Below are 57,671 nucleotides of genomic sequence, written 5' to 3'. Positions count from 1 at the left end.
TGGACACAAGGAGATAATGAACAGCGTGTGGGAAGGGTTGATAGGATGAATGGTAAACTTGAAATCGCACTGACAGAAAGGGAAGACGCTACACTTCCGATACGATATCCCTACCTTGGAAAAACATTGGATGAATCGCAGCTTATTCGTTTTGCAAATAAAAAGTTTTTTGCGGAAAAACTGATTGATGAATTAAAGGTGCCGAATGAATCTAAGGATGTAAACCTTCTTCAATCATTTGAAGGAGAAAACTGGTCAACTTTCTTTAAGAAGCCACAACCCAAGGCGGCTGTAACAGAACCCTTTGGTGTAACACTGGCAGATTTTGAAGGAATTATTCCTTCGCCAATAGCTCCTAATGCTAAGCACTATAGTGCGATGAAGCAGTCGATTCTTAAAACTCTTTCATGGCATTTCAAAAATGAACTTGTAGTTTACGATAGTCATCCCGAATGGATAGGAGCTATTAAGCATAAACGTTCCGAGGAAAGAGACCAGCCAGTATTGCTGAAGTTAGAATACTACGAACCTGGAATGTTTTATTTGGGTAAACCGGTATACTTATTACAGTTAAAATCACCTCTTACTAAGCGCGGACAGCATTTAGATGACAAAAGAAGCTTCGGCAGGTTAAAACAGGAATATGAGCAACTTCCATTTTTGAAAATTTGTTTGGATGAACAGAATACAAGGAGCAAATTCAAGTATTATGTTCGTGCAGATTTACCGGTTATCTGCCATCATGATGGCACAATGAACCTTAGTATAAACGAGCTTATACTTACTACCAAGGAACTTATTCACTTCACAGATGAGTTGGAAAAGCAGATACTGAATATTGACATTAAGAATGACGAGGTCATTGATGATGCCGATGAGCGTATCCCTCAAGGAGAACTATTATCACAGGACCGAATCCCGTCAGAAAAATACACTGGCTGGGAAGTGGATTCATATCGGCATCTTTTAACTCGGGGAAAAAAAATGGAACCTCAATACCACAGTGATAACTATGCTTTCAATCATTCAGAGGCGTTTATCAGACAAATTTCACTTACGATTGGAACAGAAAAGCAGGTTTGTGTCTATGAGCAGGATGCCCTTGTAGATGAAATTAAGCTTTTAGAAAAAGTTTTAGTTTCAAGTTATTTAAAAAAGATTTAATAGAAAAGCACAAGGTTCAATCACAAAAGCTTTATTATTTTATATTTGGGTTTTTAACCCTCGATGTTATAGTCAATCCTTTTTGAACATCGGTTTGCTTTTCACCATACCCATCTTCAGAAAAAGCCCATTCCAGCATTGCTCGATCATATTCCATTTTCATTTCTTTTTTTGAAATCCCTTTTCGAAAATTATACGCAGGAGTATTTTTAATGGAGGGATTTGCAGAATGAAAGCTTGAAATTTGTTCTTTCACTGACATAAATACTTTTTCTTCTTTTTCTTTATCATAATCCTTGCTTTCGTTGTATTCGATCAGTCGAAACTGATGCCAGTTAATAGCAATGTTTTGTAAGGTCCGGTAATTACCTTCAAGGGGAATTCTTTTAAGCCATTTTATGAATTGCGATAGTGCAGGAGTAACGGGATACTCCTCGAACTGCATATCACTCCAAATCTTTTTAAACTCGTTGTGAATATCAAGTTTGCTTTCATGTATTGAAGGGAATTCAACAACTAACTGACTAATTCTATCATACAAATCAGGGAGCAATTTCTTTTTCAATTCCGTCAATGGTAGATTACTTGCGAATACAGGTATCACAGAAACATAGCTCGGCCTACCATCTCCTAATCTTCTAATACAGAATTTCCCTTTGTTTGCTCCTGAACTTTCAGTTTGCAATGCAGTCATTAGTTTTTGCTGCACATTTGGAAGTAAGGCATGAACTTCATCAAGGAACAACACATTATTTGCGGCTTCAATAAATAATCCTTTCTTATCTTCAATGGCGCCGGTGAATGACCCTTTTTTATGTCCAAACAATTCACTTTCTGCCATTGTATCTTCGGAAAAGGCAGCACAGTTTGCTTGAATAACTACCTTTTTTAGTTTCTCAACAGTTATCGACTTTACCCATTTTGTTTTCCCAATTCCCCTTTCCCCTAAAATCAGAATTGAAAACCTTCCCGGGTTTTTGAGAAAATATTCTAAAAGATCATTTGGTTTCATTGTATTAAATTGATTAAATGTAAGTAAAAAACTTACATGTATATTCTTAAAGTAATGATTATCAATGAAAAAGTATTGGCACAGATTTGATAATGGGGATTGTGTAAAAAACAGTTACCATGCCAAACCAAATTTTAGAGTTCTATTTGACATACCATTTCATGCTGAAGGGTTGGGATAGAAGTATTGATGCAGCACTTCTTTACAAGGTACTTCCCTATGTAACCGTAAGTAGTTCGGAAAAGCTTCTTGCAATCATTACACCTTCCTTTCTTTCCCAGAAAGGGGTTACTGTTAAGGCCGATAAATGCCTAGTAATAGTTCTAAATCAAAAAGTATTGAAAACGGCTTTTTGGTGTGATCATCCAAACTATTTGTTCAAAAAGGAAAAGCAATCTGAATTTCAAATCATCTACTAATGCACATCCTCAAAATCATCCACGGTTACCCACCCAACTACAATGCCGGTTCGGAAGTTTACAGCCAGTCCATCTGCAATGAGATTTCAAGACAGCATCACCTTTCCGTTTTCACCAGGGAAGAAAACCCTTACGCGCCTGACTTTACTATCCGGCATCAAAAACAAAATGATAACCTGGATTTTTACTTTGTAAATAACCCGCAAGGCAAAGATGGTTACCGGCATCAGATACTGGATCAAAAATTTGCAGAACTCATAGCTGAAATCAGACCGGACATTGCCCATATCGGACACCTTAACCACCTTTCAACAGGCATGGTTGACGAACTTAACAAGCAGCATATTCCAATTGTATTTACACTCCACGATTTTTGGCTGATGTGTCCACGAGGTCAGTTTTTAACGCGGAGCATTGGGGAAAGTGACAATTTCCGCTTATGTTCCGGTCAACAAGACCACAAGTGCGCAACTGATTGTTACAAGGTCTACTTCAGTGGAAGGAAAGCTGATCAGGAGGAAGATAATGAACAATGGGCCGGGTGGGTACACCGAAGAATGATTGAAACGAAATCAATTATTGACAAGGTGGACCTCTTCATTGCACCTTCGAACTTCCTGCGTACACGGTTCATCCGGGATTTTCAAGTTCCTGAAGATAAAATCATCTATCTGGATTATGGCTTTCCTACCGGGTATTTGACTCGGACAGATAAATCTATGAAGAAAAAGGAATTCACGTTTGGCTATATCGGAACACACAATCCCGCTAAAGGTATAAACCAACTGATAGAAGCATTCAAGCAAATCGGAGAACCGGCAGCGCTTAAAATCTACGGTAGAAACAACGGACAAAGTACCGAGGCATTGAGGTCTCTTGCGGCTGATTCAAAGAACAAAATTGAATTCTCGGGCGAATACATCAATCACAATCTTGCAGATGATGTTTTTTCAAAAGTGGATTGCATTGTAGTTCCTTCTATCTGGGCGGAGAATTCACCACTTGTAATTCATGAAGCTCAGGCTTGTAAAATTCCTGTTATCACAGCTGATTTTGGTGGCATGAAGGAATATGTTCAGCATAAAGTGAATGGGTTATTGTTTAAGCACAGGGATGTGGATTCGTTGGCTGCACAAATGAAGTTTGCCGTGGCAAACCCTCAACTGTTGAAGGAATATGGGGAAATGGGATACTTATATTCCACGGATGGAAATGTTCCGGACATTCAAACTCATTGTGACGAGTTGGTAAAAATATATGAACGGTTGAGGAACACAAAAAAACTTTGGCGGATTACGATTGACACCAACCCCGAGGATTGCAATTTGAAATGTTTGATGTGTGAAGAACACAGCCCTTACAGTGACTTCATCCCAAAGCTTTACCAGGAAACAGGAGTGAAGCGCAGGCGGATGAAGTTTGAAACTGTGGAGGAAATATTTAGACAAGCTGAAAGAATGGGTGTGAAGGAAATTATTCCTTCCACGATGGGGGAGCCTTTGCTCTACAAAGGAATAGAGGGAATATTTGAGCTCTCCCGAAAGCACCACATCAAGATTAACCTTACCACCAACGGCACTTTCCCAAGATTATCGGTGAAAGAGTGGGCAATGCTGATTATTCCGAACACGACTGATGTAAAGATCAGTTGGAACGGAGCAACAAAAGAAACAGCAGAAAAAGTGATGCTGGGGATAGATTTTGAAAAAGCTGTCTCCAATGTTAGGGAGCTTGTTAAATTCCGGGATGAACATTTCGCAAACACGGGATACTTCTGTCGCATAACATTCCAATTAACCTTCATGCAAAACAACATGCATGAGTTGGCAGACATCATCCGCCTTGCAGCATCACTTGGAGTTGACAGGGTAAAGGGACATCAGCTTTGGGCGCATTTTGATGAGATCAAAACCTTTTCCATGAAATATTCCAGGGAGAGTGTCGCGATGTGGAACGAATATGTAAAGATGGCTCACGAAGCTCAGGAACAGTACAGAAAACCAAACGGTGAAAAGGTGATCCTGGAAAATATTATCCCGCTTTTAAACAATGAAGACAGCGCTGTTCCGGAGGATTATGAATGTCCCTTTCTGGGGAAGGAACTTTGGGTTTCCGCAACCGGGAAGATTTCACCTTGCTGTGCACCGGATAATCTTAGAAAATCGCTGGGTGACTTTGGGAATATTGGAAGCACTACACTTGAGGAGGTGTTGAGAAGTCCGGTCTATACTGAACTCGTATCTAACTACAAAGCCAAGCCCATTTGCCGGACATGTAATATGCGCAAGCCGGTAGAACACTAAAATGAGATTGAATCATTCTAACTCACTTTAAAACAATAGATATCCAGATGAAACAAGTAAAAACAATAGCTCAACTACAAGAATTATTTCCACGAGTTAATGGTATAGAGGTCGCATTGCTTTATGGATCCTTTGGCAGGGGAGAAGCCTCCTCCAATTCCGATATTGATATTCAGCTATTGATAAACAAGGATTTTAAAACAACCGATTTTAAAGAGGGCCTGGACAGGCTATTCAGTTCCGAAATTCATTCTATCCGGGAAGTAGCACTGAGAAACAAAATTGTTGTTTATTTCAAAACGCAGCCGAAGATTGAATTTGCGCTTTGTACTAAGATTTCTGAGATTGACAGGAACTATCTTGGTTCTGAGATTTCTGTTATCAGTGAAACCATTCTTTACGAAAAGCGGCCGGCGCAGTATGAGATGGGTACTTACCTGCATCAGCTTGTGAGAGATTATGACAAAGGCAAAACATCTGAAGCAACGGTAAAGCAGGTAAATGACTTGATTGACAAATTTGTATATGAGTTTGAAAGTTGTAGCGGAATGCACCGGAGAAGTGATGGGTATCAGTTTTATTATTTCTACAATATTGCATTGCATGTGGCCATTCAGCTGAATCATCTTTCAAAAGGACTCCGGAAATTCAATTTCCTCCCAAAGTATTTTATCGCCAATATTTTGAAAAAGGAAGAACAACCGTCTTTTTATGATTTAAAGGGGACCTTGTTTTTGCCGGAAGCAAACAGGCAGAAAAGGTTTTTGCTGGATTTCTTTTATGGTTCAATTGAAAATTTAGCAGTTGCTGAAAAGTTGAAGGAAGTGAAGGAATTTTGTGAGTGGCTTTACGATAGGGATTTTCTCTGGAACTTCCGTGACATCAGTACGCACAATCCTAAAATAAAGATGGGGAGAGTTTTCAGATCAGCGACCATGACCCTCTTTCAAAATGAATCCAGGTTCGATGATTTGCTGAAAGCAATGAATATCAGAACTGTAATAGATTTAAGAGCGGATAAGGAAATTGAAGAAGAACGCTATTCAGATCAATCGCTTTCAAAATTCAACTATGTGAAAGCTCAGTTGGATCCCTGGAATCAGCCTGAATGGTTTAAACGAGACCATCATCAGGGAACCAATGAAGAAATTGCCTATCGCTTCTTTGCCCTGGGCTGTGCGGATAAGATCAAAAAGGCAATGGAGGCAATTGTCGCTGAGCGATCCGGTTCGGTTGCTATTCACTGTTTCGCAGGTAAGGATAGAACCGGTATTTTCATCTCCTTGCTTCACCTGTTGGCTAAGGCACCCCAAGAAGCAATCGATGCTGACTATTTGGCAAGTGAAGTGGATGTAAAACTGCATCGCCTGAATCTTGTTTTGGATATTATAAAAGAGAAGGGTGGTATTGAAGCTTACCTGGCATATTGTGGACTCTCGGTAGATCAAATTGCTCTTCTCAAACAGAAACTTCTGAACTAATGAACTGGCAGGAAATAAAAGTATCACCAGACAATACCTATTTCGTTTTTAAGGGGAAGCCAATATTCGAGAAGCAATTTCTGGAAGTTCTCAAATTTCACGTTCCAGGGTTGGCTCCTGTGCGAGATAAAAGTGGATCCTATCACATTGATATATTCGGCAAACCGCTTTACTCTAAGCGATACAGCAGAACATTTGGCTATTACTGTAACAGGGCAGCAGTAGTTCAGGATAATGAATGGTTTCACTTAACAGAGGGTGGCAGACGTGCATATGCGAATGCATTTTCCTGGACAGGAAACTTTCAAGAAAACCTTTGTACGGTGAGGGATAGCGAGAACAAGTATTATCATATTGATATTGATGGGAAGAGGATTTACGACGAAAGGTTTATTTATTGCGGTGATTATAAGGATGGTTACGCTTGTGTAAAGCAGGACAACGGGTTATACTCGCACATTGACATAAAAGGGCAACCGCTTAATGAAAAGAAGTTTATAGATATCGGTGTTTTCCATAAAAACTTTGCTACGGCTAAAGACCTTGATGGTTGGCACCACATTGATAGGAATGGAAATGAAATTTATGGACAGCGATATATAGCAGTTGAGCCGTTCTACAATGGATTCGCCCTAGTGACGCAGTTTGACAATCAAAAAATAATTATAGATCAGACGGGAGATCAAATACTTGGCATATCATAGGACAGAAATCTGGGACATAAAGGGGGGCACCTCATTATATTTCAAGTGCGTAGATTCAACTACCTCATTTCAGCATTAGTTCTATTTTAAATCAAGGGACTTCATAGAGGGTTAGACAATAATTATTGCTGCGTGTTGGCTTTCAAAATTTTGAATCCCATACGAATTGTTAATCAAATTGGATTGCATGAGGAATCTGGCGATGGGTATAGTATTTTTTTTACCAATTAGACGTGCTGTTAATTCTTATTAGTTATATTTCGCATTCAATTAATTAATTCCAGACGATTTTTATTTCTAAGCTACTGTTTAAAAGCATGAAGAATTACTGTTAATAATTTAAAGATTTTTTATGAACCGAAACATTTTTCAAATCATCTATCCTTTTCTGGATAAGCTTTCACTCGGAAGAACATTGCGCAATATCATCTATTGGCTGTGGAAAATTTCCGCAGCAGTCTACGGTATTTTTGCACTTTACCTGATCTTTCAAATCCTGAGTAATGCGCATGACTTTGGAAATTTTTACTGGGCATCATTGCCTGCATCCTGATTGTGCTTGCCTGGTGGATTATTGCACAGATTTATTTTTACAGGGCAGACAAGGTAAGAAGCCTTGAGGACTCGGATTTCACAGTTATTCCCATCATTGCGCAAATGTTACGCTTAGCAGGTGAGATCTTAGCCGCTATGATTGTAATTATCGCCGTGTTAATAGCATTGGTAGGAGGTCAGTACTTTGGCCTTCAAAACCTTGATATTCTTCCATTGTTTAATGAAATTGTTGGAGGAGGCGGTAATTCAATAGTGGCGCTGCTGTTTATTATTGTTGCAGCAATAGTATATGCTTTCTGGGTGCTGATCATTTTTTATTTTTTAGCTGAGCTACTCAGTGTTGGAGTAACCATTGCACATAATTCCATGGCAATTCGTTCAATGCTTTCAAAAGGTGTTGCTGCTCCAACACGTGTTGCGGAGACATTTGAAGAAGAAATAGTAGTTCGTGAACCGCCAAAACCCATCGAACTCAGATGTGACAATTGCAATAATGTTGTAAGTGCTGATGATGCCTTCTGTATGAATTGCGGTAACAAACTAAAGTAATTATACTATGAAATACTGCCCTAAGTGCGGAACTCCCAATGTTGATGAAGGAAGGTTTTGCAAGAGTTGTGGTCACTCATTTTCTGATGCTACCGTTAAGCAGCAGGAAAGGAGAGGTTTGGGTTTTGAAAAGCCGGCTTCATCATATCCTCATTATCCAACAAATACCGGACGATCAAACCGGGGAAGAATTATTCTGCTGGTTTTAGCGGTAACTGTTATTCTCGGTGCAGGCGGTTTTGCAATCTGGAAATTTGTGTTCGCGGGAAAAACTACAGGCCCAGGAAGTGAATTGGAGAATATTGACCCGGGTGGGGGACCATCTGGTTCAACATCTGAGTCAAGCGTGAATCCTGCTTTTGCAAGATTTATAGGGGATTGGTATGCAAACAATGAGCAAAATATAAAAAGAACACGCATCACTGTACAAGGCGATCAACTCCTGATTGAAACTTTCTTCCAGGATGGTATTGATTCCTGTTATGCAGTGCCTGATGGAGATGCAGTGCACTGCCGTGATAATTTTGATGTGGTTCTCATCAATGATTCCTGTATCCGGGGATATTTCTCCATACAGTTTTGCAAGCGATAGATTTTGATCGTGCTGTTGGAACTATTTCAGAAATTCAATTACATAGCCGGAGGCGATTACTGTCGTAATATTTACAAAAATGTAAAAGGAGGTATGTGTTTCGTATGTAACGTTGATAATTGTTTTTGCATTGCCACCCAGGTTTGCATCAGCATACATTTTCGCCATTGCTTCCTGCATAAGTCCTTTTTTTGAAGTGCCGCCAAACCCAAGTATTTTTCTGACACTTGCTTCCCCCGTAACCTTGTCAAGAACTATAAAATTTTTCTGGCTCAACAAGACATTTGTTGAGTTTGCATTTGTGTTTTGGAGATTTACGTTGGTGAAGCCGCAAGCAGATAGACAGAAAAGGAATGAAATAAGGAGCAGTTGATTAGTTATAGCTGATAGTTTAATGGACATGGTATGTGTTTTTCGTATTCAAATATAGCATTCATATTGTGTTTTATATAACTTATTAAATCAGATGCTCACTTTTTTATTTAAGCTGGATTGCCATGTTTCGAAGGGAAAATGCTAATTGCAGGTTCGTGTGTGGTGAAAAAAAGTGGCTGATCAATGTTGTTTTTTTTATTTTGATGCGCAGTTTTAAATCATTGTATGAATCAGGTTCGCTACAATTATATTATTCCAGTTTTCTTTTTACTGTTCACTGGTTATGCATTGAAAGCGCAAACTTTCATTGGTTACAGGTATGATTTTGAAAAGGTTAGTGCGTCTGAGATAAGCGTTATTATGGACACAATTACCGAAGGCTTTGTGACCTATGTAACCACGTACAAAGTTTTCAGTGGAACAGAAACTATTAACAAAGTCCCAATAATGAATATTATTGTAACTCATTTTCCACCCGAGAAATCGATTGAAGTATCAGTTGACGAAAATAAATCAGCAAAAAGGATATCGGCAACCGAAAGCAATCCTGTACGTTTTAGATACAGTGACTATGGAAACATGATTGTTGCTGATCGAAATGATACGATACCCTATGATTCCACCTATATATTTTATGATGCAGTGTATTTCTTCGGTGATAAATCAAAGAAGCATTTTGTTTACCTGAATCAAATAGGCGAGAAATATACGCAGTTCCCCGACAAGTATATTCTTAACCAGATACCAGCCTATATCTATAAAGAAGACAGTATCTCCTATCAAAGATTTAAGCTTGAGGGAACTATAGAGAAGAGGTATGCAAATTGGAAAATAGAGTATGAAGCATTTCAGCGCGATAGCATACGGATGGAGGACAGCATTCGGGCGGAACAGTTGAACGAGTTTCTAATGATTAGAAAAGATACTTTTATACGAGCATCCGAAGATACATCTGCGATTTATGCCGTAGGATTTAAAAACCTAGCACGGCAACTTGGGTTGGATTTTAGAAAAACAAAGATGAAATATGCTGGCACTATCACAGTAAAAACTGATACTAGCGGGAAAATTATTAGTGCTGTTCCGGTTGAAATTTCAGTTGATAGTCATGATTTTCTTTCATTTCAGCTTCGATTGGTGAAGGCTATTGAAGGAGGATCAGTAAAGCCACTTACAAGAAGTTTCCATGGAAACAAATATGCTATGAAAACACAGTTTAGGATATCTGTCTCAGTTTTTTGCGATACCCTTTTACAAGCCATTAAGATAGAAAGGGACACACTTGAATATGAAATACATAATTATGAAACGGAAGCGTTAACCCAAAAACTATCTAAAGTGATTACTGAAAAGGGGCGCTATACTTTTGTGCTTTACTACAGTGAAATTGAGGAAAAAAAATATTATTATATCGCACACTTGAAAGGAGCAGGGAAAAGATTTGGAGATATGGTTTTTGAGGAGTGATAAATTTAGGGCTATAAAAAGGGAGCATTACCCATACTGTGTATTTTAAGAATTAATACATATTAGCTTCTTTATAAGTCCCGCATTGGAAAAAATTTACCAAAAGAGTTGCATTTTGCATTCTAGAATACTTACATTCGTTTTGTTTATAGTAATTTCTTGAATGTATGAACAATGAATTGAAAATTTTAATCAGATGCGTTTTCATTTCCCTAGTAAGAGGGATAATTAGGAAAGGTATAGTTGCTGAACCACAAACATACTTCTTTTTGGCTCTTATTTCCCCATTTTTCAACATGAATTTCCCCACATCAATGAATAGAATTGCGATGTTGTTATTTTCCCATTAACTTGTAAAAAAGCTTGACAATTGTTTTGAGATTTAAAACTTAACTTTTATAGCATTAATATTTCTTTACAATAAAATCTTGAGGATATGAGTACCATCCGTATTTATCTTGAAGTTTTTCCTTTCTATTTATTAGCTAAAATAAAAAAAATAAGCAAAATAAATTCTTACTTTTTTCAAGATTTTAGCCTGATTTTAGTTTTTCTTTCCTTTATTTTTGGTCTAAGTCAACAAACTTTTGGGGGAACAAAAATAGCAACGGCCAATGGTAATTGGGGTAATCCAGACACTTGGAATGGAGATCCGCAACCGACTTCAGAAGACACTGTTATAATTAACAGCGGTATTACAGTTACCATAGCAGCTACTGCGATAAATGATATTAGTAGTTTAATTGTAAATGGATTTCTCTATATGGACAAATCAAGTTCAACCAATCCAACAATTTTGAACGTTTTAGGCGATGTCACAATTAATAGTGGTGGTTTAATTGCAGGGCAGAGCATAAATTCAATAACTAACCTAATCAAAATTAGTGGCGACTTAACCAATCATGGTACGTTTACAACCAAAAGTGGTTCAGATGTAATTGATGTAACTTTTAATGGTATTGCTTTACAAAATATTTTGGGTTCAGAAGAAACGAACTTCAATAATCTCACAATTGACAATTCAGCCGGAGTTATTTTAGTGCAATCAGCAACTGTGAGTGAAACTTTATTTTTGATTAATGGCACACTAAGTATAAATGCAAGCATATTAACTATTCACGGCAGTGCTCCTACTCGCACACTCGGTAAAGTTAATGCGAGTAATTCCTCGGCGACCATAGCTTTTACTAATATAGTTGGAATTACCTTACCTACCGCGCTTTTCACTGGCAGCGTAAATAATTTAACAATGAATTGCTTTGGATCTGCAAGTGTATCACTTCTCGAGAATATTACTATTGTCGGAATTCTCACATTTAGCAATGGAATAATCGCAACAGGTTCTCATTCAATAACAGTGCCTGCCGCTGGTAACATAATACGTACCAGTGGACACGTAAATGGAAATTTGGTAATGGGATTTGATGCGATTCATAATTCCCGAACATTTGTGATTGGAAGTACTTCCGCATCCGTTTACACGCCAGTAACTCTTATTATAAACAACATTACAATAGGAGGAAATATAACTGCTTTTACCATTAATGGTGATCATGATGAGATATTAACCTCGGGAATTAATGAGAACAAAAGTGTAAATCGGTCTTGGACGCTGACCAATAGTGGAATATTTTTCAATACTTATGATGCTACTTTTAATTTTGTTGCAGGTGATAAGGATGGCAGTTCCAATTCAGCAAATTTTGTAATCAGGAAATATGATGGGACGGGTTGGTTAACCACAACTATTGGTATTCAAGGTACAAGTAGCACACAATGCACCGGAAATATTTCCTTCAGTGATTTCCAAATTGGAGAGACTAACCCTATTTCTACCTCTGACCCGCCGTCAACCTTTGTTTGCATTGGTGGCAATGCAAGTTTTACAAGCACATCTAATTCAATACCGGCTCCATTGATTCAATGGCAAGAAAGTAGTGGGGGCCCATTTGAAAACATCAGTGATGGTGGAATTTATTCGGGCACGAAGAACCCTACTCTTACCTTGACAAGTGTTTCAGCAATTATGAATGGCAATAAGTATCATTCAGTGGTTACAAATATTAACGGATCTCAAACTTCGGCAGATGCAATATTGACAGTAACACCAACAGTAGGCATACCTACGCCAATTGTAGTGTCTTTAGGAGTAGAACCGACTTGTCAAGTGACAAATGGAACGACACAAACAACGTATTCGACTACAGCTACTAATAGTACCGGATTTAACTGGTCAATAAATCCAATTACTGCAGGAACGATTGATCCTTTTCAGGAGTAATGACGTGGAATCCAGCATTTGCAGGCTCGGTGAATATACAGGTTACAGCAAATGGCTGCAACGGACCTTCGATACAGACTCTTCGGACTGTAGTAATAACACCAACAGTAGGCATACCTACGCCAATTGTAGTGTCTTTAGGAGTAGAACCGACTTGTCAAGTGACAAATGGAACGACACAAACAACGTATTCGACTACAGCTACTAATAGTACCGGATTTAACTGGTCAATAAATCCAATTACTGCAGGAACGATTGATCCTTTAACAGGAGTAATGACGTGGAATCCAGCATTTGCAGGCTCGGTGAATATACAGGTTACAGCAAATGGCTGCAACGGACCTTCGATACAGACTCTTTGGACTGTAGTAATAACACCAACAGTAGGCATACCTACGCCAATTGTAGTGTCTTTAGGAGTAGAACCGACTTGTCAAGTGACAAATGGAACGACACAAACAACGTATTCGACTACAGCTACTAATAGTACCGGATTTAACTGGTCAATAAATCCAATTACTGCAGGAACGATTGATCCTTTAACAGGAGTAATGACGTGGAATCCAGCATTTGCAGGCTCGGTGAATATACAGGTTACAGCAAATGGCTGCAACGGACCTTCGATACAGACTCTTCGGACTGTAGTAATAACACCAACAGTAGGCATACCTACGCCAATTGTAGTGTCTTTAGGAGTAGAACCGACTTGTCAAGTGACAAATGGAACGACACAAACAACGTATTCGACTACAGCTACTAATAGTACCGGATTTAACTGGTCAATAAATCCAATTACTGCAGGAACGATTGATCCTTTAACAGGAGTAATGACGTGGAATCCAGCATTTGCAGGCTCGGTGAATATACAGGTTACAGCAAATGGCTGCAACGGACCTTCGATACAGACTCTTCGGACTGTAGTAATAACACCAACAGTAGGCATACCTACGCCAATTGTAGTGTCTTTAGGAGTAGAACCGACTTGTCAAGTGACAAATGGAACGACACAAACAACGTATTCGACTACAGCTACTAATAGTACCGGATTTAACTGGTCAATAAATCCAATTACTGCAGGAACGATTGATCCTTTAACAGGAGTAATGACGTGGAATCCAGCATTTGCAGGCTCGGTGAATATACAGGTTACAGCAAATGGCTGCAACGGACCTTCGATACAGACTCTTCGGACTGTAGTAATAACACCAACAGTAGGCATACCTACGCCAATTGTAGTGTCTTTAGGAGTAGAACCGACTTGTCAAGTGACAAATGGAACGACACAAACAACGTATTCGACTACAGCTACTAATAGTACCGGATTTAACTGGTCAATAAATCCAATTACTGCAGGAACGATTGATCCTTTAACAGGAGTAATGACGTGGAATCCAGCATTTGCAGGCTCGGTGAATATACAGGTTACAGCAAATGGCTGCAACGGACCTTCGATACAGACTCTTCGGACTGTTATTATTAACATCCTTCCCTTCCAACCAGAATTTATATCTCCAAATAATTTAAATTCAATTAATGTTTGCTCTGACATATATGGTGTTTATTTTTCAGTCAATCATGACCAAACGGTTAATTACACCTGGTCTTCTAGTACACAAGGTATACCATATTTGCTCGCTTCGGACGTATTGAATTATGGTAATAATTGTGTATTCTTTTTCCATTCAGGACCTTTAAATGCAAATGGCTTGTATGATGTTATAGTAACCGCAACGGACGAGATAACTGGCTGCTCTAATTCAAATATATTCAATGTTCAATTAGACAATGATAATGTGATAGATACAGCTAAAATTCTATTAATCAATCAAGCAGATAAAATCCTTGCAATATTCAACAATGATGTCGACGTAACTGGATTTGATCATCATGCTTACCAATGGGGTTGTTATGATATAATAACTCTTGAACCTATTATATTTGACTCAGATACCGGACATTTTCAAATATTTAAGGCAGGTGAACAGTTTGCTAGTGAAAATAAATATTGGTGGGTAAATGCACGAAAAGGCAATTGTGAGTCAAAATCATTTTATCACTCTAAATATCTCCCATATCACTATACAAAACTTTCTGAAGTTAATTCCGCAACACCTCCTCCCTTAGTTTCGCCAATTGTTTCTTCCATCTATCCTAATCCTAACATCGGTTCATTTACAATCCGTGTAGATGGATTTGAGGAAACCTCTGTAACGCTAACAATTAGAGATGTTTTAGGTAATGAATTGTTTGCCAATGAAGTCGACGGAAATGAATTAATATCTGGGATTTCTATTCAAACTTCACTAGCAAGAGGGGTGTATTTTCTAAGTCTTGATGACAGAAAAGGGAAATTGGTGGCAAATAAATTCATCGTTCAATAAATTCACGGCAACTATGAAACAAATTTTATTATTCTTACTTTTAATTGCCGGCGTAATTCGAATTGGATTCAGTCAGGAACTTACATGGAATGAGCGGCTCAAAGCAATCAATGCGATTGATAGTGTGCTTAGAATTTATGAGGACAATCTTACATTTACAGATGTTGTTTCCGACAGTATTTCGGCAAAAACAATGAAGAAATTTAAAAGCATTTTTACTGAGGAAGCACTCATCTTCGATGACCTCAATCCTGATTTTTTTGACGACCCTCACAATAAAAGCCTTCATTTTAGATCGAAGCCGATTGATGAATTTTTATCTAAAACAAAGGAAGTTTATCCTCGCGGTTTGGTTGAGGCCGTTATTACCAATATGGCTATCAGCTATGATGATTTATCACAGCAAAGTGCTTTAGTTTCAGTTGAAAAAAGAGTTACTGGATATACCTTTAACGGATGGCAGGTATTAACCATTGACACGGTGTTGCTTACCATGAAACTTTCCTCTGATTTTAAAGGTGTTCAAATTGAAAGGATTTCTGAGGATGGAGAAGTTGACGGAAAAGCTAATTTCCAAATCATCAATGATTCGGACGGCGATTTGGTCATTGATGAAGAAGATAATTGTAAGGATGTTCCGGGTTATATTATCTACAAGGGATGTGAGCCTCCTAAAGGACCCAGTCAAACACTTCTTATCAGCGGAGGTCCGGGTTACTCATTTGACTCATTTGCACCAAATGCAGAGAATATGAATACGAGTTTATTCGATAATTATAGTATTGGTGAATATGGCCAGAGTTACAGATTATTACCTGACTTTAATCTTTCAGTTGAGTGGGAATATTTTTTGGGACTTAAAAGACATATTGGACTAGGTATTGGTTTAATGTACACAAGGATCACTTCAAATTTAAAGGTGGATCATTACAACATTAGTTTTGAGGACATTGAAAACGTAGATGGTATTGGCGTTTCGAATTCGTATAAGCGAATAATTTCCAGTACAGACTCCATTTCTGAAAACATCACTTTTAATTACTTCGCATTGCCAATTGTAAGTTTCATATATAAAACCCCTATTAGCTCTAAATTAGGATTAAAAATAAATATTGGAATCGGATTGTCACTGCCAACTAAACCAGGTGTTACTTTGGATGATAATTCTGATTTCTCGAATTCATTTAATTATGAAGCTTCTTATGATACTGTAAGCAATAGTTTTGGTTATGTCTCAACAGCTAGTCATCCTGGCACAGCGGCTTTATTTACTGAAGCATTTATTGAATCAATTGGAGGAGATAAAACTGCTTTTTTTCAATTACTGCAAGATGCTGGGTACGATCTTGCTTTGCACAAAAAAATAGAAAAGCCTACGACGAACGATAATAAATTTGGGATTGGTTATGCTGTAAATATTAGGTTGACTTTTCCTTACTTGCTGGCTTCAGGAGCTCATTTCAATATTGGACCTCAGATAATAATTGAACATCATGAGAACAAGGGATTTAATGCAGATGATTACAAGCTGACAAATACAGTGGGTGAATACAATACCCTTTTAGCTGGATCACCAAGAGTAAATCATATTTACCTTGGGTTAACAGTTGGTATTTCAATTAGTCTAAGCAACAAGTACATTGATCAGCAAGCTTACTAAAACATATTTGAATGGACAAACGGGTTTTCATGCTTCTCGGTGCAATAATTTTAATTGGAGGAGCTATTTATTTTATCCAAAGAATGCTACAGCAGAAGCCGGCCTGTGATGGCGCAGATATTGAACTGCTCTCAAAAGATTTAATGGTTGGTGACTCTTTAAAGTTCAGTGACATTTCCCCCAATGCAACAAAGTGGTATTGGGATTTTGGCGACGGTCTTGGCACCTCTGAATCACGAAGTGGGAGTTACCTATATCAATCGAAAGGAAAATACCTCATTAGATTAACAGTCAATGAAACTTGTGTGGACTCAATCATAGTGGAAGTAAGTAATGGAGGAATGGATACTGTTACGGGTACTAGGATAACTATTACGGCGAGTAGATCAGTAGTACACGTTGGCGAACCGGTTAATTTTAAAGGAACTGCTGAAGGTGCAAAAAGTTGGAAATGGTATTTTGGTGAGAATGGGGTTACTATTGATGATAAGACACAGAATCCAACGTACACATACAAGACACAAGGTGATTATGTTGTTACTTTAAAGACTGATGCGTCACTTAAAGTTAATGGAACCTACAATATTAAGGTACTGCCAAAACTATTGCCAACTGTTTCTTCTTCAAAAGTAGCAGGGCCTGCTAAACCAAAACTGCCTCCTAAAGCAGAGATTATTAACCGCCTCCAGAATCTGGCAGATAGAGGGGGATACAAAACACAGGTGGAAAAAGATTGGTTTAATAACTATTTCATTAGTGGGCAAACAACGCCAGTATCGTGGAATATTCCGGATGCAAATGTGCCTACACTAGATGCATTAGTTAAGGAGTTTTCATTCAACCATCCTGCATATACTATTCTGGATGTTAGTTTTTCTACCGATAACTCAGGGTACATTTCCTCTTTGGAAATAAAAGCACAAAAAAAATGAAACCATTCTATACTAAATATTTTAGGCTATTCCATAATAGAATGATGTTGTTGAGCAGTTCTTTCTTTTTACTTTGTTTCATTCTGATTAGCTATAATTCTTTGGCTCAAACAGATTCTACCGATGATGATTTGAGAATATATAATTCGGCCGATTTGTTTTTTGTTGCTAATTCAAAAGCGAATGGCACACCCGGTCTGCTTGATCCGCAGATTCAAGTTCTTGATTCAATATTAGCTGCATTCTCATTAAATTATAGGGCTGGTGAAAGAAACGTAATGCTGCTTGTGTGCAACGGTCTCTCCAATTCTCCTCCTATATTAACGAATTATAAAGCCCATGATTCCTGGATTCGCTCGATAAGAGAAGATAATTCATATCTAACTCCTCAATTTCAATTTGACAAAAAGAAACTTCAAAAGTTTCTAAGCAGTGAAAAGTATCTTGCAAGGTCAATAAATGTATATTACTTTTTTTCTGTTGATTACCTGATAGCTCAATATCAGCAAAATAATTCTGAACTTTCAAGGTATATTAATGTGTTACCGCGCCAACTTGCGACATTATTATCAGCAAATGATGCTGAGATAAATATTCATATCTATATTCCGTCAACAACCGGTCAGGTTGAAAGAATGGACGTAGATAGAAAGATAAATTCAATAGCAGGTTTTAAATCCAATGATCCTAATATTATACGAACAAATGTTTTTACTCATGTCAACTAACTACAAGCAGCATTCTTATCTTTTCTTGTTTGCGATTCTTTTGATTTCAGAAGTTTGTTTGAGCCAGGTGCAACCCAAGACTTCAGCATATACCTCTCCGCCCGAGTATAAATATCCGAGGATGGATCTTGCAAATGTGATTATGAATAAGGATGTTAGTAAATCTATATGGTGCGTTTATTCAGATCGTGACTACAATACAACATTTGAAAGCCCGACCGGAGGCAAAAAGAAGTTGGAAGCAAATTTTATGGATGCGTTTTTTGTAATTGATGTTCAGGATAATTACTGTCATATTGTAAAATGTGATGAGGGTGTAAGGGACTATGTTAGAAGTGACCCAAAGAGATATGTGCCGGTAAGTACAGTGGATTATGGCTGGATTGAAAAGTCTAAGTTATTGATGTGGCAAAGCTGCCTCTTCACTGATCCTCAAAAAATTGCTATTAAGGCTCTGGCAGTGATAAACGATCCAAATGTAATCTTGAATATTCAAAACTATGTCGGCGATGATAATTCAATAAGGATGTTTAACGGCCCGGACCTTGCCTATAAAAATGATAATGTAGTTCGGCTAGCTCAATTCATGTTTATTTATAAAGAAACCGCAAACAGTTATCTGGTGGGTAAGGATATGTCTTTTGAATATGCTAGCCGCGGGGCGTCAATTTTGGGATGGGTTTCCAAAGGAATTGTTCGAAAATGGTCGGATCGAATCTGTTATGAACCAAATTGGGATATAACTTCTGCCGAAGAAAGAAGAATTATGGCTTATAAAGTTTCATTATTTGAATCGGCAGAAGAAGCAAAGTCTTTTTACGCAGAAGGAATAAAAACAACTAAAGCAGAATGGAATGATGATAATTATGAGATAAGAATGATGCCTTCCGTTAAGAGATTTCCGGTATTGGAAGAAAAAGATGGAGTGCTTAAAACGGGTTTTGTGACGGATGTATATGATAGCAGTGGTAAAAAATTACTTGAGAATGCAGAATATGGACAGGTTGAAAAGGAAGGATATGAAAAAATAAGAAATCAAATAAAAAATGTAAATATTGTATTTGTTGTAGATGGAGATCCATCATTAAATGATTATAATCAGAAAGTAGTTGATGCCATAAGGACGAGTACAAATATGATTGAAGAAATAAAAAGCCAAAGTCAAAATCCGGTAACATTTGGATATGGTGCTGTAGTTTACTATCCGAATTGTGCTGGAGGTGAGGCGAATGTAATCAGTAATCCGATAGTTACTGATCCTGAGAGAATAATCGTTTACCTCGATGGAAAACTCAGACTTGGTGAATCGTGCGTTGGTACAGTGGAAAAACCTCTTTATTTAGGATTGGAAAAGGGATTATCTCTTTTTGCAGGAGACAAAAAGAATGAATCTAATTTTTTAGTGGTGATAGGAAGTGCAGGTGATAAGGATAATACAGAGAAAGTTACCAGACTGGTTAGTATTATGTCACAAACATTACAGGGATTGATTGCGTTTCAGGTGACCAACGGAAATGATATAGCTTATGATGCATTTGTATCACAGTTGAGTGAACTGATCGGCAAAACAGCAATAAAAATTGGCAATGATTTACGATCTAATAAAGAAATACAAGCAAGTATTAAATCAGGTGGTGTTAAAATAACTAAACCATCTTGGATACAAGATAATAAAGCAATTTCAAGATATTATCTCGAGGCAGGTGGAACAGGGAGCGCAATAAGTGGAACGATAGTTTATTCACCGGCAAAGCGCCCTATGAATATTGAATTATTCAGTAGCTCATTTGACACTGTAATTGCTCATGTGTATAATGAAACAGAAAAGGGTATAGAAGATTATGACGCGAACGCATTGGGTTTTAGTGAACGCGGTAGTGAAATTTCGCAAAGATTTCTAAGATGGTGGCAGAGAGTAGGAGGAACAGACGAACAATTAAAAAAGTTAAGTTCTCAAATGTTGACAGCAAACTATCAGATATTTGATGAGGCATATTTCATGAAGAATATGGCGGGAGCTGATGAACCTGCGTTTAAACCTGTTTTATTGGTTTCGCTTCAAGAGCTTGGAAATATTGTTTCACTGATGGAGAACTTCAGAGCGGATGGTAACATGACGGAGCAGCGAGAAAATTGTTATAATGCTTTTATTAAACTTCTTCAGTTTTTTTACGGCACAGAATTGTCTGAAGATGACCTTTCCCAAAAAGACTGGAGATCAGGCTTTACAGTTAATAAATGATGTAAAACGTAAAACGGAGTTACAGGGGATACTAACTAAGTATAGAATTGATCAGTTGAATGATGAAAAAAAAGTGAGTAATGAACAAATACAGTTGTTAATAACCGAAATAAAAAAGAAAACAGCTGGATTAAAAAAATATTACAATGATCAGACTGCAATGTTTACCCTAATAGACTACACTTACTTCTGGTTACCTCAAGAATATTTACCATAGCTACATGCACGGCATTTTTCGAATATCAAAAGTGAGATGTGCTTATGGTTCCAAATCGCCAATTGTTTTAAGTATTGAGGAACTGGAAATAGAACAGGGCAAATTAATATTTCTACTTGGAGCGTCCGGAAGTGGCAAAAGCACTTTATTGGAAACGCTTGGTTTGATGAATAATACGATTCAAAGCGGTGAGTTGAACTTTATCCCGGAGGATGGAAAAATTTATGAATATTCCACTCTCTGGAGGAATAAGGATAATATTCAGATATCCACGCTACGTAAAAGTTATTTCAATTTTATTTTTCAGAATACGAATCTGATGGAAAATTTCACGGCGTATGAAAACGTATGTGTCGCTGAAATGATTAAAAAATCAAAATATCAGCATGAAGTAGTTGATGGTGTTACAGTACTATTGAATCGTGTTGGTTTGTCGGAAGCAGAAGTTGGTTCGGATACATTAGCTGTGAACTTGTCGGGTGGGCAACGTCAACGGCTTGCATTTGTGAGGGCTTTGAATTCAAGTTCCAGGGTACTATTGTGCGACGAACCGACCGGGAATCTTGACGAAACCAATGCCAATGAACTTTTCGAAGTGATTAGGGAGCATCTTAAAACTGATCTTACCGCAATAATAGTTTCTCATGATATTGACCTTGCGATTAAGCATGCAGATCAAATCATTTTATTAACAAAAAATGAAAATCATACATTCGGTGAAATATTAGCAAGTAATATATTTAACAGGAGTGTGTGGGATCCGTTTTCGGAATCGGAGACCCATAATTTTAAAAATAGAATTAGGAATACATTTACTGCAAGTGCTGAGCAGCTTGTTCATATTACCACTGTGAATAGCAAGCCGAAACTGAGCACGAGTGGAAATTTTCGAAGACTTTTTTTTGTTAGGGAGTCTGATGCCCTCTCAGGGAAGCATAAAGTCAATTTCTTTCTACTGTGTTCTATTTTTCTATTTAGTTTTATAGCTATTGGCTTTGGGAATGGCAGTTTGCGCTATCTTGATTCTGTGTTAAATAGCGCATTCGTTAACTGGCTTACAATTTCCATCCCATATCAGAGGGCCAATTATGAGGGTTCGCTAAAAGATATTACTGCGGAGATGAATGATCCGTTCAATAGAGCCAATTTTGACTATGATTCTGTCACTGCTTATTCTTTATCAAGCATTTATTTAATGGGAAAGGATGAAGTTGATTCATCATTTGTGAAAGGGAGAACTTTTGATGTTGTAAGGGACAGAAAATTTATTGAGCAGGAATTGCTGTCAGGCAAGAACTTGATAGAGGGGTCGAATTTCAGAGGTAAGCAAGATCTGGCAATAATTGTTACTCCAAAGCTTTTGGAACGATTCGGATATGAACCATTGTCAGACCATGTATTGATTACTTTTCCAATTTCTGATAGGGACTCAAGCGAAAATGGCAATAAGCACATGCCGATACCAATACGAGCTATTGTAAAGGAACTTCCGGGCAAGAGTTCATTCGCCTGCACAGAGTATTTTTATAAAGCATATTTAATGGGTCCAGAAAGTCCTTTTAATCCTGCAAACCAAACCGATGGTTTGGATTATTTTGTAGAGTCAAGAGACTCGGTTGTGGCATTCAAAATTCATGAGGTGATAATGAATATGCTAAAGGAAAATGAGACTTTGAATGCTTATTCACCAATACAACCCGAACTTCCTGAGAAAAATATTGAATCTCTAGCGAAAGGGTACAATTTACACATAGGATTTTGGTCTGATGTTTCCTCTTATAAGATGTTTGATACGATAAATAATTTGATTTTGGAAACCGAGGAAATGTTACCTTATAGGGATATAATCAGAAGGACCTACTTCTTTGGATATGTGAAGGATGTTTCAAAAAATGCCCAATATGCAGATATGTTATCAGTTTATTTTAAGTCCTTAGATAGCGTTAAGACCTTTGCAGATTATGTGGTGAAAACATATAATACTCCTGTTCAAATTGAAAATGGCAATTCTATAGAGGTAGATATGTCACGCGTGAAAGACAAAGAGAATTTTAATTTCCTTAGTAATACGGTTCTCATCTTAAGTTACTTGATTATTATGTTTGGAAGCGTCGCAGTTTCACTTTTTATATTCAACCTTCTAAAAATGCATCTAAACAAAGTTAAAATGAATATAGGAACATTCATGGCGATTGGGCTTGGAAATAAAGAGTCAAGGAATATCTATTTTTCAATTATTTCTTTGTTTATAGTTGCAGGAATTATTGTAGCATTTTTTCTTGCATGGGGCTTAGGCTATATAATTGATTATTTTCTCAAACAAAATATTGCATTGGAGGAGGGTGTAAGTTATTTTAATATGTTTAGTTTGAATACAATTTTCGCGATTGCCATTTTCTTGCTTTCCTCTATGCTCGTCTCCTGGTTCACCATCAACCGCATACTCTCTAAATCTCCCGGCGATCTAATCTATAACCGATAATTAATAACCTATTTGCATTGATTAAATGAAACTCAAAACCGACATTCATATTCTGCAAAACTAAACTGATTCAACATGTCAGAAGATTTCCCTCTTTCCGATTCCTCTAAAACGGCCATTCAGATTGCACAAGCAATAGCAAAGGAATATTTTAATGAGAATTTTTCTCCGGCGCATTTGCTGAAGGCACTGCTTCACAAAGATGTGGGACTGAATGGATTCCTGGATGCCAATGGAAAGGATGTGAACTATTTAGCAGATTGGGCTGAAGTGCGGATCGAGTCATATCCGAAAGCTGTTAAGCTGCCGGAAGCACCGTCGGGGGATATAAAGATCGAAAGTGTCTTTCGTGAAGCGGATAGCGCAAGGATTAAGTTGGGGTTGCTGGAAATAAATCCGATCTGTATCCTTGCGGCATTATGTAAGCCGGGAGTAGGATTTACTGTTGATCAGCTTAAGACATTTCCAATTCTTGAAAAGGAAATTTACGATCTCTATATTAATGAAGCCTCAGTTCAGAATGCAATCTCACCTTCGGGTTCGAGTGCACAAGGTGGGGATTCATCTAAGCCAACGAATGCGCTGTATAAATTTTGTATAGATAAGACAGCGTTGGCTAAAGATGGTAAACTCGATCCTGTAATCGGTCGCGACCGTGAGATTAGGATGATGGCAGAAATACTTGGCCGCCGTTCAAAGCCCAATGTGATTCTGACCGGTGAATCCGGTGTCGGTAAAACGGCGTGTGTTAATGGATTCGTGATGAATATTATCGACGACAAAGTGCCGGATAATTTAAAGAATGCGGTGGTATTTGAACTGGACTTAGGAGCACTTATTGCCGGCGCATCATACAAAGGTGAAATTGAAGATCGCCTCAAAAATATTATTAAGGAGATCAAACAATTTGACAAATCCATTCTATTCATTGATAATCTCAGCATGCTGCTTGATAGAAATGGAGGTGCCGCTGGCGCAGCTAATATTCTTAAGCCGGAATTAGCAAAGGGTGAGCTAACTGTAATCGGCACTTCCAGCAATGAAGACTACCGGAAGCATATTGAGTCCGATGCAACATTCAACCGCTTGTTTGAATTGGTGAAAATTGAAGAACCTGATGAGAATACGGCTGTCAGAATGTTACAGGTTATTATTCCGCAATTTGAAATGCACCACAAAATCAAGCTGGCTGATGATGTAATCCTTGATTCTATACGCTTGGCTAAACGATATGTGAAAGAAAGAAGATTACCAGATGCAGCGATTGATCTGATTGATCGGACGATGGCAGTGGTAAAGATGATGCAGGAAACATCAGGAACTGACCTAGAGATGATGCAGACAAAGTTTAATGAAGTAAACGGTAACCAGACCGATAAGAGCGCTGAAGAACAAATACAAGAATTGAAATGGTTTTACATGGAGCTAAAGAACAAGATAAGTTCTATCCTGTTCAGCCAGGTTCAGGATGAATCAGGTGTTGAAAAGTTAGAATCCGCTGAATTGATCAAGGAATATCTTGAAAATCTTCTTTCTAAATTGAAACAGGCCACTGAACAGAAAAAGGAGAAAGTGGAGAAAATGGATGTGGCCACAGTCGTGGCCCATCGCACCGGAATTCCGCTGGGTAAATTGCAATCGCAGGAGCGCGAGAAACTGTTGAACATGGAAGGGATTCTTAAAAAAAGAGTGGTAGGTCAGGATCATGCGGTGAAAGCTGTGGCGGAAGCTATTTTGGAATCAAGATCAGGATTAAGTAAACCCGGCCAACCCATAGGTTCCTTTTTCTTTTTAGGCCCTACAGGAACAGGAAAAACGGAGCTTGCAAAAACACTGGCTGAGTTTCTTTTCAATGATGAAAGCGCTTTGATCCGGTTTGATATGTCGGAGTTCAAGGAGGAGCATTCTGCTGCGTTGTTATATGGTGCACCTCCGGGATATGTGGGATATGAAGAAGGAGGTATGCTGGTTAATAAAATCCGTCAGCAACCTTATTCGGTAGTATTATTCGATGAAATTGAAAAAGCGCATGCTTCTGTCTTTGATTTGTTTCTGCAGATATTGGATGAAGGAAAACTTCATGACAGGCTTGGGAAGGAAGGAGACTTTTCGAATGCTGTGATTCTTTTCACCTCGAACATCGGCAGCGATTTTATAGTGGAGAGTTTCAATAAGGAAAAAATCCCTGCTTCCGGTGAATTAATGGACATCATGAGTCGCTATTTTCGGCCGGAGTTTTTGGGAAGATTAACGGAGATTGTTCCGTTCTCTCCGATTACTGAAAAAATTGTTGAGAATATTTTTGAGATACATCTGAAGGGTTTGCTAAAAACATTGGAGCGGCAGGGAATAAAACTTGATGTAACTCCGGAAGCAAAAAAGCATCTTGCTCTCAGTGGATTCACGCCTAAATATGGAGCAAGGCCGCTACAGGGAGTTATCAGGATGCAATTACGGAGACCTATTTCGAAAATGATTGTTTCGGGAGAAGTTGGGAAAGGGAATTCACTCAAGGTTGACCTTGGGGAGAATAATGAGGTTGTATGGAAAAAATAATTTATTGCATCCGGTTGCAAAGTCAGTGATGATTGTTAGATTTGTTGGACGCACTGTAGAAAAAATGGAATAAGCGAGAAGTCGCCAAGACGCCAAAAAAAGGAGCACCTGTCTGGCGACTGCGCCGAAAAAACCAGGACTTTGAGGTCACTTTCTGGAGTACAACATAAAATTTGTAGTAAAGCACATTTCAATATTTAGCAGTTAAAACCTTAAACTATGTTCGACTATGGACTCGGAGGACAGGAAGTCCCCAAAGATGCTAGTGAAGCAATTAGCGACATCCCCATGAACAGGACGCTGATGATTGAAAAACTCACAGCAGATTCAACTGGAAAACCTGAAGTTGTACAGGGATTAAAAACTATTGAAGAAGTGTTTCAACATTTTAAGCCTCATGTGGGGCTTGAATTTCAAAAGGAAGATGGCACTTTTTTAAATGAAGAATTGCGTTTTGGCAATCTGGGGGATTTTGGCACTAATGGCATTACGAATCAAAGCACATTTCTTCAGGACTTACTGCAGCAAAAGGAAGATTACGCGAAGCTTATTAAGCAATTAAAATCTAATAAAAATTTGAATAAGGCAATAGAAACTCCTGAGTATAAACAGGCGTTCATTGTTGCCTTGCAGTCAATGTTGCAGGAAATTGAAGACGTAAAATAATTAACGCCCTACTCCAAATAAATATTATCCCTATGGCAGAAAATGAATCAGTAAATCCTCAATCATCACAACCTGCTTTTAGACAGGCTGAAAGGGCAAGAGCAGAAGATCCGGTGCAGCAACTGGAGGAGAGTATCCATAAGCTTGAAATCCTTGGAGGGTTTGATTTGCTTGAAAGTGCAATTGATGGGGTACAGAATCTCAATCCTGCAAAAAAGGCTCGCAGGAAGATATTTCTGTCAGATGAAAAGAAAGCGGAAAGGCAGATCTTAAAGAAAACCCTGGATTTATGGTTGGCAATGCTTTCAGATTCATCTTCACTTTCTGAGATGATTGATAAAGCTGATCAGAAAACGGGTGCTGCTGATAAATTGCTAAAAATTAATTTGAAGAAAGCAGTTGATGCTACGCACAATCTTGAAAGATCGTATAGATCTGTCGCTTTATTTTATAAGAATACTGAATCGGATAAAATTAAGAATGCGTCTTTCATGAACGCAGATCTGGGTCAGCTAAAAGATCTTGATAACCCAAGATTCATAGATGCTGTTGCGAATGAATTAAAGCAAAATTATGACCGACTTGATCTTCGTAATAATTATTCTCTACTTGTGTTACCGGGATACCTTGGCTCCAACAAAGTAGTAGAGAAATGGGCAAAGATTGCTTATCAGAATAAAGTGATGTTGGTAACAGACTTTCGACATCTTGATACTCCGGATGATGTGTTGGAAGAGTTCGAATCAGCCAATCTTACAGGCGGGGATAACTTTCTTTCCAATGTATTGATGACCTGCAACTGGCTGGTAGGAAGGGCTAAGTATGCTGAAGTGGGAGAAGAGGATGATTTATATGTGCCTCCTGCAGGCGCATTAGCAGGTAAAATGTACCGTACATTGATGTCGCAGGTAACGGCAGGAAAAAAGCATGGCGCGATGAATGAGGTGGACGGAGTGGCTTTTGATCTAAAGAAAAGTGAAATCGCCAACTTGGAGAAGTTGGGTTTGGTGCCTATGGTAAATGAATATGGAAAAGTGATGGCTTTTTCCGCCAAGACACTTTTCAATGGTGATAACCTCGGTTTGCAGACCTATTCAGTTGTAAGGGTTTTTGATTACATCACCAAAGTATTGGTAGATTTCCTTAACAGAAGGGCTTTTGAAAACTGGAATTCAACCCTTGAAAAAGATTTGCGTTCACAGATCACTAAGTTTTTAGATGGTATTACCGGCCCGGGAAAACTTATCGAAAGTTTCAAGATTCAACGGTTCCAAAAGGACCCGAACCAAAAGGACAGGATATTTCTCGACATTCACATGACACCTTATTTCCCTGCAAAGAGTTTCATGATTAAGTTAGATGGGCAAAAAGGTGATGATGCAAATTCCGCGGAATGGGCTGCTGAATACGCGAAAGGATAAAGAGATTTCCGAAAGGGTAGCAAATCAGCAATCATATTATGTCCTTTAAAGCGGATTTTTCAGTTGGCGGCAAAACGTATCGGGTACTTAAGTGTAACTATTCTGCACATCAGGATACTGATGCTACGGGAAGACCTTCTTCGGAAGTGCGGGCAGGTCAAATAGAATTGGAAGTGGAGGCAACATCGGACACCTCTCTGGCAAGTTGGGCAATTGCAATGTATAAAGTAGAAGATGGGAAAGTCACTTTCTACAGAAGGGATAATGAACAGAAGATGTTGGAAGTTTCATTTAAACAGGGGTATTGCGTGGATTATCATGCGCAGTTTGATTTCATCGGGGAAATACCCATGATTGAGAAAATAAAGATCTCCGCACAGGAAATCACTATTGGTTCTGTGGAGTTCTCCAATGAGTGGCCTGAATAAACAATTAATTTTCTTTTTCTTACTTCATTATTTATTTAACCCAAAACTCAAGTTCTATGTCATTTAAAGCCGTTTTCGAAGTTGGCGGAAAAAAACACCGCGTTCTTCACTGTAGTTATTCTATGCAACAAGATGTTGATGCAACAGGCCGCCCTTCCTCAGGTGTTCGTGCCGGCACTATTCAGTTAGAGGTAGAGTCAACATCCGATTCCTCACTTGCCGAATGGATGGCAGATCCGTATAAACACCAAGATGGCACCATCACTTTCTTTAAGCGGGACAGCGAGCAAAAAATGAAGGAAGTTACGTTTAAGGAGGGCTACATTGTCTCTTACACCGAGGCATTCACCAACGTAGGAGATAGTCCAATGACAGAACATTTTGTGATTTCCTGCAAGGACCTTAAAGTTGGAAATGCAGAGCACAAGAATGAGTGGCCTGAATAAGCAGCATTCCCAAAGTATTTTGTTTATCCTGAACTGAAACTTATTCAGATAAGGATTATTCCGGCAAACGGTTCCATTAATGTAATTAGACTGTGCAATTTTTTTTTACAGCACAGAAGGCTTGCTTGCTTTTAGCCAGGAGTAATCTTTATTGGTAGTTCTGGTATTTTCAAACCGGCTCTATTCAATGGATTAATAAGAAATTGCGGGAACATTTTCTTTTTTTTACCTACTGAGAAGCATTTATTCCGGAGTTTTTCCTTCGTTAAAAAGAGGATAGCATTCAAGTTACCTAACAGTACAATTCGTGGAACAGAATTTAGCTATTAAAATCGAATTTGAAAGTGGAGATCCGGTAAAGATCGTTTCACAGTTGGTGATCAATCAGGGTATTGATCAGCACCACTCATTCGAGATACGTGTTCCGGCAGAAGCACTTGAGGGAAAAGATGAACCGATGTTTGAGAAGACCAAGGATAACATCGGAAAAATCATCAAGATACAGGTTGGAGATACCTATTTTAAGGGAATTGTTTCGCAGGTAAGCATCTCAAAGTACAGCAATGCACAAGGTGACATTGTGATCAGGGGATATAGTCCATCTTATGTATTGGATGATCAGCCGAACTGCGTTTCTTTTGAAAATAAGAGTCTTCAACAGATCGTGAACCAGGTAGCTGCCAACTATCCCAAGAATTTTGTGGAGATACAATGCAATCCTAAAAACAAAACCTCTATTCCTTACTTAGTTCAATATAAGGAAAACAGTTTTCAATTCTTTCGCCGTCTTGCTGCTACCTACGGGGAATGGTTTTATTATGATGGTAACAAATTATATTTCGGAAAGCCGACAGCAGAGAAAGAGATAGCGCTTTATTTTGGAAAGGACCTCTTTAACTTCGATGTCTCCATGCGAATAATGAATCCCAACTTCAGCATGAAGTCGTATGACTATGAAAAGAATGAGGTAATAGAAAGTTCTTCTTCCGATGCTGCTGTAAGCAATTTAGATAAGTTTGGAGACCTTGCTCTTAAAGCTTCTGAGAACCTATCGAGTTTCAAACCTGCAGTTGTAACACATCAGGGATTGCTGGATAAAAGCAAACTTGATGGAATGGTGAAGGTTACGAAAGGAATGATTGCCAGCCAGTATGTGGTATTAAACGGCGTAAGCAACTGCTCTTCCATAAAAATTGGAAGCGTGATTGATGTGACCGGAAAAATGGGATCAAAGAACACCAACGTCGATAACTTTGGTAAATACCTCGTGATTGCGGTAACGCATACTGCCGGAGGCGTTGGGAACTATCAGAATCATTTCAGAGCCATTCCTCACACGCTTGAGTTTCCTCCTCAGTCAATCCCTGTGCAGCGGCCGCAGTGTGAAACGCAAACGGCAGTTGTTAAGGAAAACAATGACACTAAAGGGCTTGGCAGAGTGCGTGTTCAGTTTGTATGGCAGAAACCGCCCGCAATGTCACCGTGGATAAGGGCAGCTACACCTCACGGCGGTAAGGAACGTGGAATCTATTTCGTACCCGAAAAAGGAGATGAAGTATTGGTCAGTTTTGAAAATGGTGATCCTGATTTTCCATACATCTCCGGAAGCACTTTTCATGGCAAGGCGAAGTCTGACGGCATGGAGCATGCGAATAATTACTTCAAAGCCATCAGAACTACAAGTGGTAATTCCATTGTGTTCAATGATGAATCAGGTAAGGAAGAGATAAGGATATTTAACAAGGACGAGAAGAATATTCTTTCACTGACCTGTGAAGGAGATGGAAAGGTTACTATTAAAACGAAAGGAGATATTGAATTCAAGGCAGAAAAGTCAATCACGATAGAGGCAAAGGAAAAGATCATTTTAAAGTCGGGAAAGGAAACAGAAATGACTGCGCAGGAAATGAAAATTGATGCCGGACCAAAATATGATCTCAAAGCTCAGGAGATAAAAAGCAAATCAACCAAGCATAGTGTTCAGGCAGATGCAAGCGTGAGCATTAAATCTTCTGCTACTATTGAAATCAAATCTTCAGCTACGATGGATCTGGATGGGGGTGGAATTGCTTCGCTAAAGGGTGGGTTGGTGAAAATAAATTAATATCCGGTCATTATGGTTGAAGAGTACTTTCCAATGCCTGTTCCATTTGAAGCCATTCTTGACAGAAGGGACTTTTATAAAACTGATTTACGCAACTCTCTTTTTCAACGCATACATTTAGTGCTGGTAACCTTCTTAGGTGAAAGCCGTTACGATCCCGATTTTGGATGCAGCATTTGGGATTACGATTTTGAAAATATCTCGAATGTAAATGCATGGAAGGACCAGGTTACCAAGTCTATTCAGGAGTCGTTGTCCGCCAATGAAAAAAGAATCGATAAAATAAAAGTTACTGTTGATATTAATCCCGAAGAATTTTTTGACAGCCGGCTTGGAAAGGCGGCGAGAATCAGAAAACGCTTGGATGTGAAAGTTGAAGGCAGAATAATAAAAACAAATGAGCAGATGAGGCCTTTTTTAGAACCTGTTTATTTAAGCCCTATTTCATTGGATTAAATACTTAAAAATCTTTTCTATGGAACTAAACCAGGTAAGTATTTCATTTTCAGCGTCAGCCCGCCAGGACTGTGTTTCAGATGCTACAATTACCTTGTTAAAGCAAATTGGTGCAGAATCAGGCAACAGGAACTTGCTGATCACCAGTACAGCACGTTCTCCGAATGATCAGGCGAGGATTATGTTTGATAACTGTACAAAACTGGGGATTGCATCGCAGTACAAACTTTACGGACATAATGGCGACAAGGTTATAAAGGTTTTTGAAGAAGCAGTTAAGGAAAAGGATTTTAAGCGGGATGAGGTAATTGCCAGGATGGAAACAAAGATCCGCGAGATAGGTCCGGGTAAAGTTAGCAAGCATTGTGCTGACCCATCTTCAATCAACGTAGTTGACATCCCGTTTTCATCCGTAAGAGATAAGAATAAATTTAGAAAAGCCATTAATAAATATTCTCCCAACCCGATCTCGCGTTTCCTGGAAGAAGGAGAAAATAAATGTTTTCATATTGAGATTTCGAAAAGGAAAACCAATGTTGAGGCTTTCTTTTACCCGGGAACAGTGGTGGTTTAGATCATTCAGGAATGATTCGCTGCGTCGGCACATGCTAAGTGAATAAAATGCAATTTTTATGGCGGTTAACAACCTGGCTAAAGAAAAGATAAAAACTAGAATGCTGAAAAATGCTGCCCGTTTATGGGGAGCGGAAGATACGGATGTGGAAGTTTCTTTCGATCCTGTAGTAAGCATGCTGATTGAAGGTTGTGTAAATGAAGTAGAGAAGATCAATGATGATATCGCGAACACACAGTTCAGGGTAATCAATCGCATAGCGGAGCTACTTACGCCTGACGTGATAACAGCACCTTATCCCGCACATGCTATTATTTATGCAAGGCCTACAGAGGCGCAAACTACTATTTCACCGGAGGTTCAGTTCTTTCACAATAAGAAAATTTCTGGGGCATCAGCAACACAACAGGAAACTTCTAAGGAAATATTTTTTTCTCCTCTTTCAACATTCAGCCTTATTGATGGCAGTGTATGTTATCTTGCTTTTGCTGACCGAATCTATTCGGTTCAAAATGGTTATCAGAAAAGTATCGTGATGGAAGCGGACAGCAGGAGGAGACTGGAAAACAATACCCTCTGGATAGGCGTCGAATTAAATTCAGAAATTCCGACGCTTGACGGGATTGCTTTTTATTTTGATATCAGGAACAACCCTGAAAGCAGGCTTTTTTATAACCTGTTACCTCATGCCAAATGGATGATTGAGGAAGAACTTATCGGGACAGAAGCAGGCTTGACCGCAAATGATCAAAAAAGGCAAATTGAGGATGAGTTTGACCTGAATAAGAGGATTAGTTCTGAAATAGGACAGTTGTATGATAAGTGTTTTATCAAAGTCACTGAGTTTCCAAAGCGGCCACTTAAAAGCCTGAAAAGAAAATATCCTGAAAAATTTTCGGAGGCATTTCGCTCTGCAGATCTGGATAAAATCAATGAGCAACTGGTTTGGCTGAAAGTAGTTTTTCCTCCTGCTATTACTGAATCTTTGCTCGGAGATGTGCTCTGTAATGTGAATTGTTTACCAATTGTTAACAAGCACCTCAATGAATTTACATTCCGGCTTCAGTCTAATTTAAACATTGTACCTCTTTCCACCTCTGATTTTTTTCTAAGTGTTTATAAAGTAACTTCATCCGACAGGTTCGAGTATTTGTCCAATCCACTTTCAAGCTCACGTGCATACAGCGCGGGCACCTATATGCTGAGGCAGGGCGGCATTCAGCGTTTCGACCAGCGAAATGCAACTGAAACAATTCATTACCTTCTTGATCTGCTTCGTGATGAAAGTGCTGCATTCGCCTTGTTAGGAAATGACTTTCTTACTTCAGTAATAAAAGAGTTTAATTCTTTGATTGCACTGCTTGAACAACGGGCAGGAAATACGCAGGCCAATGGTGAGCCAACATCTTATCTCATTATGAATCCGAGACAGGCAGGTGAAAATGTCTTTCTATCATTCTGGTCGTCCAATGGCGACCTGGCAAATAACATCAGGGCAGGTAACAGGCTTGAATTGTATGGAGGAGGGGATGTGCGAAGCGATTCGCTTTACCTGATGACCAGTACCAAAGGAGGTAAGAACAGGTTGAATGATTTGGAGCGACTGAATGCTTTTAGAAGCTCGTTGATTGCGCGTGGCAGAATTGTTACTCCCAACGACATCAGGCTTTTTTGTGAAAATGAATTGGGTGAAAACCTAAAGGATGTAAAAGTGAAAAAGGGATTTTCGGTAGGCAGTGATGCAAAAACGGGATTTATTCAAACTATTGAAGTAACTATTTTTCCATCTGAGAAGTTAAGGTCTTCTGCTGAACAATGGGAAGGTATCTGCACTGATCTTACGGAAAAACTACAGCAGCGTTCCTCTTCTTTTATACCTTTCAGGGTGACAATAGAAAAAGAAAAAGCAAAGAAAAGATGACCACCATCATTGAAGCCATACGTGCTATCATTCCCCAATTACCATTTGACATACGTGCTGAAGTGGTAGCCGCTGACATGATATTACGTGGCTTCACACAGGAAGATATAGTCGTGGTTCCGCAGAGTTTATTCAAAAGACGTTTTGAGAAAGATATTTTGGAGGTTGCAGTAAAAGAAACCAAGAACGGGAAAGAGTATTGCGCTATCGCCGTTTCTCGTGAAGGAATTTATGATGCATTGCCACAGGCGCTGGTGCACAGCTCGCGGCGTTCAAAGGGGCAGGGCATGAAATCAAAGGATGAAATGTTGGATGAAATCAAATTACGAAAAAGAGAAGAGAAATTTGCCCGCCAGTTTTTCCTTCCGTTTGAAAATGAATTTTCACACCAGCGAGTTGTACTGGAACAGGAAGAGCAGAATATCCTGAAAGCATATCAAAGTCAGTCAAGATATACGGAGTTGCTGGATCAGTTCTGGAAGTTACCGGAAGCTTTAAGCGTGGAGCAGAAAGCTAAGTTGATTTACATTCTACCTATTTTAAATAAAATCGTTGGTAATCTTTACCTGATGGAACTTTGTTATCGATTGATTCTGGATTTGCCGGTGAAACTTGACGTTGAGTTCGGCAATTGGTTTTCAACCAATAACCGGTTTGTTTTGAATGAAGAAACCACTGTTCTGGGAGTGAATACAGCTTGCGGAACAACAGGTACTCATGGCAGACCAATCATGGTAATGAGTCTCGGTCCAATTCCATCGGTTCAGGTTCCACAGTATGTTGCAGGGAATAAAAAGCATTCAGAAATTCTGTCGCTCAATGATTTCTTACTGCCCTTAGATGTAGATTATAAGATTAACTTTATTGTTGAAATGGAGCAGGAGATAAGATTATCTGAAAATAGCAATGTGCGGTTAGGATACAATTTTTTGATGCCTGGTAACAATAAAGCAATAGTGAATTAGGAATCTCTTCTAATTTAATGCAAACCTCGCATTGAAAACAGTTCACGTTCAGTAGTGGAGATTTCTACCCTTTCCTTTGGAGAGGGCGTGAGGATAGAAATTTGAAGATGGTCACATTTTAAGAAACAAACTAATTAATCAATCATAAATACCATTTAATGTTTCAATCAGCAGCATCCAGCGCGAGAGGTCAGGCAAGATCCGCAGCCTCAAATGAAATGACGAGGGTCAGTAAGAATAAATTTTTCAAATACCTTCTTGTCGCTTTTGTATTAGGAGCAGTCACTTCAATGGTTGGTTTTCTTCCCATGATCAATCCTCAATGGGTGCATTTGATGCTGATGGCTATTTTGATCTTACTAGGTATTCTGCATCTTTCAGAAATGAGCAGAAGGTTTGGATGGTCTGCCAATAATGACTTGCAAGCCGAGTTTCTTTTTACCCTGTCGGTGATGTTGGTTGGATGTATCGGTTTCGCTATCGCATTTTATGCAGCGGGAAGATACATACCCGCTCCTTCTTTCATGAACAATGGATATACAGGGCTGATGTCGGCTGCGTTTATCATTTTTCCACTTCCCTGGTTGCTTGAAAAATCATTTAACATGGCCATCAGCATACCACCGGAGCGCTATAAAGAATGGCTGTTTCCGACACGTACCATCGTGCCTGATGAATCCATTGACCGGAGCAGATATGCGGCAGTTACAATCGTTCTTCCAAAGAAGTATGGGGATTCGATGAATTCCAATTTGCAGGGGAAAGCATTTTACGAGATTAAACTGGGTGATATGTTCTATTTCTATATCCAGGAATGGAACTATAAGTATCCCAATGATAAAATTCAGTATCTTGACGATGAAAATAAATCCTTCGGTTGGTATTTTTACATCAAGGATAAATGGTGGCAGTCGAAGAGGTATCTTGATCCTGACTTAACCATTTACCAGAATGGCATCCGAATCAATCAGATCATTAAAGGGGAACGAGTTAAACTACAGTAACAACCGCACATGCTTCCTGAAATAAAATTTTGGCCTGTAAACTGGGTGGATGGAATGAAAGTGTCCGACCGACATTTTATCCAACAGGAACAGTCCTTCACTGACCGGCTTCGTGATTATGCTGCCATGTGGATGACCAGTTTTAACTATGGGTTGCTGCTCCCTGCTCCTGGTTTCCGATCTTCACTTGAATTAACTTTTCATGCTGATCAGGCGAAATTGATCCGTGTTAAGGTAAGTGAATGCAGGGCCATTACACCTGGAGGGGCAAGGATTGAAATATCTTCAAATGACTCTAAGGATGTACAATTCTTTCACAGGGAAATTGAAACCGACTATAAGATTAAAAGTGTTACAGCATCAAAACTGGATATAGTGATAGTGGTAAATCCTTTTTCAAGGGTTCCTTCAGGATCTTCAGATCCGGCTGAGACACCAAGTCGTTCCCCATTTACATTGCCGGAATGCCGGCTGGAAATTATCCCTTCTGATCAGATCAATCAGAATGAACCGTCGGCTTTTAACATTACCATCGGTAAAATAAATGTAACAGGTGAGGACATTGTACTTGATGAGTCCTATATTCCTGCGTGTACCAGCATTAACAGCTATAAACTGCTGGAAGATCAATACCAGTTGATGACGAGGCAGCTTTTCGAAATGGGTGCTTCAGCGATGGTTATAACGCAAAAAATTAATTCAGAACCTAAGAAGACAGAGTTGGCAAATAATGTTTTTTATCTCTCGGAGAAGGTGTTAAGTTATCTATCCATGGTAATTCCTCAGCACCGGATGACGGTATTACAAGGCCCACCTGTTTTGATGATAGAAAAGCTTTCATCACTCGGCTATGTTATCAGTGCAGCGGTGAATTCTGTGCCTGATAAGGAGAAGGAGAAAATGTTCAATTATTTCAAGCAATGGACAGAGTTGTCGCAGTCGCAGTTTGAAGGTTCTGTGATGTCGGTGATGAATATTGAATACAATCACCAGGACATTGCCAAATCCCTTCAGACAGTAACCAGGTTTGTTTCGGTAGTTGCAAAGCTCTTCAAACAGTTGAGCAAGCTCAAGTATATTGGTGAGCAAAAGGATTCCGGTATTGTGATTGGAGAAACAATAGAGCCAGTTGTAAGACCGGAAAGGTCTCCGATCCGGGAGCCTGAAAGAAAAAATGCCGGCTGGGGTTTTCTGATGGATTAAATGGTGATTGATGAATAGTAAATAGTAAATAGTGAATGCACTAATTCAGAATTACTCATTGATAAGAGAGATGGCGCGGAAATCGAAAATCAAAAATCAAAAATCGTCAATCGAAAATCGGTAAAGAAAAATCACTTTCAGATTCCATCTTTTCTTTCCATCTTGTAGAAAAAAATATTGTACTGTGAGCATGAAACCCCTCAATCAAAAGGAAAGAAACAATCTGTTCTTTCAGTTTTTAGTGTTTTACGTGGCTTCTATTATTGTGGTGTTGTTTGCTGCGTTTGGGAATGTTCAGATGAATCAGCAACAGAATGAGAAACTAAATTCAGATATCAACAAATTAAAAAAGGAAGTGAGTGCTTCAGATGATTTTTTTATGCACATGGGGAAAGTTGAAGGAATAATATCGCGGGTGACAAATTCTGATCAAGCAATACATTTAGATGAGGCATTTCAAAAAGAAAAGAGAGTATTGTCCCAACTTGCTGACCAACAAGATTCATTGCGAGTAAATTATTTAGGATGGTATAATATAATAAATGGCTATAATTTAAGGTGGGAAGATAAAAAGAATATGACTGACCAGGATAAATTAGTACAATCTATTAAAGAGAAGGATGCAAAAATTGAACAGATGACAAAGGATTATGCAAAACTAGATAGGGACTTTAGTACTTATGTTAAAACCCATAATTAGTCATGATCAAATATCAAAAAGCAAAACTTGAGATTGATCTGCGAGGTAGACATGATGGCGTAAGGGTTGATCCATCAGAAAATTCTGTTTCATATCCTATTTCAAAGAATTCAATGGTTGAGGTAATTGATGAAAATATCAATGAGGTTTGTATAAGGGTCACCTACAATAACACTGGTTCTGCAGGCATACACAATTGGGAAACTATTAAACTTTGGATTAACAGGAAATATTTTGGATCGGTGATTTCTTTTTATTAGAAATAGAGTAAAGGATAAATTCGGAAATAGTAAAACTTAATACGCGTCAAATTGCTCTCCTCATTTGATAAATGAACCTTAGTTTTTGAATAAAAGGGTGGGATAATAATATGGCATTAAGAAGTTTTTCAAAAGGAGAATTAGTTCTCAATAATGAGGATGCCCTTAAAGTTTTTGCTTTTTTTTTCGAAGATACTCATGGAATTACTTCGAAAGAAATTACGGATCAGGATCGTGCCTTCGCACAAGCTTTAATGGTTGAGGCAATTCAATCAAGCCAGGCATTTGGTGTGACAGAGATCTTATTCAAACTTTTTGGAACTGGTACTGCCTCAAAATTTAGCATTGTAAAGGGAATAACTGAATTCATAATTAAGAAGGGTAAATCACTATGGTTTAATAATAACATTAAGCATCCCGTGATTTACGAAACAATTAGAAAAACCATTGCATATGCATTTGTGCACTCAGAATGGGGGGCAAGGTGGGCAACAGGCGAATACTTAAATCAATATCTAAAATAAGTACAAATATGGGTAAGCCTGCAGCACGGATTGGAGATATGCATATCTGCCCCATGACTGATGGGCCCAAGCCACACGTAGGAGGGCCGGTTGTTGGACCAGGTGTTCCTACTGTGCTTATCGGGGGAGTGCCTGCTGCGGTGATGGGAGATATGTGTACTTGCGTAAGTCCTGCACCTGATTCAATTGTTTTGGGATCGATGGGTGTTATGATTGGAGGAAAACCGGCAGCGAGGATGGGTGACATGTGCGCGCACGGCGGAGCAATTACATTAGGATGTCCAACAGTTTTGGTTGGTGAAATGATGATGGGGGCAGTTACTCCACAATCAATAATGCCTTATATTATTAATGCAATGCAAAATATGCCTCCTTTTATTGCTGCAAAAGTTGCCCAGATCGCAACACTTATGGAAGCTGCTAGAAATGGAACTCCTTTTTGCGAAAAATGTGTAGTGTCTATACTAAAATCTTGATAAATGATTACAGTAAATATATAATGATGGATTAACATCACAATTTGTTATGATTATGATTAATGTTATTAAGGAATTTTAAGCACGATGGCATTTATAATAACATTGAAACAAATTCAGCAATTAAAAGCGATAATATCAGCAATATTAGAATTACACACCTCTGCTCCTCAACTTCCTAATACAATTCCAACCAACGTCCCATCAATAGAAGGAGTTTCATCTCTTTCAACAGATCTGAAACTAGGCCTTAATTCATCAACTCCTGGAAGCTCCATACAGACTCCAATTCCCACACCTACACCGGCACCTCAGCCCATACAACCCTGTATTTTCGCAGAAAAAACTGTTTGGATGCGTTATGGAAGCAAGGGTGGGCCGGCTTTTCCAACTAATAGCAAATTGCTAAAGGATTATGATGGATGGGATGAGAAAACGACTAAATCTGAAAAATGCATTATGACTTGTGGGACAGAAGCTGAAGGCGGTGCATTCGATGCTGTCCAAGGATATGATAGTGAGATTATTACTGTTGGTGCCATGCAAAAAACTGTTGACCCATCAGGTTTCGGTCAATTGCCGAAGCAGCTTGCTGACTTTAGAAAAATTGACCCTGAAAAATTTGAAGAACTATTCTTCAAAAAGGGTATAATAATAAAAGAAGAAAAAAATCCAGCAAGTGACTCAAAAGAGCCAAGACTATATTACAAAGACCCCTATAATGACAAGGCAACCGAAATTACTGGGGCGGATTTAAAAAAAGTAGTAAATCAAGATGGAAATAAAGATGAATGGGTAAAGGAAGAGAATGCAACATCTTCCAATAATATAACTTCCATTTTTCGAGATGCTGGAAATGATCCTGACTTTCAAAAACAGCAAGTAAATGATATTCAATTTCAAATGAATGCTGCCATTAGTCAAAAACCTAAAGGATATGATTATCCCATTTCAGATTACATGACATCTGACAAAGGTAGGGCTACAATATTAGATCAAAGAATAAATCGACCCGGATATGTGAAGGACGATTTTGGGGCAGCTGTAGATAGATTCTATGAAAAAAATCCGAAAGTTTCTAAAAATCCTGCGGAGTGGGGTGAGAATCGGGCAACATATGAACAAGGAATACTCGAAGATTATGGCGTGAGTAGGCGTGGCACTGATATGGAAAGTCGTTTTAATAAAATTAAAAACTGTCAATGTGAATCTTAAATATAAAATATTTATTTCTTCCATTGTGATTTTTGGTATCTTAACTTGTTTCAGTAAAATAAAAACTATGAATTCCCCATTACAGGTTCTTCAGCTTAATCATTCTGTGTATTTTGAAAATAGGATACTAAATGGGCCAAGTGATTTGAATATATTCAGTACCATTTGTATCAAGCATAATGAAACTGACCAAATTTTTAAAATAGAAATTCAACAGGTTAATGCAGGTTACCTGGAAAACCAGGAAAACATTTCGCCGGACAAAAGATATCTTCTTGTTTATAAAATAAGCAACATCATAGACTCGGGCTCTCACCTTACTTGGTCTATTTTGGTTTTAGATTTGCAGACGAACAGTTTTATCGGATTCCAAACAAAAGAACAAATAGCGGTAACTAATGATAACTTTATAGAATGGGTCGATACTTTACCACATGTGATAAAGATTTCAACTCAAGAGGCTGGAAAATTTGAATACGCAGAACCAACAAAATAGTTGGTTTATCTTCTTTCATAATGTAATCCATGAAGTAGATTCGTGATTAAATTCAAGTAAAAAAAATTACCGAGAGCATTCATGCAATTTCAATTTTAGCCATCGAGTCCAGTAAAACATTGCAGTACTAACTAACTTATAATGTCTGTCAAAGATCAACAACAACTGCACTTTACTTATTCCATCCTCGATGCCGCCCGCATCTTTGGTGAGTTGGATACTGCTCAACAACTGCAAACTAATTTTTTGAGCTTATACATGGGACAAAGTGAGGAGTTGTTAAGTTCTGTTGCGCCTTATTTGTTTCCTTACGAGTTGAACTCTGAATTTGGATCATGGTTATTGGAAAAAGGATGGGGTAATTCCTGGGGAATATTTGTTTCCACTTCCACTTCTATGGAGGAACTGCGCAAACATTTTAGAAAGTTTTTAATGGTGCAAACCGAAGATGGCAAGGAACTGTACTTCCGTTTCTATGACCCACGCGTACTTCGGATTTTCCTGCCTACCTGCGATGCGCAGCAGCTACAGGAGTTTTTTGGACCTGTAGAGCACTATGTGATGGAAGATGAAGATCAGGAGTATGCTCTTCTGTTTTCATTCGATGGAAAAAAACTGATAAGGGAAAGAATCAGCAAAAAGGATTTTAATGACTTCTTAGATAAGGGTGGAGTAAAGTTGAGCCAACGTATAAAACCAACCGCTTCGTTGGAAAATGAGGATGAGCAGAGAAGTGATGATAATCGATACAAAGGATGGAATTTCCTTTCGGACTGAAAACCGTGTCCTATCGAGTAATCTAAATTGTTTGAAGAAATCCTAATTCACGGCAATTATGATTAACATTCTCGTAGCAATTGATGGAACCGGTTCAGGCACTGATGAAAATGGAAGTGCAGGATGGAGAAAAAGTGATGGGAGCAATAGCTCAGTCTATAAATTTTGCCAGGACTTCAAAACACCTTATGGGTTTAAAAAGTATTTCGATGGCCCAAGTGAAAAACTAACAGGTCAGGACTCTATTGATATTTATGTGAATGCTTTCGGTTTTCTTACAGATGCATTTATATCAGCACAAAAGCAATTGCGGGATAAATTTATCAATATAAAAGATTGGAACGAACAAAAGGCAGAGGTTCTCAGGAATATTCAGATATGCCTTATAGGGCATAGCCGTGGCGGATTAATTGCTATAGAAATAGCAAAAAAGTTTCCATTAAAGCGGACATACTTTATGGGATTGTATGACGCTGTTGACCGGCAACCTTTTTTCGATGGTTCTGTGATCAGCAATGTTGATGTATTGTACCATGCCATGAGGAGTCCTAATACTTTCTCCCGTTCGTTATTTTCTAATGCAGGCACAAATATTTCTGCAGATGTAAAAAGCCGTAATACAAAAACCTTTTTCACTTCACATGGTGGCATTGGAGGAGATGCTGATTTTTATTTCAGTGAACTTACCGATTCATCATTCATTCAGTATGGAGCTGAGAGGATGGCTGATTCATTGATTGTAAAAACCTCTGTACTTTTTCATCATCCTTCCGAAGGTGTTTTTAAAGCAGAATCACTGAGGGCAGATAGCTGGATCAGGGATGGTGCTCAAAATGCGGGATTGCCGATTGGGAATTACTGTCCAATTTAAGAGGCAGATTAACTTTTGACAAGTGTATGGTTAATAAGTTAAAGGGCATATGCACAGAAGCCTAGAAGTGAATTTAAGTTGGTTACCTATTCGGTTACCCAATCTACTAAATTTTACAGAATAGTTGTCTGGTAAGGGTTTCGCAAGACCGTTCAGTTCCCTCCAGCTCCACGTGTGGTTAGTTGTGAGATTTCCAACCCGAATAATGAAAATGCCCGAACCTGCTTAAGGTTCGGGCATTGAATATTACGTGAAATTAAATTTCTTTAAAAAGTTGCTAACCCCGCACATGAGGAGGTTACATCTGGCATTTCAGCTACCATTGTAAGACTTCCATCATTGTTACGGCTGAAACTACCAATAGTATGTCCTTCGGCGCTCAGTTCAATCACATATTGTTCCTCCGGGCCGGCCACTACTACGTCGATAGGACTCGCTGCAGTTGTTGCAGCTACTGCCTGCAGTAAAGTAAGCTGGCCTCCATTGCTTACGGAATAGGAAGAAATAGTATTGCTTTCGGTATTATTGAAATTGTACTGAATGGGATTGATGTTGGGATGGATTGATTTTTTTCCGTCGGTTAAAACCGACGGCAAGAGATACTGGAGTCGGAATTATGGAGAATGTGGTAGACAATTAATTGTGTTGAATGGGATTGATGTTGGGAGGGATTGATTTTTTTCCGTTGGTTTGAAACCGTATGCACGATAAATAAATTATTCAATTGATTATATTGAGCAGGAATTCATTTCATACTCTCAAAACTCTCTTCTATGAAATCTACTTTTTACAAAGTTGCCGCCTGCATGGTTCTTTTCGGATGGACGTTTTTTCCGGCGATCTCTCATGCACAAATTTTTTCTTACACAAACTCTACGGTTGGTAATCCGTCGGCAGTTGCTGCCAATGCAAGTGGTTCCAATCTAACAAGAGTGAATGGTGCGGGTATTCCTACATCGCCTTGTTCTACCGGATTTTCATCTAATAAATTTACCAATGTCATGGTATTCAATACCAGCCAGAAAGCGATAGAATTTACTGTAACACCTAACAGCGGTTTTCAGCTCAACATTATTTCGTTGACGGCAGGACTGAGAAGAAGTTCAACCGGTCCGGCGCTTACACGGTTTGCCTACAGCGTTGATGGTGGAACTACCTGGATAGACGAAGGGGTCAACCATGCACCTAAGAATGCTGGCTGCGGCAGCGTGCTGAACTATACCTGGGATATTCCTGACTTCGCTATTTCAACGGCAGTGAAGGTGCGGATCTATGGCTTCAGTGCTTCGGCTACGGCGGGTACGCTACAGCTTTTGAATATTACGCTGGGCGGAACGGTGACAGGAATCAGCAGTGTAGATGATGACGGTGATGGGTTCTCTTCTTCTGTTGACTGTAACGATGGTGATCCGTCTATACATCCGGGTGCAACGGAAATATGCAATGGTGTAGATGAGAATTGTGACGGACAGGTGGATGAAGGAGCACAACAGACTTTTTATGCCGACAATGACAACGATAGTTTCGGAGATCCGTATGTAACTGCAATGGCGTGTACGGCTCCGGGAGGATTTGTTGTTAACAATGAAGATTGTGATGACGGGAACAGTTCAACGAATCCTGATGCGGCAGAAATTTGCAACGGAATGGATGATAACTGTAATGGAACTATTGATGAAGGTGTGCAACAAACTTTTTATCGTGATGCGGACCATGATGGTTTTGGTGATGCGAATGTATCTGAGCTTGCCTGTTCAGCTCCTTCAGGCTATGTTATGAATAACACTGACTGTAATGATGGAAGCGCAACCACTTATCCGGGGGCTCCTGATATTTGCAACGGCACTGATGATAACTGCAACGGTCAGATTGATGAAAATGCATTGACAGCAACTATTACTCCTGCCGGAACCATTACAGAATGTAAAGATGTAAAAGTGACACTTACAGCAAATACCGGTGCAGGAATAAGTTATGCCTGGTACCGCGACAATGTGATTATTGCCGGCGCAACTTCATCAACCTACAAAACGAAAAAGAAGGGAAGCTTCGTGGTAACAGAGAGCAACAGCTTTGGTTGCACGAGCACTTCAGCGATAACAAAAATAAAACGCATCACGTGTTTAGATAAAGAAGTGCAGGAGATCATAACACCTGCAACGGTGCAGGTTTTCCCGAACCCGAACAATGGTGCTTTTACTGTTCAATTGAACCTTGCCGGAAATGAAAATGATGTGGCTACTGTGGAAGTGATGAATGCTATTGGTCAGAAAATTTATTCGCAGCAGGTGGCAGTGAATGATGGAATGTTAACGCAGGACATCAGGCTGGATGTGAAAGACGGAATTTATATCGTGAGGATTGTAGTGGGGGGTGAGGTGTTTGTAAGTAATATTGTACGGCAGCAGTAGCGCGTTGGGAAAGAAATTCCACTGTCTCTATGTTCTCCTAAGGATACATAGGGCGGTGGAATTTTTTTTTCGGGCGAGCGCAAACGCTCAGCAGTTGTTTTGAAATCAATCAATATAATTGTTACATCGCTTACCCTTCGGCTGCGCTCAGGGTGCGCTTCTGGCAAAGCCGAACCAAAGAGCATTGTAAAAAAATTAATTGATTTCAAAACAGATTACTCCGCCGCCGTGTCTCCGCAAGTGGATTTGTGCTGTGAGCCAGCGGGACACGGGGGAATTCATAGCGCTTATGCCGTGTCTCGCTGTCTCTCCTCAAACCCGTCATTAAAGAAAGGGCGGAGGTGTAAAATTCGACGCCATAAAATCTCTTCCTATTCATTCTTTCATTATTTTTTTGGATGTCAGTAAAAACACTCCACGATCTTCCCAATGAATTGTATTTCTGTACATTCACCTGCACCAATTGGCTGCCATTGTTTGAAGATACAAAAACCTATGATCAAGTTTATGAGTGGTTTACAATTGCCAACGATAAAAACTTCAGGACTTGCGCTTTTGTGATCATGCCCAATCACCTGCATTTCATTATGGCAACTCCTTACAAAAATGCGAAATTAAATACCCTGGTCAGTAATGGAAAAAGATTCCTTGCATACGATATTGTAAACAGGTTGAAGAATTCCGGAAATGATTATTTGTTGAAGCAATTGGCAAATGAGGTTACTCCAAGCGATAGCAAGCGAGGTAAACTTCACCAGGTTTTCAAATCCTCCTTTGATGGGCGTCGTATCATCGATGAAAAAATGCTCTTTCAAAAGATCGAATACATTCATCATAATCCGGTTAGGGGTAAGTGGCGTTTGGTAAGTGACTTTGTTTTGTACGAACATTCCAGTGCAGCATTTTACGAATTGGGCAAGCCTTGTCAATTTCCAATAACACATTATGCAGAAATCCTGCACGGAAGGTGACAATCAGTTTTAAGGGTTGGGCATTGAATTCCCCCGTGTCCTGCTAGCTCACAGCACAAGGCTTTCAGCAGAGACACGAGGGCGGTGTAAAAGGTGACGATCAGTTTGAAAGGGTTGGGCATTGAATTCCCCGTGTCCTGCTAGCTCACAGCACAAGGCTTTCAGCAGAGAGACGGGGGCGGTGTAAAAGGTGACGATCAGTTTGAAAGGGTTGGGCATTGAATTCCCCCATGTCCTGCTAGCTCACAGCACAAGGCTTTCAGCAGAGACACGAGGGCGGTGTAAAAGGTGACGATCAGTTTGAAAGGGTTGGGCATTGAATTCCCCCGTGTCCTGCTAGCTCACAGCACAAGGCTTTCAGCAGAGACACGGGGGCGGTGTAAAAGGTGACAATCAGTTTTAAGGTTGGGCATATCCCCCGTGTCCTGCTGCTCACGCCAAGGCTTTCAGCAGAGACACGGGGGCGGTGTAAGGTGACGATCAGTTTGAAAGAGTTGGGCATTGAATTCCCCCGTGTCCTCCTAGCTCACAGCACAAGGCTTTCAGCAGAGAGACGGGGGAGGTGTAAAAGGTTACGATCAGTTTGAAAGGGTTGGGCATTGAATTCCCCCGTGTCCTGCTGGCTCACAGCACAAGGCTTTCAGCAGAGACACGGGGGCGGTGTAAATCCTGCACGGAAGATGACAATCAGTTTGAAAGGGGTGGGAAATGAATTCCCCCGTGTCCTGCTAGCTCACAGCACAAGGCTTTCAGCAGAGACACGGGGGCGGTGTAGGGTGTTTCCATTGAAATTAGTTTCCTATGGCGAGGTTGTCTAAAACAACCTTTCGAGATCTGCTTTCATTAGTTTGCAGGTGATCCATTCAGGATCGAGATTGGAATTGTATTTTTTATAAAAATTTATAGCAGGCTCATTCCATTCGAGCACATGCCACCTGAGCAGATTCGCTCCAATGGATTTTGCAAATGCACCAACGCCATCAAATAATTGCTTCCCGATTCCATGGCCACGAAATTTTTCTGTAATTACAATGTCGTCGAGATAGATGTATTTTCCTTTCCATGTTGAATAGGCAGTATAATATATGGCAACACCGACAACCATTCCATCTAATTCAGCTACATGAGAAAAGAAGGAAGGTTGCTCCCCAAATCCATCCTGCTCCATCCGTTCGATCGTGTTGCTTACTTCCTGCGGCGCTTTTTCATATGCGGCCAATTCTTTAATCAATGCCAGCATTGCAGGCACATCTTTTTTTTCCGCTTTGCGAATAATTGCATTCATATTGATTTGGGATTGCAGGGTCTTAAAAAAAACCATGTCCGCAAAGGTATAAATTCAATAAGGTTCCCGATAGTTGAAACAGCAAAAGTGACGGAATGCATCCATCGGATAGCTTGCGCAGGCCCTTGAGCAACGCGCTATCCGATGGATGGGAGAGAGACTGTTGGGAGATCAGCGTTGGCTTAATCCTGAATTACCATGGAGCTGCAGTATGCATTTGCTCCTATGAAAATCTTAAGAAAGTAAACATCGGAAGTAACGAATTTCGAAACGTTCAATGATTCTTTCAGCAAACCATCATGCATTTCAAGTTGACCTTCATAAACTTTCTGACCCTGCAAATTGAACAGTTGTGCATTTACCTGACCTGAATAATGTGTCGCATCATTTAAAGCAATGCAAAAATTGCCATTCGATGGATTTGGATAGATATTCAGTTTGATTTCATCATGCTTGAAATTCAATGCTGCCGAACCGGTAGCTACCACTTCGTCGCCTTTATAACGGACCACTCCCATGTTATTATTAGAACTGGCCGCGATGCCCACTGCAACAATCTTCCCATCAGCTTGCAATGCAATGCTTTCAATCTCTGAAAAGAAAGTAGAGATCTCTGACAGGGTGCTTCCATTGGTGCCGAAAGTGGAATCAATGGTGCCATCCTGATTAAAACGGCACAGGGCGAAATCGTTTGCGGCAAATCCTGAACCTGCAGTGCCGCCAAGCACAAGTTTTCCATTGGTTTGTACTGTAAGGTCGAGGCCTGCATCAATTGGCTTTAAGTTCAGTATTGATATTCCGTTCGTTCCGAAGGAAGAATCAATTATACCCGCATCGGTAAGGGCCATCACCAGAAAATCGCTTTCATAATTTGGAGCCCCTATTTTGCCGCCCAGCAGAATTTTATTATCTGCGGGGCTTCGTAAAATTGCATAAGCCATATCATCATCATTACTCAGGTCATACACAGCAATACCGTTGTTACCATAATTATTATCAAGTTGCCCGGAACTGTTCAGTTTAAACGTAAGTATCGCATAGTCGTCGGAGTTATTCTCAACATGACCTGCTGCAAGAATACCACCATCATCCATCAACAGCACATCTTCGGCAGATTCGTAATCATATCCTGCATCAATAATTGCGATACCATTGTTGCCATAAGTAAGATCCAATGAACCATTTGTATTCAAACGAAGCGCAAATGAATTCAGATAGGTGTAACCGTTAAAGCTGCAATTGCCTACCACTACTAATTTTCCATCCGGCTGTTCTTTAACGGCCAGTGCGATATCTTCGCCCGAACTAATCGGAATCATCAGGGTTCCGTTATCACCAAACGAAGCATCAGGTGTTCCATCTTCATTCAGTTGGGTTACAAATACATCTACCTGGAAATTAGCTTCGGCACCGCCCACAAAAAGGAGTTTTCCGTTTGAAAGTCTTTTCATCGAACGTACATACTGACTGTAACCCTGATAATCATAATAAGCAAAACCATTGTTTCCAAAAGTGTTGTCAATATTGCCATTATCATTCAACCTATACACCACCGCATCCCAATTTCCTGGCCCGGAAACTTCGGAAGCGCCACCAATCAGCATCTTACCATCTTCAAGGATTTCAACTGAGTAGGCATTGTCGAAACCCGTTGACGGCTTTAAGATTTTAACTCCATTGTTGGCAAAAGAAGAATCCAGCGTGCCCGGCACTTGGGACAGGGCGACATTTGTGCAGCAAAAAAACGTGGCACTTAAAAGAAAAAATTGTAAAGTTTGTTTCATGGGGTTTGGCTTGTTTTGTTTGCAATTAAAGAGTGGCAATGGTTAAAATGAAACATGGCTCATTTTATATTTTTATTTTGGCCGAAACTACAAATTTAATTTGCCGGGTTTTGTAGCAGAAATGCCTCAACCGGACCGTGGATTAAATTAATTTTTCAGGCGTTTCATTCACCTTGAATAAAGTTTTCCTTCAGTTATGTTTAAAAGGAAGTTATTTTATATTTGCAATGCCCGATGCGAATTCCGAAACAGGACTTCGCATTTGTTTTTCACCAACCTGTCACGAATATGAAAAGTTTACGAAAAGTAATCACCCTCGACGAATTCATTTTTCAGAATGAGAAGGATTTTCCTTTTGCTACAGGTGAGCTGAGCGGACTGCTTCGCGATATCGCCTTTGCGGCAAAAATCGTGAACCGCGAGGTAAACAAAGCCGGCCTGGTAGATATTCTTGGTACCACCGGTATCAACAACACAACCGGCGACGAAGTAAAGAAACTCGATATGTTTGCCAATGAGCAGTTTATCTCGGCACTCAGGGTAAGTGGTGAATGCTGCGGCATGGCTTCAGAAGAAAACGATGATTTCATTCCGATCGTAACAGAAGATTCGAGAAATGCGAAATATGTGGTGACGCTTGATCCACTCGATGGTTCTTCCAACATTGATGTGAACGTTGCCATCGGTACCATTTTCAGTATCTATCGCAGGCAGTCATTTTTCGGCCCGTGCACGATTGAAGATTTTATGCAGAAAGGATCAAGGCAGGTGGCTGCCGGATACATCATTTATGGTTCATCTACCATGATGGTGTACACAACAGGCAACGGCGTCAGCGGATTTACATTAGACCCTTCTATTGGTGAATTCTGTCTCTCGCATCCTGATATCAAATCTCCCGACCAGGGAAAAATTTACTCTGTGAACCAGGGTAACTTTCTGAAATTTGAAATGCCGGTGAAAGAATACATAACGTATTGCCAGTCGGAAGATAAAGCAACCAACCGTCCGTATTCGCTTCGTTATATCGGATCGTTGGTAGGCGACATTCACCGCAACCTGATGTACGGCGGTATCTTCATGTATCCTTCCACACGTACTTCCGTAAAAGGAAAATTGCGGTTGTTGTACGAATGTTTTCCAATGGCTTTTATTGTTGAACAGGCAGGAGGACGGGCAACTGACGGACATAAACGAATACTCGATATTCAACCTACTGAGCTACATGAGCGTTCACCGGTTTTCATGGGCTCGAAAGATATGGTGGGTAAACTGGAGGATTATATGAGCTCGTTAAGAGTAACTCAGGCGACACCTTCCGCAGTTTCTGCATAGCTCTTATGCAATGATTTTCTTACCGGGAATATTGCTCAGTGAAATTCTTTTTCATAAGGATCCTTCATATCCAAGATCAAGATTCAAATGCGATTGTTGTGAAGCATTTACAGCCAATTCATCACAGCGTTCATTCTCAAAATGACCATCGTGTCCTCTTATCCATTTAAAGGTAACGTTGTGCTTTTTATAGAGCGCAAGCAACCGCTGCCATAAGTCAGGGTTCTTTACTTTTTTCCAGCCTTTCTTTTCCCAGTTAAACAACCATCCCAGTTTAACTGCATCCACCACATATTTTGAATCACTCACCACCACCACATTACTTCCATTAATTTTAAGTGCTTCGAGACCTTTGATTACGGCCATCAGCTCCATGCGGTTATTGGTAGTTTTTATAAATCCTTCTGACAATTCTTTTTCATGGTTGCCGGACTTCAGAATCACACCGTAACCTCCAGGGCCCGGATTGCCGCTGCAGGCGCCGTCCGTATAAATATAAATTGTTGGGAGTTTGGTTGCCTGAATCATAAGTGAATTTGTCAAAGATAATTTTATGATCCGGAACCATCGTTGATAATAATTGACCATAAATAATCAATAAAATGGAGCTAACATATAATGAAAATACGATCAGTGCGTTAGACCGGAAAAAATAAGCCATGAGAAAAACATTTTTCCTGCTTGCACTGCCGGTTGCTGTGCTTGCGATTTCTTCCTGCAAGAAAACAGAAGAACCACAGGTATTTCCGCCTGTTATTTACCCCAACTATTCCCAACTGAAGGTGGGTAATTACTGGATTTACCAGGAATTTGATATTGCTGCTTCCGGTGTCTCCACCCCAAAAGATGTTTTTGACAGTTGTTATATTGAGAAGGACACTCTTATTGGCGGAGAGAAATATTTTAAGATGGTGAAGCCGTCTGTAATCACCATTACAGAAAATATTTATTTACGTGACTCACTTCATTATCTGATCACATCAACGGGAAGTATTTTATTTTCTTCTCAGGATTTTACTTCCATCTTTTCTTCTTATGCTTATGTAATTGAAACAGCAGATACTATTTGTACTGTTGAAAAGAAGATGAATGATCAGCCTGTAACTGTAAACACACCGGCAGGAACCTATCAAACGCTCGTTGCAACGGAAACTTTCAATATGTATCCGGGTTGGACGGCGGCGGGAAATCCCAGGGTTAAAAATACCTGCTATGCAGAGAATATTGGAGTCGTTACGGAAACACTTCCATTTTATCAGTCACTGCCAACTTATGTTGAAAGGAGATTGGTGCGGTATCATTTGAATTAGAGCTCATGCGATATTTAGAAGGCACAAGTCTTCCTTTCCTCATGGCTTTACTAAGACTTGCGCTAGTCGGGACGAAGTAAAGAAACTCGATATGTTTGCCAATGAGCAGTTTATCTCGGCACTCAGGGTAAGTGGTGTAACGGGAGATAATAAATTAGTTACATTGAATTCCCCCGTGTCCCCTTCGGGAGACACGGGGGCGGTGTAACTTGCGCCAGTCGGAATATTTGGAAGGCACAAGTCTTCCTTGCCTCGAGGCTTTACTAAGACTTGCGCCAGTCTGAGGGATCATTTTTTTCATAGAAGTGGACACTTTACTTCCCAATATTAAAAAATAATACCTTCGCACCGTTGAGTGGTTTCTCCCGATGAAGTCGGGGGATTAAAAGGGAACCCCGTGAAATCCGGGGACAGTTCCCGCTGCTGTAATTCCGGACTGGTAAAAAACCAGTTCATACTTTAGGCAACTACTGCCACTGTCCCGACTCGTCGCGATGGGAAGGCCGCCAAAAACCGGAAGAGTCAGAAGACCTGCCAGTCAACCGTCAGTCAATGCTTCGGGAAAAAGCAGAGATGAGTATTACCTGCTCATTTCTTTCCTTCAGCTATTTTATTCACTACGGTGCGGGTAACACCGATGAAATTTTGTTGCATGCGAACCCATCACTTTTTAAGGATACTGATTGTATCCACTTTTCTTTTTTCCTATCGGGAAAATCTCTTTGCACAAACCAAAGATTCCATTGCTGCTCAATCCATTCCTGAAGTAATTGTTACTGCTACCCGTACAGAAAAGGAGGTGAACGATATTGGCAGAGATGTAACCGTGATCACGAATGCGGAGATTCAGAAAACAGGCGCTAACACACTCGCTGCATTGTTGTCGGATTATGCCGGCATCTCTATCATCGGAGCTAATCAGAATCCCGGCATGACACAGAGTATTTTTATGCGCGGCACCGGCAGCAATCAAACTGTGATCATGATTGATGGTATTCCCATCAGCGATCCTTCTTCCACCAACAATGCGATTGATCTGAATGAACTGCCGCTTACTAATATTGAGCAGATTGAAATTGTGCGCGGATCGCACAGCACTTTATATGGATCGGCTGCTATTGGTGGCGCTATTAATATTATTACGAAGAAATCACAAGCGGGGGGATTTCATGCCGGTGGCAGCTTGCTCGGCGGAATTTTCGGCGCTCATACTTCACAACTCGAAGAAAATCTTTTCCTGAATTATACATTTAAAAATGGAATGTATGCGAACATTGATGCATTCAATACCAACATCAACGGATTGGATGCAACTATAGACACATCCACTGTTTCCGCAACATTCAGAAGCTTTGATCAGGATGATTTTGATCAGCAACGCATTGCTGCAAAAATTGGTTTTGCTGATAAGCATTGGAATGTTTTCGGGTCTTACAGCTTTACCAACGCTGCGGCAGACTTTGATAAGTCGGGATTTAAATACAGGTCGTTTGATATTCCAACAAGCTTATATGATGGCGACAGCACCAGGATTTTCACAAAGCGAAATTTTGCAGCTTACCATGTTGGCTATCGTTTCAACGAAAAATTTGACCTGCAATTGAACGGAGGTTATTCTACACTTCAGAGAAGCACCATTGATGATTCTTCAGTGATAGATGAGATTGGCACCAATGACCATTCTTTTTCCGATGGTCGTTACGAGGGAACTGAAATGAATCATGAATTGCTTGGTAACTACAAATGGAAGAATGTGCATTTAACTGCGGGAATGGGTTTGAACCGTGAGACCATGTCGAGTGGAACACATTATTATAACAGCGCTTACCAGTTTGAACTGGTGAGTGACCTCGATTCACTGGATTTAAATGCAACACTTTTCAATGCATTTGCCCAATTGGATATTGATGGCGGTTTGTTTTCCGCTTCACTAAAGGAATTGAATATTATTCTTGGTGCACGTTTTAATCACCATGATCTGTTTGGAAGCACTGTCGTTTATGAGATCAATCCTTCTTATAAAATAGGAACGTGGGCGAGAGTGTATGCGTCTTTTTCCACGGGATTTAATGCACCATCATTGTATCAGTTGTATGCACCGGATAATTATTATGCTTCCGGAATTACGCGCGGCAATCCTGATTTGCAACCGGAGTATTCACATTCGGCAGAAGTGGGCATGAAATTTTTTCCACGGAAAAATATCAGTTATGGATTTTCATTTTATAGCACTGTTGTTCAGCATTCCATTGAATATGTTTATCTGTGGGATAAGAATATTCCGATTGAAGATTTGGGAACTGATTTCTACCGTGATGATTTCCGTGGTGATACCTACCTGAATGCCGGAACGCAGCACAGCACAGGTGTGGATGCTTATTTCAGTTTTCAGTTGTTGAAATGGTTGTCAGTGGATGGAAATCTGAGTTTGGTAAAAGGAAACCTGACCTATACAGCCGGTGACATTGACACAGTTCATACAGAAGGAAATCACGTGCAGCTATACAGTAACGGTGCCTTTCCGGTTGCTGATGTGGAAACAGATGGGTTGGTGCGCAGGCCGAGTACAGCAAATGCCGGCGTTACTTTTATACCTGTAAAAAAGGGAAGCCTTCGCTTAAGCGGAAAATGGACAAGCAGCTACAATGATATTTATTATGATTATGCACTTGGCCCGTATGGAGCATTGAATACGGTGCCGGTGAATGATTATTTTCTGATCAACCTGCTGCTGAAATATGATTTCAACAAAAATATCGGAGCATCACTTGCTGTAGATAATTTGTTCAATTCTTCTTATTCGGAGATCCGTGGATTCACTACAAAAGGAACGGGCGTTTACCTGACTTTGAGGGCTGCATTTTGATCTATTGGATAGGTTGTGAGTTCGGCTACTATGATTTTACCACCGATTGAAATCGGTGGCAATAGATACCGGTATCGAATTTTATTTGCAGATAATTATTAATCAACTCAAATGCACGAAGGAGCTATTCAAACATCGGATAGATGGTGAAAGCATAGAGTGGAGAGCCATCCAATGGATATTTTTGAATTTTACCACCGATTGAAATCGGTGGCAATAGATACCGGTATCGAATTTTATTAGCAGTTAGTTATTAATTGACTTAAGTACACGAAGGAGCTATTCAACCATCGGATAGGTTGCGAAGGTGAATTTTACCACCGATTGAAATCGGTGGCAATAGATACCGGTATCGAATTTTATTAGCAATTAGTTATTAATTGACTTAAGTACACGAAGTACAATTCATTCATCGGATAGATTGTGAAAGCACAGAGCGGAGAACAATCCGATGAAAACCTGTGAATTTTACCGCCGATTGAAATCGGTGGCAATAGATACCGGTATCGAATATTATTTGCAGTGAGTTATTAATCAACTCATGCGCATCAAGGAGCAATTCATCGATCGGATAGGTTGCGAAAGCACAGAGCGGAGAACTATCCAATGAAAACCTGTGAATTTTACCGCCGATTGAAATCGGGGGCAATAGATACCGGTATCGATTTTATTTGCAGCGAGTTTTAATCAACTCATGCGCATGAAGGAGCAATTCATCCATCGGATAGGTTACGAAAGCAAAGAGCGGAAAACTATCCGATGGAAAAATAAGGGTGTTGCATTTGTTTATCGTTGATTATTGATCAACTCAAGGACAATGAATAAATGGTGAAGCATAATGGTCTTCCTGATAAGTAAATGAGCTGTTGTTTAAACCGTGCGTGCCATCTGCGGATAATATTTCCTGATAAGTTCATAACCGCCAAATAAAACGCCACAGTAAAATAAATCGCCTGCAACTGTATTTCCGAAAAATGGAATGCCTGCTTCAATGCAAGTGGTCAGTCCTTCCCATGTATGAGGATATAGTGTTGAGCCTGCCCATACAGCGAAATTGGTAATTGTAAAAAAGAGGAGTGAAGAAATCAATGAAACGCCGATCACGGGAACAACCTTTACATTATTGCGAAGTGTGAAACCAATAAAAGTGATCAGTACCAACGTTGCATACACATCCCACATTCCGGGATGAAATCCGATGATCCAATCAGTGATTAACATGGCCAGCATGGGAATAAGAAAGGCAAATTTCTTATCAGTGAAATGGGCGGCACCAAAAAGTGCAATGGCAGCAATAGGTGTGAAGTTCCAAAGATGAAGCTGATTGGTGAGCAACCTGCTCAATGCAGCCACTAAAATCATTACTGACAACAGGATGAACTTCGAATTAAGCATGGTGGACTTCATGTATCGTTAAATTTCAGTGGCGAATTTACTTAAAATTATTTGTGGTGGAAGGACAATTGAATAATTAGTGAAGCGTAGGAGACTGTGCAGCTAAAATCTTTTTTGATAGCGTTACGTCTTTTTCAATTTCTGCAATCATCAGATCAACCGTTTCAAATTTGACTTCGGGTCGTATCCATTCTACAAATTCTATTTTCAATTGCTGATCATATAAGTTTCTTTCAAAATCAAACAGGTAGGCTTCCACTGTTCTGTGCCGGCCATTTACTGTCGGACGAAATCCGATGCTGGCAACTCCATCTATCCAACCATTGTTTAAACTGGCCCTTATGGCATATACACCATCAGCAGGAATTAATTTAAATGGATCATTGATGGATATATTGGCAGTTGGATATCCGAATTTGCGACCTAACTGATTTCCTTTCACCACCAATCCCTGCAAAGAATAGCGATGTCCTAACAAGTGAGCAGCAGTTTTAACATCGCCTTCCTGTAACGCGATTCTGATACGGGTTGAACTTACTTCAATATCGTCTACGATTTGCTTGGTGATTTCTTCTACTCTGTATCCATATTCCCGCGATAATTTCCGAAGCAGTTCAATATTGCCGTCGCGGTGATGACCAAACTGGTGATTGTAACCGATAGCAATGATGGCGGGATGAAATAATCCGGCAAGGAAATGATCCACATAATTACGGGCAGTCATTTGGGAAAAATCGGGTGTGAAAGGTGCTACGACTAAATGATCGACATGATATTCATGTAACAATTCAATTTTTTCATCGAGTGTAGATAATATGCGAAGTGAATGATCGTCCGGAAAAACTATCGTTCTTGGATGCGGATCAAAAGTGATAAGCACGCTTTCGCCGGATATTTCTGCCGCCAGTTTTTTGATGCGTTGAATAAGATGCTGATGTCCGAGGTGCACGCCATCAAAAGTTCCTACAGTGATTACTGCTTTTTTAAGAGAAGGAAGTTCAGAAAGGTTTTTATGGACTTGCATAGTATAATTTGATGGATGTAGCAAAGATGCGCATCGAAAAGTTCAAGGCGGCTTTCTTTACGCTTCGACAGGCTCAGCGAACGCTAAAGGCAAGACAGATTTGTTAACTACTGCATGTTGCTGTTTTTCGTTTCTTCTCCCTGAACAAATTTCGTAAAATCATCCATTTTCCAGGCATCTTTCAAATGATAGTTTCCAATGCGGGTTCTGCAAAGCGCGGAAAGATAGGCGCCGTTGTTCAGTGCTTTTCCAAAATCATTTACCAGGGAGCGCACGTAAAATCCTTTTCCGCATACAATTCTGAAATGAACAGCCGGCAATTCAATACCGGTAATTTCAAATTCAAACAGCGTTACTTTTCTTTTCTCAATTTCAAAATCATGACCTGACCTTGCTTTTTTATAAGCCCTTCTTCCGTCAACATAAATGGCGGAGAAATTGGGTGGTGATTGCATCACATCACCTAAAAACTGTGGTACTGTTTCATGAATCATTGCTTCAGTGATGTTACTTGTATCAAAGCGCTGATCAATTTCCTTTTCCATATCATAACTCGGAGTGGTGGCACCCAATACCATCGTGCCGGTGTATTCCTTTTGCGTATCCTGAAATTCGGGAATCCGTTTCGTGAATTTACCGGTGCATAATATCAATAATCCGGTAGCGTAGGGATCAAGAGTGCC

Annotated in this window: 50 protein-coding genes and 1 riboswitch (2 of these 51 only partly in view); of the genes, 41 read left to right on the top strand and 9 right to left on the bottom strand. The window is 39.6% G+C overall.

The window, feature by feature from the left end:
* A protein-coding gene (locus IPO83_18195) for a DEAD/DEAH box helicase family protein (GenBank protein ID MBK9733189.1) crosses the window boundary here: on the top strand, positions 1–1,164 show its 3' end. Its footprint begins 2,427 nt before the window's first position; 1,164 of the gene's 3,591 nt are visible here — the last part of the coding sequence; its start codon lies beyond the left edge, outside the window; it ends in the stop codon at positions 1,162–1,164.
* A gap of 34 nt (positions 1,165–1,198) precedes the next feature.
* Here the strand turns inward: IPO83_18195 and IPO83_18190 are convergent, their stop codons facing one another.
* Positions 1,199–2,176 carry a sigma 54-interacting transcriptional regulator gene (locus IPO83_18190; GenBank protein MBK9733188.1) on the bottom strand — a complete coding sequence of 326 codons (978 nt, stop codon included), beginning with the start codon at positions 2,174–2,176 and terminating at the stop codon, positions 1,199–1,201.
* 119 nt (positions 2,177–2,295) lie between these two features.
* Between IPO83_18190 and IPO83_18185 the strand changes: the two genes are divergently transcribed.
* The 7 genes from IPO83_18185 to IPO83_18155 all read left to right on the top strand — a co-directional run bounded on the left by IPO83_18185 (position 2,296) and on the right by IPO83_18155 (position 8,779).
* Positions 2,296–2,595: a hypothetical protein gene (locus IPO83_18185; protein MBK9733187.1), complete on the top strand. Its 300-nt coding sequence runs from the start codon at positions 2,296–2,298 to the stop codon at positions 2,593–2,595.
* Positions 2,595–4,898, top strand: a complete 2,304-nt coding sequence (locus IPO83_18180) for a glycosyltransferase (protein MBK9733186.1) — start codon at positions 2,595–2,597, stop codon at positions 4,896–4,898. The genes IPO83_18185 and IPO83_18180 overlap by 1 nt, the downstream gene beginning before the upstream one ends.
* Positions 4,899–4,945: 47 nt before the next feature.
* Complete coding sequence (locus IPO83_18175) at positions 4,946–6,379, top strand: tyrosine-protein phosphatase (protein ID MBK9733185.1); 1,434 nt, start codon at positions 4,946–4,948, stop codon at positions 6,377–6,379.
* Positions 6,379–7,083: a WG repeat-containing protein gene (locus IPO83_18170; protein ID MBK9733184.1), complete on the top strand. Its 705-nt coding sequence runs from the start codon at positions 6,379–6,381 to the stop codon at positions 7,081–7,083. Before IPO83_18175 ends, IPO83_18170 begins: the two co-directional genes overlap by 1 nt.
* A gap of 352 nt (positions 7,084–7,435) precedes the next feature.
* On the top strand, positions 7,436–7,636 hold the full coding sequence (locus IPO83_18165) for a hypothetical protein (protein ID MBK9733183.1): 201 nt from the start codon (positions 7,436–7,438) through the stop codon (positions 7,634–7,636).
* Positions 7,637–7,740: 104 nt separating this feature from the next.
* Positions 7,741–8,187: a zinc ribbon domain-containing protein gene (locus tag IPO83_18160; protein MBK9733182.1), complete on the top strand. Its 447-nt coding sequence runs from the start codon at positions 7,741–7,743 to the stop codon at positions 8,185–8,187.
* Between the two features lie 7 nt (positions 8,188–8,194).
* On the top strand, positions 8,195–8,779 hold the full coding sequence (locus IPO83_18155) for a hypothetical protein (GenBank protein MBK9733181.1): 585 nt from the start codon (positions 8,195–8,197) through the stop codon (positions 8,777–8,779).
* A 21-nt stretch (positions 8,780–8,800) separates the two neighbouring features.
* Here the strand turns inward: IPO83_18155 and IPO83_18150 are convergent, their stop codons facing one another.
* Positions 8,801–9,181: a hypothetical protein gene (locus tag IPO83_18150; protein MBK9733180.1), complete on the bottom strand. Its 381-nt coding sequence runs from the start codon at positions 9,179–9,181 to the stop codon at positions 8,801–8,803.
* Positions 9,182–9,379: 198 nt separating this feature from the next.
* On the opposite strand from IPO83_18150, the gene IPO83_18145 reads away from it, so the two are divergent.
* The 28 genes from IPO83_18145 to IPO83_18010 all read left to right on the top strand — a co-directional run bounded on the left by IPO83_18145 (position 9,380) and on the right by IPO83_18010 (position 42,607).
* A complete protein-coding gene (locus IPO83_18145; GenBank protein ID MBK9733179.1) occupies positions 9,380–10,621 on the top strand; it encodes a hypothetical protein in 1,242 nt (413 codons plus the stop codon).
* Positions 10,622–11,057: 436 nt separating this feature from the next.
* Positions 11,058–12,902, top strand: coding sequence for a hypothetical protein (locus IPO83_18140; GenBank protein ID MBK9733178.1), 1,845 nt, complete (start codon positions 11,058–11,060; stop codon positions 12,900–12,902).
* Entirely contained in the window at positions 12,902–15,283 is a 2,382-nt protein-coding gene (locus tag IPO83_18135; protein ID MBK9733177.1) for a T9SS type A sorting domain-containing protein, read from the top strand. Before IPO83_18140 ends, IPO83_18135 begins: the two co-directional genes overlap by 1 nt.
* Before the next feature lie 13 nt (positions 15,284–15,296).
* Positions 15,297–16,943, top strand: a complete 1,647-nt coding sequence (locus IPO83_18130; GenBank protein ID MBK9733176.1) for a hypothetical protein — start codon at positions 15,297–15,299, stop codon at positions 16,941–16,943.
* An 11-nt stretch (positions 16,944–16,954) separates the two neighbouring features.
* The gene (locus tag IPO83_18125; protein MBK9733175.1) at positions 16,955–17,875 is read left to right on the top strand and encodes a PKD domain-containing protein; all 921 of its coding nucleotides are present in this window, start codon (positions 16,955–16,957) and stop codon (positions 17,873–17,875) included.
* Positions 17,872–18,603, top strand: coding sequence for a hypothetical protein (locus IPO83_18120; protein ID MBK9733174.1), 732 nt, complete (start codon positions 17,872–17,874; stop codon positions 18,601–18,603). The genes IPO83_18125 and IPO83_18120 overlap by 4 nt, the downstream gene beginning before the upstream one ends.
* A 121-nt stretch (positions 18,604–18,724) precedes the next feature.
* Complete coding sequence (locus IPO83_18115; GenBank protein ID MBK9733173.1) at positions 18,725–20,845, top strand: hypothetical protein; 2,121 nt, start codon at positions 18,725–18,727, stop codon at positions 20,843–20,845.
* Positions 20,846–21,066: 221 nt separating this feature from the next.
* Positions 21,067–23,544 carry an ATP-binding cassette domain-containing protein gene (locus IPO83_18110; protein ID MBK9733172.1) on the top strand — a complete coding sequence of 826 codons (2,478 nt, stop codon included), beginning with the start codon at positions 21,067–21,069 and terminating at the stop codon, positions 23,542–23,544.
* A gap of 75 nt (positions 23,545–23,619) precedes the next feature.
* Positions 23,620–26,100, top strand: a complete 2,481-nt coding sequence (locus tag IPO83_18105; protein MBK9733171.1) for an ATP-dependent Clp protease ATP-binding subunit — start codon at positions 23,620–23,622, stop codon at positions 26,098–26,100.
* Between the two features lie 219 nt (positions 26,101–26,319).
* On the top strand, positions 26,320–26,766 hold the full coding sequence (locus IPO83_18100; protein ID MBK9733170.1) for a type VI secretion system contractile sheath small subunit: 447 nt from the start codon (positions 26,320–26,322) through the stop codon (positions 26,764–26,766).
* A 32-nt stretch (positions 26,767–26,798) separates the two neighbouring features.
* The gene (locus tag IPO83_18095) at positions 26,799–28,187 is read left to right on the top strand and encodes a DUF5458 family protein (GenBank protein ID MBK9733169.1); all 1,389 of its coding nucleotides are present in this window, start codon (positions 26,799–26,801) and stop codon (positions 28,185–28,187) included.
* Between the two features lie 38 nt (positions 28,188–28,225).
* On the top strand, positions 28,226–28,615 hold the full coding sequence (locus IPO83_18090) for a phage tail protein (GenBank protein MBK9733168.1): 390 nt from the start codon (positions 28,226–28,228) through the stop codon (positions 28,613–28,615).
* 56 nt (positions 28,616–28,671) lie between these two features.
* On the top strand, positions 28,672–29,061 hold the full coding sequence (locus tag IPO83_18085) for a phage tail protein (protein MBK9733167.1): 390 nt from the start codon (positions 28,672–28,674) through the stop codon (positions 29,059–29,061).
* A 307-nt stretch (positions 29,062–29,368) separates the two neighbouring features.
* Positions 29,369–31,165, top strand: coding sequence for a hypothetical protein (locus IPO83_18080; GenBank protein ID MBK9733166.1), 1,797 nt, complete (start codon positions 29,369–29,371; stop codon positions 31,163–31,165).
* A gap of 12 nt (positions 31,166–31,177) precedes the next feature.
* The gene (locus tag IPO83_18075) at positions 31,178–31,621 is read left to right on the top strand and encodes a GPW/gp25 family protein (GenBank protein ID MBK9733165.1); all 444 of its coding nucleotides are present in this window, start codon (positions 31,178–31,180) and stop codon (positions 31,619–31,621) included.
* Positions 31,622–31,640: 19 nt separating this feature from the next.
* The gene (locus IPO83_18070; GenBank protein MBK9733164.1) at positions 31,641–32,195 is read left to right on the top strand and encodes a hypothetical protein; all 555 of its coding nucleotides are present in this window, start codon (positions 31,641–31,643) and stop codon (positions 32,193–32,195) included.
* Positions 32,196–32,253: 58 nt separating this feature from the next.
* Complete coding sequence (locus IPO83_18065) at positions 32,254–34,116, top strand: type VI secretion system baseplate subunit TssF (protein ID MBK9733163.1); 1,863 nt, start codon at positions 32,254–32,256, stop codon at positions 34,114–34,116.
* A complete protein-coding gene (locus IPO83_18060; protein ID MBK9733162.1) occupies positions 34,113–35,081 on the top strand; it encodes a type VI secretion system baseplate subunit TssG in 969 nt (322 codons plus the stop codon). The genes IPO83_18065 and IPO83_18060 overlap by 4 nt, the downstream gene beginning before the upstream one ends.
* Before the next feature lie 158 nt (positions 35,082–35,239).
* Entirely contained in the window at positions 35,240–36,085 is an 846-nt protein-coding gene (locus IPO83_18055; protein ID MBK9733161.1) for a hypothetical protein, read from the top strand.
* 9 nt (positions 36,086–36,094) lie between these two features.
* Positions 36,095–37,288 (top strand): hypothetical protein, encoded by a 1,194-nt coding sequence (locus IPO83_18050; GenBank protein MBK9733160.1) that lies wholly within the window; start codon positions 36,095–36,097, stop codon positions 37,286–37,288.
* A gap of 190 nt (positions 37,289–37,478) precedes the next feature.
* The gene (locus tag IPO83_18045; protein MBK9733159.1) at positions 37,479–37,988 is read left to right on the top strand and encodes a hypothetical protein; all 510 of its coding nucleotides are present in this window, start codon (positions 37,479–37,481) and stop codon (positions 37,986–37,988) included.
* A 2-nt stretch (positions 37,989–37,990) separates the two neighbouring features.
* Positions 37,991–38,248, top strand: coding sequence for a hypothetical protein (locus IPO83_18040; protein MBK9733158.1), 258 nt, complete (start codon positions 37,991–37,993; stop codon positions 38,246–38,248).
* A 110-nt stretch (positions 38,249–38,358) separates the two neighbouring features.
* The gene (locus IPO83_18035) at positions 38,359–38,772 is read left to right on the top strand and encodes a hypothetical protein (protein ID MBK9733157.1); all 414 of its coding nucleotides are present in this window, start codon (positions 38,359–38,361) and stop codon (positions 38,770–38,772) included.
* Positions 38,773–38,780: 8 nt separating this feature from the next.
* Positions 38,781–39,248: a PAAR domain-containing protein gene (locus tag IPO83_18030; GenBank protein MBK9733156.1), complete on the top strand. Its 468-nt coding sequence runs from the start codon at positions 38,781–38,783 to the stop codon at positions 39,246–39,248.
* 87 nt (positions 39,249–39,335) lie between these two features.
* Positions 39,336–40,463 carry a hypothetical protein gene (locus tag IPO83_18025; GenBank protein ID MBK9733155.1) on the top strand — a complete coding sequence of 376 codons (1,128 nt, stop codon included), beginning with the start codon at positions 39,336–39,338 and terminating at the stop codon, positions 40,461–40,463.
* A gap of 67 nt (positions 40,464–40,530) precedes the next feature.
* Positions 40,531–40,959, top strand: a complete 429-nt coding sequence (locus IPO83_18020) for a hypothetical protein (GenBank protein MBK9733154.1) — start codon at positions 40,531–40,533, stop codon at positions 40,957–40,959.
* Between the two features lie 141 nt (positions 40,960–41,100).
* Positions 41,101–41,736, top strand: a complete 636-nt coding sequence (locus IPO83_18015) for a DUF4123 domain-containing protein (GenBank protein MBK9733153.1) — start codon at positions 41,101–41,103, stop codon at positions 41,734–41,736.
* Between the two features lie 58 nt (positions 41,737–41,794).
* A complete protein-coding gene (locus IPO83_18010) occupies positions 41,795–42,607 on the top strand; it encodes a hypothetical protein (GenBank protein ID MBK9733152.1) in 813 nt (270 codons plus the stop codon).
* 266 nt (positions 42,608–42,873) lie between these two features.
* Here IPO83_18010 and IPO83_18005 read toward each other — a convergent pair whose 3' ends face one another.
* Positions 42,874–43,203: a hypothetical protein gene (locus IPO83_18005; GenBank protein ID MBK9733151.1), complete on the bottom strand. Its 330-nt coding sequence runs from the start codon at positions 43,201–43,203 to the stop codon at positions 42,874–42,876.
* A gap of 177 nt (positions 43,204–43,380) precedes the next feature.
* Between IPO83_18005 and IPO83_18000 the strand changes: the two genes are divergently transcribed.
* Positions 43,381–45,018, top strand: coding sequence for a T9SS type A sorting domain-containing protein (locus tag IPO83_18000; protein MBK9733150.1), 1,638 nt, complete (start codon positions 43,381–43,383; stop codon positions 45,016–45,018).
* Positions 45,019–45,416: 398 nt separating this feature from the next.
* Complete coding sequence (locus IPO83_17995; GenBank protein MBK9733149.1) at positions 45,417–45,989, top strand: transposase; 573 nt, start codon at positions 45,417–45,419, stop codon at positions 45,987–45,989.
* An 814-nt stretch (positions 45,990–46,803) separates the two neighbouring features.
* Here the strand turns inward: IPO83_17995 and IPO83_17990 are convergent.
* Together IPO83_17990 and IPO83_17985 are read right to left on the bottom strand one after the other, a co-directional pair.
* Positions 46,804–47,274 (bottom strand): GNAT family N-acetyltransferase, encoded by a 471-nt coding sequence (locus IPO83_17990; GenBank protein MBK9733148.1) that lies wholly within the window; start codon positions 47,272–47,274, stop codon positions 46,804–46,806.
* Between the two features lie 182 nt (positions 47,275–47,456).
* Entirely contained in the window at positions 47,457–49,058 is a 1,602-nt protein-coding gene (locus IPO83_17985; protein ID MBK9733147.1) for a T9SS type A sorting domain-containing protein, read from the bottom strand.
* 288 nt (positions 49,059–49,346) lie between these two features.
* On the opposite strand from IPO83_17985, the gene fbp reads away from it, so the two are divergent.
* Positions 49,347–50,393 (top strand): class 1 fructose-bisphosphatase, encoded by a 1,047-nt coding sequence (fbp, locus tag IPO83_17980; protein MBK9733146.1) that lies wholly within the window; start codon positions 49,347–49,349, stop codon positions 50,391–50,393.
* A gap of 51 nt (positions 50,394–50,444) precedes the next feature.
* Here fbp and rnhA read toward each other — a convergent pair whose 3' ends face one another.
* The gene (rnhA, locus tag IPO83_17975; GenBank protein ID MBK9733145.1) at positions 50,445–50,921 is read right to left on the bottom strand and encodes a ribonuclease HI; all 477 of its coding nucleotides are present in this window, start codon (positions 50,919–50,921) and stop codon (positions 50,445–50,447) included.
* Between the two features lie 131 nt (positions 50,922–51,052).
* Here rnhA and IPO83_17970 point away from each other — a divergent pair, with 131 nt between their 5' ends.
* Together IPO83_17970 and IPO83_17965 are read left to right on the top strand one after the other, a co-directional pair.
* Positions 51,053–51,703, top strand: a complete 651-nt coding sequence (locus IPO83_17970) for a hypothetical protein (protein MBK9733144.1) — start codon at positions 51,053–51,055, stop codon at positions 51,701–51,703.
* A gap of 339 nt (positions 51,704–52,042) precedes the next feature.
* A riboswitch (cobalamin riboswitch) is annotated at positions 52,043–52,257 on the top strand.
* 98 nt (positions 52,258–52,355) lie between these two features.
* A complete protein-coding gene (locus IPO83_17965; protein ID MBK9733143.1) occupies positions 52,356–54,569 on the top strand; it encodes a TonB-dependent receptor in 2,214 nt (737 codons plus the stop codon).
* A gap of 870 nt (positions 54,570–55,439) precedes the next feature.
* Here the strand turns inward: IPO83_17965 and IPO83_17960 are convergent.
* From IPO83_17960 to truB, 3 genes are all read right to left on the bottom strand, one after another.
* A complete protein-coding gene (locus IPO83_17960) occupies positions 55,440–55,964 on the bottom strand; it encodes a hypothetical protein (GenBank protein ID MBK9733142.1) in 525 nt (174 codons plus the stop codon).
* A gap of 76 nt (positions 55,965–56,040) precedes the next feature.
* Entirely contained in the window at positions 56,041–56,988 is a 948-nt protein-coding gene (locus IPO83_17955) for a bifunctional riboflavin kinase/FAD synthetase (protein MBK9733141.1), read from the bottom strand.
* Positions 56,989–57,095: 107 nt separating this feature from the next.
* On the bottom strand, positions 57,096–57,671 hold the 3' portion of the coding sequence (truB, locus tag IPO83_17950) for a tRNA pseudouridine(55) synthase TruB (protein ID MBK9733140.1). Its footprint extends 120 nt past the window's final position; 576 of the gene's 696 nt are visible here — the last part of the coding sequence; its start codon lies beyond the right edge, outside the window; the stop codon is at positions 57,096–57,098.

The organism is Chitinophagaceae bacterium, from assembly GCA_016717285.1.
In the GTDB taxonomy this organism is placed as follows: Bacteria; Bacteroidota; Bacteroidia; order Chitinophagales; family UBA10324; genus JACCZZ01.
This window is presented reverse-complemented; position numbering and strand designations above follow the sequence as displayed.

Bases quoted from the DNA above. Each gene is read 5' to 3' on its own strand.
- IPO83_18070 (MBK9733164.1), top strand. From the start codon at position 31,641: ATGGAACTAAACCAGGTAAGTATTTCATTTTCAGCGTCAGCCCGCCAG.
- IPO83_17985 (MBK9733147.1), bottom strand. From the start codon at position 49,058: ATGAAACAAACTTTACAATTTTTTCTTTTAAGTGCCACGTTTTTTTGC.
- IPO83_18035 (MBK9733157.1), top strand. From the start codon at position 38,359: ATGGCATTAAGAAGTTTTTCAAAAGGAGAATTAGTTCTCAATAATGAG.
- IPO83_18075 (MBK9733165.1), top strand. From the start codon at position 31,178: ATGGTTGAAGAGTACTTTCCAATGCCTGTTCCATTTGAAGCCATTCTT.
- IPO83_17955 (MBK9733141.1), bottom strand. From the start codon at position 56,988: ATGCAAGTCCATAAAAACCTTTCTGAACTTCCTTCTCTTAAAAAAGCA.
- IPO83_18055 (MBK9733161.1), top strand. From the start codon at position 35,240: ATGTTTCAATCAGCAGCATCCAGCGCGAGAGGTCAGGCAAGATCCGCA.
- IPO83_18060 (MBK9733162.1), top strand. From the start codon at position 34,113: ATGACCACCATCATTGAAGCCATACGTGCTATCATTCCCCAATTACCA.
- IPO83_17990 (MBK9733148.1), bottom strand. From the start codon at position 47,274: ATGAATGCAATTATTCGCAAAGCGGAAAAAAAAGATGTGCCTGCAATG.
- IPO83_18170 (MBK9733184.1), top strand. From the start codon at position 6,379: ATGAACTGGCAGGAAATAAAAGTATCACCAGACAATACCTATTTCGTT.
- IPO83_18115 (MBK9733173.1), top strand. From the start codon at position 18,725: ATGGATCTTGCAAATGTGATTATGAATAAGGATGTTAGTAAATCTATA.
- IPO83_18105 (MBK9733171.1), top strand. From the start codon at position 23,620: ATGTCAGAAGATTTCCCTCTTTCCGATTCCTCTAAAACGGCCATTCAG.
- IPO83_18135 (MBK9733177.1), top strand. From the start codon at position 12,902: ATGACGTGGAATCCAGCATTTGCAGGCTCGGTGAATATACAGGTTACA.
- IPO83_18000 (MBK9733150.1), top strand. From the start codon at position 43,381: ATGAAATCTACTTTTTACAAAGTTGCCGCCTGCATGGTTCTTTTCGGA.
- IPO83_18130 (MBK9733176.1), top strand. From the start codon at position 15,297: ATGAAACAAATTTTATTATTCTTACTTTTAATTGCCGGCGTAATTCGA.
- IPO83_18095 (MBK9733169.1), top strand. From the start codon at position 26,799: ATGGCAGAAAATGAATCAGTAAATCCTCAATCATCACAACCTGCTTTT.
- IPO83_18040 (MBK9733158.1), top strand. From the start codon at position 37,991: ATGATCAAATATCAAAAAGCAAAACTTGAGATTGATCTGCGAGGTAGA.
- IPO83_18010 (MBK9733152.1), top strand. From the start codon at position 41,795: ATGATTAACATTCTCGTAGCAATTGATGGAACCGGTTCAGGCACTGAT.
- IPO83_17960 (MBK9733142.1), bottom strand. From the start codon at position 55,964: ATGCTTAATTCGAAGTTCATCCTGTTGTCAGTAATGATTTTAGTGGCT.
- IPO83_18165 (MBK9733183.1), top strand. From the start codon at position 7,436: ATGAACCGAAACATTTTTCAAATCATCTATCCTTTTCTGGATAAGCTT.
- IPO83_18190 (MBK9733188.1), bottom strand. From the start codon at position 2,176: ATGAAACCAAATGATCTTTTAGAATATTTTCTCAAAAACCCGGGAAGG.
- IPO83_18025 (MBK9733155.1), top strand. From the start codon at position 39,336: ATGGCATTTATAATAACATTGAAACAAATTCAGCAATTAAAAGCGATA.
- IPO83_18050 (MBK9733160.1), top strand. From the start codon at position 36,095: ATGCTTCCTGAAATAAAATTTTGGCCTGTAAACTGGGTGGATGGAATG.
- IPO83_18045 (MBK9733159.1), top strand. From the start codon at position 37,479: ATGAAACCCCTCAATCAAAAGGAAAGAAACAATCTGTTCTTTCAGTTT.
- IPO83_17970 (MBK9733144.1), top strand. From the start codon at position 51,053: ATGAGAAAAACATTTTTCCTGCTTGCACTGCCGGTTGCTGTGCTTGCG.
- IPO83_17965 (MBK9733143.1), top strand. From the start codon at position 52,356: ATGCGAACCCATCACTTTTTAAGGATACTGATTGTATCCACTTTTCTT.
- IPO83_18065 (MBK9733163.1), top strand. From the start codon at position 32,254: ATGGCGGTTAACAACCTGGCTAAAGAAAAGATAAAAACTAGAATGCTG.
- IPO83_17995 (MBK9733149.1), top strand. From the start codon at position 45,417: ATGTCAGTAAAAACACTCCACGATCTTCCCAATGAATTGTATTTCTGT.
- rnhA (MBK9733145.1), bottom strand. From the start codon at position 50,921: ATGATTCAGGCAACCAAACTCCCAACAATTTATATTTATACGGACGGC.
- fbp (MBK9733146.1), top strand. From the start codon at position 49,347: ATGAAAAGTTTACGAAAAGTAATCACCCTCGACGAATTCATTTTTCAG.
- IPO83_18175 (MBK9733185.1), top strand. From the start codon at position 4,946: ATGAAACAAGTAAAAACAATAGCTCAACTACAAGAATTATTTCCACGA.
- IPO83_18185 (MBK9733187.1), top strand. From the start codon at position 2,296: ATGCCAAACCAAATTTTAGAGTTCTATTTGACATACCATTTCATGCTG.
- IPO83_18155 (MBK9733181.1), top strand. From the start codon at position 8,195: ATGAAATACTGCCCTAAGTGCGGAACTCCCAATGTTGATGAAGGAAGG.
- IPO83_18140 (MBK9733178.1), top strand. From the start codon at position 11,058: ATGAGTACCATCCGTATTTATCTTGAAGTTTTTCCTTTCTATTTATTA.
- IPO83_18120 (MBK9733174.1), top strand. From the start codon at position 17,872: ATGAAACCATTCTATACTAAATATTTTAGGCTATTCCATAATAGAATG.
- IPO83_18030 (MBK9733156.1), top strand. From the start codon at position 38,781: ATGGGTAAGCCTGCAGCACGGATTGGAGATATGCATATCTGCCCCATG.
- IPO83_18015 (MBK9733153.1), top strand. From the start codon at position 41,101: ATGTCTGTCAAAGATCAACAACAACTGCACTTTACTTATTCCATCCTC.
- IPO83_18180 (MBK9733186.1), top strand. From the start codon at position 2,595: ATGCACATCCTCAAAATCATCCACGGTTACCCACCCAACTACAATGCC.
- IPO83_18150 (MBK9733180.1), bottom strand. From the start codon at position 9,181: ATGTCCATTAAACTATCAGCTATAACTAATCAACTGCTCCTTATTTCA.
- IPO83_18090 (MBK9733168.1), top strand. From the start codon at position 28,226: ATGTCCTTTAAAGCGGATTTTTCAGTTGGCGGCAAAACGTATCGGGTA.
- IPO83_18160 (MBK9733182.1), top strand. From the start codon at position 7,741: ATGTTACGCTTAGCAGGTGAGATCTTAGCCGCTATGATTGTAATTATC.
- IPO83_18020 (MBK9733154.1), top strand. From the start codon at position 40,531: ATGAATTCCCCATTACAGGTTCTTCAGCTTAATCATTCTGTGTATTTT.
- IPO83_18085 (MBK9733167.1), top strand. From the start codon at position 28,672: ATGTCATTTAAAGCCGTTTTCGAAGTTGGCGGAAAAAAACACCGCGTT.
- IPO83_18110 (MBK9733172.1), top strand. From the start codon at position 21,067: ATGCACGGCATTTTTCGAATATCAAAAGTGAGATGTGCTTATGGTTCC.
- IPO83_18125 (MBK9733175.1), top strand. From the start codon at position 16,955: ATGGACAAACGGGTTTTCATGCTTCTCGGTGCAATAATTTTAATTGGA.
- IPO83_18145 (MBK9733179.1), top strand. From the start codon at position 9,380: ATGAATCAGGTTCGCTACAATTATATTATTCCAGTTTTCTTTTTACTG.
- IPO83_18100 (MBK9733170.1), top strand. From the start codon at position 26,320: ATGTTCGACTATGGACTCGGAGGACAGGAAGTCCCCAAAGATGCTAGT.